The sequence below is a fragment of the Blautia sp. OM07-19 genome, from assembly GCF_003481595.1.
Taxonomy (GTDB): Bacteria; Bacillota; Clostridia; order Lachnospirales; family Lachnospiraceae; genus Blautia_A; species Blautia_A intestinihominis.
This window is the reverse complement of sequence record NZ_QULA01000001.1, coordinates 230687-288357: the sequence shown is the minus strand read 5'-3', so window position 1 is coordinate 288357 and position 57671 is coordinate 230687. Positions and strand designations below refer to the sequence as shown.

The following is a 57671-nucleotide window of genomic DNA, read 5'->3' as shown; positions in this document are numbered from 1 at the left end:
AACGTATCTCTTGCCTCTTTATCCCCCTGGTGTGCACGCCCAATCAGGGCAAGAGTATGTTCCATAAGCTATCCTTTACCGGCCGATGAGTTTTTTCATCCGCACCCGGGTTCCTGCACCAACCTGTGATTCTACTTTCAGGTCATCCATAAATGCCTCCATAAAGGTAAATCCCATACCGGACCGGTCTGTGTCTGCCTTTGTGGTGTACATCGGTTCCATTGCCTTCTGAATGTCCGGGATTCCCTTCCCATGATCTGTGATCTCCACATAGATTTCCTGACCGGTAATACAGAGTTTCATCTCTATCTTATGTATTTTTCCCTCATAAGCATGGATAATGCTGTTGGTGACTGCCTCAGAAACTGCGGTCTTGAGATCTGCCACTTCCTCCAGCGTCGGATTGAGCTGCGTACAGAATGATGCCGCCGTAATCCTTGCCAGGGCTTCATTTACCGGCCTGCTGTCAAATACAAGTGTTACTTCATTTGCTTTTTCCATAATCTTCTCCTTCTTCCTCTGCCCTCTGAATCTCCATATATCTGTGGACTCCTGATAAATGGAGCAGTTTGTCAATATGACTGCCTGTATTGACTGCCATGATACACTTCTGCCCCATCCCCAGCGCCCGGTATCGCCCCATGATCAGTCCGATACCAGAACTGTCCATAAACTCCGTATTCTCAAAATCAAAAACAATCCTTTTGACATAGGTTCTGCTCATGATCCTGTCCGTCTCCTTTCGGATCCAGTCCGACTGCGGATGGTCAAGATCCTGCGGAAGATGTACCGTCAGGATTGCGTCTTTGAATTCAAACAGCTCATTCATTTTCATTCCCCCTGCAATTTTTTTACTGTTCCGTTCAGGCATCCTCAATATACAAATACAAAAAAGGAGATGTGCATCATACACATCCCCTTCTCCGAGGTTCCTCTTATAGCGTTTTGTCCCTGCATTGCCTGCAGCTATCACTAACTGTTCACTATAATATTATTCATAATAATCTGATTCATCGTAATCACCGCTGTCATCGCTTCCATCACCAGAAGTATCATCTGATCCAGCATTTCCGGAACTTACAGCCTGACTGATCGTATTATAGATTGTTTTCTGTTCATCTGAAAGAACATCTGCCTGTACATTCTGCAGTTCCAGTGCAGCATCGTCCAGATTCTTCTGCTGATAATCTGCGTATGCCTGCAGAAGTGCCTGATAACTCGTACTCTTTGTCTGTTCAGAAGTCAGCTGCTGTGTAACTTCATCTGCCGAATTCGTGGCTTCCTTCGCATCATTCTGCGCCTTGGTAAGTTCTGCCGCCTGACTTGCAAGCGATTCACTGTACTGGACGATCTGCTGGTTCGCTTCCTTGTAAATTCCCTGACGGATTGCCGGAACTGCCAGCATCCAGAAAGCACCAACTCCAGCCACGATTCCCGTCATCAGAACAAAAAACAGAGAAATTCTGGAGCGTTCTCTGTAAACAGGCTGCTGCACAACCTGATCCGGAGCCAGCACATCCATCTCCTGCTGCTTTGAACTGCCCGAATGGAAAAATCCCTTTTTTCCCTTCTTTTCAAGCTTGGTCGTAACTCCTGTCTGTTCATCCACTTCCCTCAGAAAGCGAAGCGTTGTCGTATTCGTCTTATCAATACGCGCTGCCTTCCGAAGAGTTCTTCTCGCTTTGTTCCATTCATGATTTTTCATCTGGATCAATGCAAGAAGATGATATCCCTTGATAAGCTTCGGATTCTGTGAAAGAATCTTGCGCAGCTGAATTGCCGCCATATCTTCATGTCCTTCACGGCACAGAAGCAATGCGTGATTATATTTCTTGATTGTCTCATTGATCGCATTCAGACGGTTTCTGTTCGCCTGAAGTTTATTGATGTATTCTGTTGCAAGGTTTCTCGTCGGCTGAAGACTCTTACTAATCACCCATTCGCTGAGTGCAGAAACCACTTCTCCTGTCTCAAAATAAACAAGCCCAAGAAGATTCCTCGCCTTGATATTTCTCTTATCATAGATCAGACTCTGTTTCAGACAGGCGATCGCTCCGGAAAGATCACGGATGCTTGCCTTCTCCAGACCCTGATTGTAAAAACTCTTGGACAGATAATCTACTTTTTTCTGGATCAGTACATTATATCCGCAGTTCGGACAGTAGTCCAGATCCATGTCTGTAAGAAATGCCCCACAGTTCACACAATTCATTCACTATTTCTCCCTTTGTGTACTTCGTATGCTTCTTATCTTGTGCGTCGATTGCTTTTTGCCTCTCTTAAGACTTCCTGAAGGACATCCAGAATATCAGTCAGCTCTCTGTCATAGATCGCACCCTCTGCGTCTGTGACATCCAGACAGGGTTCAAATTTCTTCAGTTCCTCTTCATAATCGATCATAATAAATTCTCCTTATTTTCCGATTCCCTTAAGGATAGCGGTCTTGATCTCGCCTACCAGATACAGGGAACCTACGCAAAACAGCAGTCCATCTTCGCCCTTGACCGCAAGTGCTTTCTTAAATGCCTCCTCCGCGTCATCACAGACTTCAGCGGAAGGACAGCCATTCTCACGGAAGATCTCTGCCAGATGTTCTGCAGGTACTTTACGGTAACCGCCCACCTGGGTAACTACCACATGTTTGAACTGGATCTTGTCCAGGATCGTACGGATCATATCTGTATAATCCTTGTCATCAACTGCCGAAAACAGCAGTGTAAGCGGATACTCCTTCTGAAAATGTGCCGCTGTTTCCACGAACTTGGCAACTCCATCCTCATTATGCGCACCGTCTACGATCACGCCCGGCAGTACAGTTTCCATTCTTCCCTGCCAGCGTGTTTCAAGAAGTCCCTTCTTTACTGCATCCGCAGATACCGGAATGACGTCCTTCAGCACTTCGATCGTTTTGAGGGCAAGAGAACTGTTCATCACCTGATAAACAGCAATAAACGGAATGGAAAATACTGTGTTACCATAATACTCATTCTTAAATGAAAAATCAATGCCAGAGCGTGTATTTCGGATAATTTCTGTATCTTTCCTTGTCACTTCATAATATGGGCTGTTCAGTTCCTGTGCCTTTGCTCTGATCACTCCTGCTGCCTTTGAATCGTTTCCATCGTAGATCACAGGCACTCCCGGAACAATGATCCCGGCTTTTTCCCCTGCGATGGCCTCGATCGTATTTCCCAGATACTGCATATGGTCAAAACTGACCGATGTGATCACACAGGCAACCGGATTTTCTACTGCTGTTGTTGCATCCAGCCTGCCGCCAAGTCCTGTCTCAAGCACTACATAATCCACCCCGGCATCTGCAAAGATCACCATTCCCATCAGGAACAGGAATTCAAAATATGTCGGATGATAGTTTCCTTCTTCTACCAGTTCATCTGCCAGTGCTTTGACCTTGCAGAATGCACGCAGGAATGTCTCATCATCGATATTTTTCTCATTGATCTGAAAACGCTCATTGATCACGACCAGATGCGGAGAAGTAAAAAGTCCGCAGGAATATCCTGCCTCTCTCAGAACAGACGTCAGGAATGCACAGGTACTTCCCTTGCCGTTTGTACCTGCCACATGGATCACGCGGAATTTATCCTGCGGATCACCAAGACGTTTCAGGCATTCCTTCGTATGCTCCATCTTATTCTTGGTCGTAAATTTCGGGGTTTCTTCAATATAAGCAACTGCCTCTTCGTAATTCATAAAAAAATTCACCACTTTATCCTATAATGTATTCGCAGCAGCAAGGAGCCATACGCTCCTTAACTACTACGATATTCATTATATATGAGTGGTGAAAGATGTCCAGTACCAATCGTAATCTTTTATTCGTCAAAATCTTTAATTTTCTGCCGGAAGTTTCCATTTATTTTCGTTATACAACATATAAGCCGAGCGGTCATAACTCTTGCTCAGTGCTTTTCTGGTAGAACTGTTGCTTCGCTGAACAACAGAAACCCGGTCAAAATCATTGATCTCTGTTCCCGAGATCATCAGAGTGGTCGGATTTACATAGACTGTATCATACCATTCTCCGTTCAGTTTGACCTGACTGGATGGCGTGAAATTCGTTCCCTTGAGCCGGTAGGTATGATCCACTGTAGATATCTCTTCCATGGAATCCAGTGTCACATCATAAAGTCCCATCCGCATCTTGATCCTCTGGAACGGGCTTTCTCCGTCATAGGAATATTTCTTGCCGTAAAGCACGTCATACTGAAGAGTCTCCAGATCCACCTGATAATTCCTTGTATTTCTTCTCGCCTGATGATAACGGAAGATCGTACCTTCGTGGATACCGGCACGGTCCATGACCTCTGCTGCCATCTGATAAGCTGCAAGGTTTTCATCTTTTTTCTCTAAACCGAAGTTATCCCACATAACGTACTGTGTCTGGAACAGATATTTGTTCTTGAGATCTTCCACAGTAAGTCCCATGGTCGGAAGATGATCGCCATACATAACAAGGATCACATCCTCCGGATAATCTGCAAGCGCATCTGTAAGTTCCTTGACAAAGTTATCCATCTCATGGATCTCATTACAGTAGTATTCCCACTGATTGTTCTGAGCCTCTGTCTCGGCTCCGGAAACTGTGATCTCCGGATCGTCGATCAGCTGTTCTTCCGGATAGGCTCCATGTCCCTGCGTGGAAATCGTATAAATGTAATCCGATTCCTCCGTAGAATCCAGACATTTGATAATTTCATCCGTCAGAATTTCATCCTTGGTCCAGCCAAGCGGATTCTTGTCCTCTTCCTCCGACATGTATTCTGCTGAAGTGAAGGTATCAAATCCAAGATTCGGGAAAATGCTCCTTCTTCCATAGAAATTCGCCTCATTATTATGTACTGCATGAGTCGAATAGCCAAGATTCTTGAGCACATACGGTGCACTTTCGCAGGTGGTTTCCTTGAGAATGCTCTTGTATGGATACTCACCCGGTCCGAAATAATGAAGGCTCATACCGGTGATAGATTCAAATTCTGTATTGGCAGTTCCTGCTCCTACAGACGGAACCTTGTAATATCCCGAAGTGTATTCTTTCATGAGTTTACGGAAATTTGGGATTGGATCCTCTGAGATGTTCAGATACTCTACCAGCGTCGGATCAAAGAAGGACTCAAGCTGTACAAAAATAATGTTCGGCTTGCTGTCCTCGTTTGTTGCCGGAAGATTGTCTTCTGTCTTTTCGATACGGGTGATCTCCTGCTCAGAGTAATCTCTCGGACAGCTGATCCCTGTATCAAAGATCGTTACTGCGAGGCAGTAAGGATATCCATAATCCTCATATGCAAACGCAATATTTCCAAAATAGTTGGACAGGACCCTCTTCTCAAGTGCAAGCTGTGTCGCTCCCGCAAAAAGAGCCGCTCCGACAACGACAAGGAGAAGGTCATAGCGGAACTTCACCTTACGTTTGTACTTCGGTGCCTTGATCAGAAGGATCAGAAGCAGCAGTGCAAAAAGTCCCAGAAGAATCAGTGCAAGCACTACGCCCCATGCCGGCAGATATTTATTCAGGACTGCCATTCCGTCTGTCAGAAGATGAAGATCCGGTCCGGTAAACGGAGTAACCCTGTTGGACAGGATCACTCCATTGATAATACCAAGCAACAGCCACAAGATCGAGATCAGAACTCGCCAGAAACATCTCCTGCGGAAAAGATACACGATCAGTGAAGTTGTAAAAATCAGTGCAGCATTGTATGCAAAGACAAGTGGTTTCGTGGTCATATATGTCCATGCTGCCGAAAAAGAACGGCGGCTGATCATCTCGATCAGGAAATAGCCAAGTGCACTGCACAGTGCATGAAGCAGCAGGGAAATCCGGTTACACACTTTATACCATTTCATCTGAATGCTCCTTTATTATTTTTCCATCTGTTTCAGCTGTACGTTTACCTTTTCCATCATTTCTTCGTATTTCTGAAGTTTTTCTTTTTCTGCGTTTACTTTTGCTTCCGGTGCTTTGTTTACAAAGTTCGGATTGTTGAGCATACCCTGGCATCTTGCGATCTCTTTGGTGAGACGCTCCTGCTCTTTCTTGAGGCGTTCCATCTCTTTTTCTCTGTCAACAAGGTCTTCCAGAGGCATGTATACAACTGCATCAGATACAACAACGGATACTGCGTCCTCGCCGATTCCGTCCTTATTTTCCTGTACGTGGATCTCTTTTGCAAATGCGAGATTTACAAAGGATTTCTTGCAGGCTTCGTATCTTGTGCAGGTGTCTGTATCCTTACCTACGATGTAAAGATGTGTCTTGCGGTTCATCGGCACGTTCATTTCTGTACGTGTGTTACGGATTCCGCGGACAGCTTCCTTGAAGCTCTCTACTGCTTTTTCTGCTTCCGGGAATACCCATGCTTCCTGGAATACCGGCCAGTCAGAGATCATGATGGACTCTTCTTCCGGAAGAAGTGTACAGTAGATTTCTTCTGTGATGAACGGCATGTATGGATGAAGCAGTTTCAGTCCTTCTGTCAGGGCTGTACGCAGTGTCCAGAGTGCATCGTTGGCTGCCTTCGGATTCTCGTCTGCTTTCCAGAGACGTACCTTGGCCATCTCGATGTACCAGTCACAGAGCTCGTCCCACAGGAAATCATAAACCTTCTGTACGGCGATTCCAAGTTCGTATTTATCCATGTTGTCTGTTACATCACGGATCACGGTGTTGAGTTTGGAAAGGATCCATTTGTCCTCGAAGCAGAGATCATTAAGGTCTGCCGGTTCGGTGACTGTCTTGCCTTCCAGGTTCATCATGATGAAACGTGATGCGTTCCAGATCTTGTTTGCAAAGTTACGGCTGGATTCTACACGCTCCCAGTAGAAACGCATGTCGTTTCCAGGTGCATTACCTGTAATCAGAGTCAGACGAAGTGCATCTGCGCCGTATTTGTCGATAACTTCAAGAGGATCGATACCGTTTCCGAGGGATTTACTCATCTTGCGTCCCTGAGAGTCACGTACCAGACCGTGGATCAGTACATGATGGAACGGAACTTCTCCTGTCTGCTCCAGTGCGGAGAATACCATACGGATAACCCAGAAGAAGATGATATCATATCCTGTTACCAGGACATCTGTCGGATAGAAGTATTCCAGTTCCGGTGTCTTGTCCGGCCATCCAAGTGTGGAGAACGGCCACAGAGCGGAGCTGAACCATGTATCCAGAGTGTCCTCATCCTGATGGAGATGTGTGCAGCCGCATTTCGGGCATTTCTCCGGCATTTCTCTTGCAACGACTACTTCACCGCACTCATCGCAGTAGTAAGCCGGGATCCTGTGTCCCCACCAGAGCTGACGGGAAATACACCAGTCACGGATGTTCTCCAGCCAGTGCAGATATGTCTTTCCGAAGCTTGCCGGAACAAATTCCAGTTCGCCCGGTTTCAGCGCGTCCATAGCTGCTTTTGCCATTTTATCCATGCGGACGAACCACTGTGGTTTGATCATCGGCTCTACGGTTGTGCCGCAGCGGTCATGTGTACCAACGCTGTGGTTGTGCGGAACAACTTTGACCAGAAGTCCCTGTGCATCGAGGTCTGCCACCATTGCCTTACGTGCTTCGTAGCGGTCCATTCCTGCATATTTGCCGCCAAGGGAATTGATAGTAGCGTCATCGTTCAGGATGTTGATCTCTTCGAGATTGTGGCGTTTGCCTACTTCGAAGTCGTTCGGGTCGTGTGCCGGTGTGATCTTAACGCAGCCTGTTCCGAATTCTTTGTCAACGTACTCATCTGCGATAACCGGGATCTCACGGTCAGTCAGAGGCAGTTTCAGCATCTTGCCGATCAGATCCTTGTATCTCTCATCCTCCGGGTTTACTGCTACTGCGGTATCACCGAGCAGTGTTTCCGGACGTGTAGTTGCGATTTCTACGAATCTTCCTTCTTCACCTACGATCGGGTAGTTGATGTGCCAGAAAAATCCGTCCTGGTCCTCATGCTCAACTTCTGCATCAGAGATGGAAGTCTGGCATACCGGACACCAGTTGATGATCCTGGAACCTTTGTAAATGTAACCTTTCTCATAGAGACGGATGAAAACTTCCTGTACTGCCTTGGAGCATCCTTCGTCCATGGTGAAACGTTCTCTCTCCCAGTCAGCAGATGCACCGAGCTTCTTGAGCTGGTTGATGATCTTTCCGCCGTACTCTTCTTTCCATGCCCATGCATGTTTGAGGAATTCTTCACGTCCGATGTCGTGTTTGTCGATTCCTTCTTTTTTCAGCTTGTCGATGACTTTGACCTCTGTTGCGATTGCTGCATGGTCAGTTCCCGGCTGCCAGAGTGCCTCGTATCCCTGCATTCTCTTGAAACGGATCAGGATGTCCTGCATGGTTTCATCGAGTGCATGTCCCATATGAAGCTGGCCGGTTACGTTCGGCGGCGGCATAACGATGGTAAATGGTTTCTTGTCTGGATTTACTTTTGCGTGGAAGTATCCGTTGTCCATCCATTTCTGATAGAGACGTTCTTCCAGCCCTTTCGGGTCATAAGTCTTTGCAAGTTCTTTGCTCATAATGTCCTCCTATTATATAGGCTAATTCCTTTATTGAAAAAACAGCCCCTCACACTGCTTGTGTGAAGGGCAATGTTTGCCTAACTCTGAAACTACTATAATTGCATTTTTCGACCTTGTCAAGAAGGATTGATGAAAAATCACATATATTCCAGAATTTTTATTATTCGACAGATTTCAGTGATTCTACCATGTCGATCTTCTTGAGTTTTCTGTGCATAAAGATATTTACGATGATCGAGAAAATACAGGTGATCACCGCACAGTATACGAAGCTTATCGGCCGGATGTTCCTTCCGAACATGACTGCGTCAACCTCTACGGTCACGATGATATAGCGGTGCAGAAGGATTCCAAAAACAGCACCGAAAAGAATTCCTGCTATAGTCAGGATGATATTTTCCCTCAACACATACTGTGAAACTTCCCCGTCAAAAAATCCCAGCACTTTGAGTGTCGCCAGCTCTCTCTGGCGTTCCATGATATTGATATTGTTCAGATTATAAAGTACAACAAACGCCAGCATTCCGGCCGATACGATCAGCACAATGATGACGATCCCCAGTGTACTGAGCATACGGTTTACCATATCCATGGTACTGGCCGTATAGCTGATACTCAAGACTGCCGAAGATTCCATGATCTTCTGTCCAATCGACTCTGTCTGATCCTTGTATTCATCTCTGACAGCAAAAACAATATCTGCATAATCCGGATCTTCACCAAAGGTTTCCTTATAAACATTCGGTGTCATATAAACATAATGTCCGGCATAATTCTCTGTGATGACAGCGATTTTCACCTGATATTCCCTGTCGTCTTTTTTGACTGTCAGTTCGTCTCCCACTTTGAGGTCCAGAAGACCGGCTGTTTTTTCACTGACTGCCGCACCTGCGTCTGTCAGCTCATATTCTTCCTTTGTTTTGCGGTTTCTGAGCGTAACATCCTTTTTAAAGTTATCCAGATTTTCCGGAACATAAACATATATGCTTAAATTTGACTTGCCATTTGGTGCTGTGAGTTTGGAAAGCTGGATCTTCGTGTAGTGCTCCAGTTTTTCATTCTTATCCAGTTCCTCTGTGAGTGCTTTCTTTTCCTGCTCCGTCGCATCGTCATCGGAGATAATCGTGCCGTCATAATGCTGGATATTTGCATACTGGAGATTAACGATATCCGAAACAGAATCCTGGATTCCATAACCTACCAGCATCAGTGCCATACTTCCCGCGATGCCGAAGATCGTCATAAACAGTCGTTTTTTGTAGCGAAAAAGATTTCGAAGCGATGATTTCCATGTAAAGTTCAGATGTTTCCACAAAAACGGAATCCGCTCCAGAAGGATCCGCTTGCCCTCCTTCGGTGCCGGCGGGCGCATCAGGGATGCCGGGGTCTCTGCCAGTGCCTGACGACAGGAAAGGATCGTTGCCCCTACGGTACATACAAGTGCCGCAACAGAAGCTGTCAGTGCATATTTCCACTCATAATGGATCTGCAGGCTGTTGGAAACATTGTGATACATCATCCCATATGCCTTGATGATTATATATGGAAGAATTTTTTCGCCGATGAGGATCCCTGTCACGCTTCCTCCTGCTGTTGCAAGAAATGCGTAACTTAAATACTTGGAAGCAATATCGAGTTTCTTATAGCCAAGCGCCTTCATCGTTCCAATCTGTGTTCGCTGTTCTTCGACCATTCGTGTCATGGTCGTAAGGCTGATGAGTGCTGCAACCAGGAAAAAGATCACAGGGAATACCTGACCGATATTTTTGATACGGTCTGCATTGTCTCCGTAATCGGAATATTCCGGAAGGTCATTGCGGTCTGTGATGATCCATTCCGGTTCTTTGAGGTCGTTCAGTTCTTCTTTCGCATCGCTGATCTTCTGCTCACCGTCGCGGATCTCATCTTCCGCTTCTTTCCTGCCATCCTCGTATTCTTTCTTTCCATCCTTTAATTCTTTCTCGGCATCGGCAAGTTTCTGTTCGGAATCTTTAAGTTTCTGTTCGTTTTCTGCGATTTCTTTCTCGCCGTCTGCAAGCTTCTTCTCATTGGCTGCGATCTCTGCCTCTCCAGAAGAAAGCTTCGCTTCATTAGCCTCGATCTCCGCCTGGCCACTCTGCAATTTCTCGCGGTTTGCATCGATCTCTACCTGTCCACTCTGAAGCTGTGCGAGACTTGCATCAAGTTTCTCCTTACTCTCTGTTAAAGTCTGCTCATTAGCTGCAAGTTCTTTTTCCCCGGAAGAAAGTTTGGCCTCCTGGCTGTCAAGCTGTGCCCGGTTCTGATCGATTGTCTTCTGACCGGCATTCAGATTTTGCATAGTCGCTGCCAGCTCTGTTTTCTTTGCCTGCGCCTGACTGAGTCCTCCCTGGGCTGCGCTTAAGTTATTCTGAAGTTCTGCTTTCTGATTTACAGCCTGCTGACAGGCATCCAATGCCGACTGAGCCTGGCTGAGAGTTCCGTTCGCTGTTTCCAGCTGTCCCTGTGCCTCGCCAAGAGCCTGTTCATATCCTGCCAGTTCTTCCTCAGAAAGTTCTCCTGCCTCAACCTGCTGCTTTGCCGCATCATAAGCTGCCTGTGCACTGTTTACAGCTTCCTGTGCTGCCTGCACTGCACCACTTGTCTGATCGTATGCCTGCTGTGCCGCGGCAAGCTGATCTTCTACACCGGAGAGCTGCTCCAGTCCTGCCTGGATCTGTGCGATCTGGCTTTCCAGCTGTGTGATCTGTGCATCCACCGCTGTCTGACCATCCTTTACCTGCGCGATTCCTGCCGTCAGCTCCTTCTGTTTCTGTTCAAGCTTGGTACGTCCGGCTGCGATCTGTTTCTTTCCGGATTCTATCTGCTGTTTTGCTTTGTCGAATTTCGCTTTGCCTGCATCATACTTTTTCTTTCCTGCATTATACTGCGCCCATCCGTCATCCAGCTTTGCCTGTGCCGCAGATAACTGGGACTGACCATCAGAAAGCTGGGCTTTCGCCGCAACAAGCTGTTCCCGTCCGTCGGCGAGCTGCGCTTTGGCATCTGCGAGCTGCTTCCTGCCGTCGGTAATTTCTTTCTTTGCATCTTCGAGCTGTTTCTTGCCATCCTCGTACTGTTTTCTGCCATCGGCAAGTTCTTTCTCTCCGTCATCGAGTTTTTTCTTTGCATCAGCAAGCTTCTCGTCGGCCTCTTTTTTGCCATCGGCAAGTTCCTGCTCTGCATCAGAGATCTTGTCCTGTGCCTCGGAAACGATCTCGTCGTAACGGATCTGGCAGCGTTCCTCCTGGATCTCCTCAACTTTATCCTGAAGTTTCTCGATCAGGTTATCGTAGGCATCTGTATAGCTGAGCACCTGATCGGTTCCATGTGCCCGGATATAGATCTGTGTAAAGATCTCCTGGTCAAAATCCTCCGGCATCACATAGGCAAATCCATTCACCTCACCGGAACCGATTGTCGTATTTCCTCTGTTGAACGAAATGTACAGCGGGCTTTTGCCAAGTCCGACTACCGTATAGGTTTCTGTCAACAGAAGCTTACTGTCCCCGTCCTGGCGCATATTGATCGTGCTGCCGATCTCATATCCCTGATTCGCGGCAAACGTCGAGTCCAGAAAGCACTCGCCGCTTTTTTCCGGAAGACGGCCTTCTGTTACGGTAAGCTGATTGACCTTCTGATTCATAGATTCGATATGAAGAACTTTCTGTTTCTCATTCTCTCCACAAATGGCATCCGTCGAATATGCACCTTCCGCACTCTCCACACCATCGATTGACTGGATCGCTTTTACATCATCTTCGGTAAGCCCCAGAGTTGCCATGACCTTGAGATCCATGAGGCTGGCTTCGTTATAATAAGCATCTCCCGAAAGACGCATATCCGGCGACGCTGCCTGAATACCGGAAAAGAAAGCAACACCCAGTGCCACGATACAGAAGATGGAAATAAAACGTGCCCTGCTCTTTCGGATCTCCTGCCAGAAATCTTTGTGTAATGCTTTTTTTCTGCGTTTTCCTACCATTCGATCTCCTCCACCGGTGTCGGATGGTCATTCAGTTCCATCGAAGAAACGGTTCCATTTTTGATATGGATCACACGGTCTGCCATAGGTGTCAGCGCAGAATTATGCGTGATGACGATCACCGTCATCCCCTTCTCCCTGCACATGTCCTGAAGCAGTTTGAGGATTGCCTTACCGGTCTGGTAATCAAGTGCACCTGTCGGCTCATCACAAAGGAGAAGCTTCGGATTCTTTGCAAGGGCTCTCGCTATGGAAACACGCTGCTGTTCGCCACCGGAAAGCTGTGCGGGGAAATTCCCCATTCGATCCTTAAGTCCGACTTCTCTGAGGACCTGTGCCGCATCCAGAGGATTCTTGCAGATCTGCATGGCAAGTTCTACATTTTCCAGTGCTGTCAGGTTCGGAACCAGATTATAAAACTGGAATACAAAACCGATGTCATCACGGCGATATGCCGTAAGCTGTCTGCCGCTATAATCTGTGATATTTCTGCCATCTACCAGAACCTTTCCCTTCGATGCAGTATCCATGCCGCCGAGAATATTCAGAACAGTCGTCTTGCCGGCCCCACTCGGTCCTACAATGACTACAAATTCACCTTTGGAAATCTCAAAACTAATCTCATCGACTGCACGGATTTCGACTTCACCCATCTTGTATATTTTGGAAACTTTATCTAATTTTACATATGCTTCTGTATTATTCATCCGCCTCTCCCTGTCGTTATACCGTTGTAGTTACCCTTAAGTATAACACAAAAAAGCACTGCCCGGAACAGCTTCCAGACAATGCCTTTTGTGAAATTTTTCTAAAGTGTGGAATCCTTTTCTTTCCTGCGGCCGGTCATCAGGCCTCCGATCCTTCCGGTTTCTTTGGCCGAGAGGCTTTTCCAGCCGCTCTCGAGGACCTTGTCAAGAATTCCCATTTCTTCTGCGATCTCATACTTGATCTTTTCTTCTTCGGGAAGTTCGCCCCGCAGATATGCCTCCACTTCTTTCTCCTTGTTCATGTCCTTTCACTCCTTTGTTGCTTTTCTTTTGGAGTATGGACAGTTTGAAGAAAATTTATTCACTCAGGATCAGCCTTTCGGAATAACGATGGCTGCAATGATGTACGCCCAGATTCCCGCGCCGCCGAAGCAGGTGAGGATGACCCATGCAAGACGCACCAGTGTCGGATCAATGTCAAAATATTCAGCGATGCCTCCGCATACACCGCACAGCATATAATTTGCGGAAGATTTGTAAAGTCGTTTGTTATTCATAAAATCTGCCTTCTTTCTCAAAAAAATTTATTTACTAAAACTAACTGTAATATTACCAACGCCGCAGTTCAATTCCATATCTCCTTTGGCATTTGGATTCGTGATATTTTTGTCGTGGCCGATGCCGCTGTACGAACTGTCACCGATGTCCACATTTCCTGCCGCACAGGAAATCTCATAATTATAGTCGGCTTCTTTGCCAAGAATGTCAAGGTCAACATTTCCGATACCGCAGTCAACTTCCAGATCGTGTATATCCAGTTCTGATATTTCTACATTTCCGGTGCCGACTTCAACCGAGATATCGTTAGCTACGCTGATCTTCCCTGTATTTGTAAACTCGCCTGCTCCTACAGACACATCCAGGTCATCTGTTCTGAAATCATCACACATCGTAACAGTACCTGCTGCAACCTCTATGGAAGTGTCCTTAAACCTCAGGTCCTTCGGATAACTCACAGTGATCTCACGTTCCTGTGTCCTGCCAAGTGACTCGATGACCAGGCTGTCATCGTCTGTACCGATCCTTACTTTGTCTTTCTTCGAACCGGACACTTCTACGCGGATCTTGTCTCCGTCACAGCTCTGAAGCTTAAGTGCATCTCCACTCAGGGAAAAATCCAGATCCGATACCGGGTCAATCTCAAAGATTTCTTTGTCATCCTCTGTCGTGACCGGCTTAAGCTGTGTGATCTCATCCCAGTCTTCGTCCCAGGAATCATGGCTCTCCTGTAAGGCAGAATTCGCAATTTTCCTGATATTTCCATTCAGTCCATATTTCGTAAGATTGATGCCTGTGATCGTCGCTCCCATGGCAACGCCTCCTATGCTGAGTCCCAGTCCGACAACGGCAAGGGCTAATGCAAGTTTAAGAATCCGTTTGGAAAATTTTCTCATAATCCCGCCTCCTTCTTCTTACTTCCTCTGTTTACAAGCCGGCTGCAGAAATCTATAAATTTCCGCAGGATCGCCGGAAGTACTTTCGTTGCTGCCCAGACCAGAAATACAAGTCCGACCAGTGCAAGTGCAAGGATCAGAAGTCCGACCCCGATCCCAAGGATTCCAAATCCGATGCTAGCGGAAAAGCATGCCCCGATCCCTGCTCCAATGACTGCGATCCCTGCTGCAAAAAGCCCTACGACCGCTGCCCCGATCCCAAATACGATCAGAAACGGAAGAAGTGCCAGTGCAACGATAAATCCGAGGACTCCTCCGACTGCACCCTTGATCAGCGGTGAGATAAATACCAGCAGGATCAATACCAGGATCACTCCTGCATTACTGCCCTTACGCTCTGCGTGGTATCCACGCTCCGCACGGCTGCCTCTCTGCTCCGGCATCTGCATATCCTCCTTTACACGGTCATCCTGAAAGCCATTCTCCGTGTATTCCCCGTAATTCTGTGAGCTTTCCCTGAGGTCTGCCTTGATGATGGCAGCTACCTTGCCCGGACTTCCAAGCTCCCTGATCACATTTGCCTCCTGATCCTCTCCGGCGTCGTCGAAGTAACTCTCGTAATAATCAAGAGCCTCCTGCCTTTCCTCCTCAGAGATGTCAGAAAGCAGCTTCTCCAGTTGTTCCATAAACTGCGCTCTGTTCATAACTCTATGCCTCCCTCAAACAGTTTCGTAATCTTGGTTGAATAGTTCTTCCATTCAACTCTGTAAAGATTAAGCTGTGCCATTCCTTTCTCTGTGATCTTGTAGTATCTGCGGTTCCTGCCTGCATATGCCATGTCATAGGTCTCCAGGCATTCATCCTTCTGTAATCTCCGAAGGACCGGATACAGCGTGGACTCAGATACCTCCAGCACACTCCGCACATCCTGGGTGATCTTGTAACCGTAGGTTCCCTCCTCTTCCTTGGAAACTACCGCCAGCACGATCGCATCCAGGAGTGCTGCACCTGTATTAAATACCATGCTCTCACTTCCTGTTCATATATTCTATAATAATATTATTTTGTATAATATTATTTTGTTAGTAATACTATATATCATATAATATAGTTTTGTCAATAGTATTTTCTATTTTCCATGCCTGATTTATACTTTTAGTTGCTGTTCACTCCGTTCACAGCAACTCGGTCAAAATCCATTCCAAATCACCTACGGTGATGGGATTTTGCCCCGTATGTCTCGGGATTTTGCCATTATTCATGGCAAAACGCCTCGCGGGATACTACCTGTGAACAGTAACAACTTTCACAATAAACCATGTTTTATAACTTACACAGAACAGGAGAACTTCATGTCAGAACAGAATATCACAGAACTTCTTCATCCGGCCTTTCTCGCCCGCATGAAAGAAATGCTCGGAGAAGAATATGATTCTTTTATAAAAAGCTACGAAGTACCCAGAACTTACGGGCTTCGTGTCAACACCGCCAAGATCAGCTGCGAAGAATTTGAAAAACTTGTTCCGTTCCCGGTGACACCGATCCCGTGGATCCCGAACGGTTATTTTTATCCGGAAGATGTCCGTCCTTCCTACTGCCCGTTTTATCAGGCGGGGCTCTATTATCTCCAGGAGCCAAGCGCGATGACACCCGCTTCCTGCCTCCCTGTCACTCCCGGCGAGAATGTACTGGACCTCTGTGCTGCGCCGGGCGGCAAAACGACAGAACTGGGGGCGCGTCTGAACGGAGAGGGACTGCTGGTCGCAAATGACATCAGTGCTTCCCGTACCCGTGCCCTTCTTCGAAACGTGGAGCTTTTTGGCTTCACGAATGCATTTGTTGCCAATGAGACTCCGGCACGTCTCAGAGACCGCTTCCCGGAATTTTTCCACAAGATCCTTCTGGATGCACCATGTTCCGGCGAAGGAATGTTCCGTAAGGAAGAAGCACTTGCCAGAGACTGGACTCCTGAGAAATCACAGGAACTTGCCGCGATCCAGCGAGAACTGATCCTTCAGGCAGCCGATATGCTCCGTCCGGGCGGACAGCTGCTTTATTCTACCTGTACCTTTGCGCCGGATGAGGATGAGGGCGTTGTTTCCTGGCTTCTTGAAAACCGGCCGGATATGGAACTGATCGAACTTCCTTCTTATGAAGGATTCACGCCGGGCGTTCCGGAATGGGGCAACGGTGATCCGCGCCTTACGCGCTGTGTCCATCTCTTCCCGCACACCATGCAGGGCGAAGGACATTTCATGGCATTATTCCGCAAAGAGGGCAGAGCGGATCTGATCGGTACCATGTCCTCTACAAAACCGAATGCCGACACTCGCAAATGGCTGGAACTTTTCCTTAAAGAGATCGGGCTCAAAACCCTCGGTGGAAAACCATTCGACTGGAACCGTGTGGAAACACGTAAAGATAAAGTCTACTATCTCCCGCCTCTCACCGGAGATTTCCGCGGACTGACCTTCCTTCGAAACGGCCTTTACCTGGGCGATCTCAAGAAAAACCGTTTCGAGCCGTCAGAACCTTTTGCACTGGCTCTGCATAAGGATGACGCCGAGGCAGTCATCTCCCTTCCGGTATCGGACGAGTGCCTGACCCGCTATCTCAAGGGCGAAACACTGAATATCGAACCAGAAGAGGCAGCTCACACCAAAGGCTGGCATCTTCTCTGCGCGGACGGCTATCCCATCGGATTCGGCAAGCTGGTCGGGGCGACACTCAAAAACAAATATCCCGCAGGATGGAGAGTCTGATCCTCTCCTTCCCACGGGATATTTTTCTGTTGTCTCTTATATTTCTATTGCTTTCTGCAGGGCAAATGAATAAATATATTTCTGCTTTACTTTCTTATGAAGCATCCGTTCCAGTGCCAGTGCATAATCTTCAAGCTGTGTTCGGTAGCGTTCGATCAGTTTCGATTCTTCTCCCTGACCGATCCTGTCTGTCTTGTAATCCACCAGAACGATCTCTTCTCCTTCTATAAAATACGCATCAATGATTCCCTGTACAAGAACCGTCTCATCTCCGTTCCAGGAATCATCCAGATTTTTCATATCCACTTTCATGACAAATGGCTGCTCGCGGTGAAGTTTCTTGTCCAGTGCCGCCCTTTGCATCCGCATTCCCAGCTCTGAACCTGAAAAAGCCAGAATATCCTTTCTTCGGATACTTTCGCCTTCTTCCGGCGACATCTTGTGGTTTTCGACAAGTGTCTGTATCTGTCTGTCTATCTCCTGGTAGGTTTTTACCTGCGTATAATCAAGGCATTCCATCACACAATGGTAAGCGGTTCCCCGCGCAGCCCCTCGCGTTACTTCTTTCTCACCAGAAATAAACGCCGGGACGATCTCCTCGATCTCCGGTTCCGGATAAAGTGCAGATTCTATCTCCTCTTCGTCTGCATACTTGCGTTTCTTAAGTTCCGAAACGCCAACCTTGACCGGAAGCTCTTCAAGATATGCATACGGATACGCAAAGCCAAACTTCGCCTCCAGCGTCTGACGGATCGTTTCGTCATAAACTCTCTGGCTGTCCCATTCTCTGAAAAATGCTTCTCTCATCTGTGCATCCGTCTGTCCCAGGATCTCACCCTGCACCAGTTCCCCAAGCGTTACCCTGTGGATCAGAAAATCTGCATTTTCTTTCTCACAGATCTTCGCTTGTTTTCCAAAGATACCGTACTCTGCCAGAAGTTCTTTCACAGCCGGATGGCGCACCAGTGCCGGAAGGATATAGGACCAGTAACTTTTTGCCTCAGAGCGCACGCCCAGTGGAAGTAAGGTCTCTTCACTGTCCATATAACGGGACACAGAACGCAGGGCTGCTTCTATATTCCCCATAGAGCCTGTGATGATGAGTTTTTCCTTCGCTCTTGTCAGCGCAACGTACAAAACTCGAAGTTCCTCTCCAAGACTTTCTCGTTTCAGTGCCCTTCGGATGATCTGTTTCTGCATTGCCGATACGATCAGTCGTCTTTCCGGGAAGATCGCATCCACGCCGAAACCAAGTTCCGGATGGATCAGGAACCTGGCATTGATGTCCTGAAAATTGAACTGCTTGCCCATTCCTGCTGCAAACACGACCGGAAATTCCAGTCCCTTGCTTTTGTGGATCGTCATGATCTGCACCGCGCCACTTCCCGCATCTGCCAGATTGACCTCGCCGAAATCCACCTCGTATTTCTGAAGTTTCTCAATATAGCGGATAAAGTTAAACAGTCCACGGTAACTTGTCTTCTCATAATCCATCGCTTTTTCGACCAGCATATGGAGGTTTGCGCCTCTCTGTGCACCGCCCGGGATCGCCTTCGCATAAGTGCCGTAACCTGTCTCTTTGAGGATGTACATGATAAGCTCATGGATCGGTGTATACGTCGCCATATCCCGGATCATGTGAAGCTGTTCCAGAAAAGTGCGGAGTTTTTTTCTGAGCCTGATCTTCTCTTCCTCTTCTTCCTGGCTTCCCTCATTTTTCTCCGCATAAGCGCAGATGCTGTCGTAGATCATCCCTTCCGGACATTCACTTCGAATCATTGCAAGCTCCTGTGCATCACATCCGACGATCGGGGAATGCAGAACACCTGTCAGCGGGATATCCTGAAGAGGATTGTCGCAGACTCGCAGATAATTCAGAAGCGTCACCACTTCCTGCGCGGAAAAATATCCCGTTCTGGATGCCGAATAGACAGGGATCCCTCTGGAGCTCAAAACCTGGCTGAACGTCTCTGACCATCCCGTCGCACTTCGCAGAAGGATCACGATATCGCCATATCCGATCCCGCGGTATTCTCCCGTTTCTTTGTCCAGGATCCTGTCGTTTCCGACCATCTTCTGGATTCGCTGTGCGATCGCCAGTGCTTCCAGCTCCTGTGCATTCTTCTGTCCCTGTTCGTCTTCCAGTTCCTCGCCGTCTTTTTCTACGATAAGGACCTCTGTCCGGGTGAATTCCGGGTCTGCTCCCTCCGGGAAAGATGCTCCCGGATACAGTGCATTGTCATCATCGTAAGTGATCCCTCCCAGATCCTCACCCATGATCTGGCGGAAAATATAATTCACCGAGGTAAGTACCTCTGCCCGGCTTCGGAAGTTTTTGTGCAAGTCGATCCTCTGCTCCTCGCTGTCTTCCAGAGAATAGCTGTGGTATTTTTCCATAAAAAGCTCCGGCCTCGCCAGGCGGAAGCGATAGATGCTCTGCTTGACATCTCCTACCATAAAGATATTTTTGCGCTTCTCCACCCATCCGGACACCATCGTTGTGATAAGTTCCTGCACAAAGTTACTGTCCTGATATTCGTCCACCATGACTTCTTCATACTTCTCGGACAATTCTCTCGCCGCCTGTGTCGGGATCAGTTCTCCATCCACTTTCTCCACAAGGATCCTCAGGGCAAAATGTTCCATATCCGTAAAATCCAGAAGATTCTTTTCTCTCTTCTTGCTGGAAAAAGCCTCCTTAAACTGCAATGTCAGTTCCACCAGACCTTCCAATGGTTCGCGTGCGCAGGCGATCAGCTCCAGAAGAATTTCCTCTTTCTGATTAAAAAACTTCGTAGAAAGATCTTTGCAGATTTCTTTTTCCTCATCGCGGAGTTCTTTTGCCTGCTCTTTTTTGACAGGGTCTATGGAACTGTCCCTCTTGGCAGAAAGTTTCGCGAATGTATGTCCGGACAGGATATCCGCAACCTTATCATAATCTTTGGTTTCCCTGCATCGACGTACTTCCCGCCAGAAATTCAGGTCATCAACAAGTGCTTCGTCATAAAAATAAGGGCCGTCCGGCTCATTGCAGATTTTTCTTGCACTCTCTGTCAGTGCCTCTGCCTGATCCAGTTTTTCATCCAGCGTTTCCCAGAGGAGCTGTATCCAGCTTGTTTCACGGAGTTCTTCGATCGTCTGCACGCGGTAGACTTCCATGCATTCTTCCAGCCATTCTTCCGGGTACGGATGGCTCATTGCCGCCTGGTAGAGTTTGTATACCATATCACGAATCTCATCATCGGATTTCCCCGATGCATAACATTCTACCAGACTCAGAAACTTCGGATCAGCCTTTTCGTATGCTTCTTCGAGAAGGTCTTTCATGACATCTTCCTGCAGAAGTTTCAGCTCACCCTCCTCCGCTGTTCGATATCCCGGATCAAGTTCCACCATGTGAAAATAGTTCCGGATGATATAAGAACAGAAACCATCGATCGTTGTGATCTGTGCGTTATGGATCAGTGCTGCCTGTCTCTGGAGATGTTCATTATCCGGGTTTTCGTACAGTGCCTGATCGATCGCATTGGAGATTCGCTCCTTCATCTCGCCCGCTGCTGCCCTGGTAAACGTCATGATCAGAAGCCGGTCAATATCCACCGGTCTGTCGGGGTCCATGATCTTACTCAGGATCCTCTGAACCAGCACGGCTGTCTTACCGGAACCCGCTGCTGCACTGACCAGAATATTGCGGTCCCGCAGGGTGATGACTTTGCTCTGTTCTTCGGTCCATTTCATTCCCATATCACTCTGCCTCCTGTTCAAAATTCTTCCAGACTTCTTCATCGGCAAACTGTTTCAGTCTCCGGAATTCATATCCCGGGATCTTGCGGTCAAAGCCGCAGCTTCCCTGATATGCACAGTACGTGCAGGCATTTTTGTTCCCCATCTCATACGGGGAAGCATCTGCTTTTCCTGTGAGGATCGCATCCTGCACTTCAGTGATCTTTTTCTTTACATAGTCATTCAGAAGACGGAACCGCTCCGGGCTTGCGACAGACGAGCCTTTGCGCAGCGCACCCTTTGACGTGTATGCCAGCGGAAGGGATGCATACGAAACGTCCAGTTTCTGGATCACCTCCGGGTCAGAAGATACCAGCCCGTTCATCTTGAGTTTCTTCATGATCTCAGGATCAAGTTCATCCAGATCCTCCTGAAGCGTTTTCTGGATCATCGGATCCTTGACATTGTAATAAAAAATCCCCGCCGGTTCTACTTCACAGTCCGGATATTTCCGCTGCTCTGCCTGCACCGCCGCATCCATATAAACGACAAGCTGCAGCTGAAGCCCGTGATAGATACTCACCAGGTCAAAAGAAGTATTGCCCGTCTTATAATCAATGATCTTGACGTAAACTTTGTTGTCTTCTTTGAGGACGTCCAGACGGTCGATCCTGCCGCCGCCAATGGAAACTTCAAATCCCTCCGGATGGAACTCGCCATTCTTAAGCTGTTCCTGCAAAGCCCAGACTGTTCTTCTAAGGATTCTTCTTGTACGCTCGACCATGTAATGATTTCTGGCACTGCTCTTAAGAATCGTGTTTCCATAATCTGCCGCCACCTTGTCCAGGCATTCGTCTGCGATCTCATCACGGACTTTGTCGTCCAGGTCACTCCAGTCCAGTCTCTTCCTTCTCAGTTCGACAGCAAAATTTTCCAATGCCTGATGGATGACATTTCCCATATCCATCGCCTTGAATTCATATTCCACACGCTCTGTCACAGCCAGACCATATTTCAGGAAATGTGCAAACGCACACGCAGAAAAACGTTCCAGTCTTGTTGCTCCATGCGGAGACACTTCTCCGTACAAAGCTTTCGCAACACTCGCACTGACCTTGTCCTCCGGCTTTCGTAAAAATGCGGCATCGGTCAGTTTTTCTGCCAGTTCCCTGTACTTTGGACTTCTCAGATACCAGCTGTACAGTTCCTCAAAAACAGGATCCAGCTCATCTGTATTTTCCTCTGAAAGCCCCTCAAGCAGATATTCCAGGGAAGTTCCCGGTGTCTCCAGAAGTTCCATCTGGCTCTCCGGCTGATCTGCACGTGTTTCTTTGAGTTTCGGAAACAGCCTTTTGATCGTATGGATCAGGAACGCAGGGCTGCATGCCTCTCCCCTTCCATTTGACTGACTGTAGGAAAGGCTTAAGAGTTCCTTCGGCTTGGTCAGATTCAGGTAAAGATAAAACCTCTGCATGTTCATCAGTTCTTTGGGACCCGGGGCAAGTTCCATTCCCTGATCCTTAAAGAAAGCCCTGTCCATCTCTGTCAGGATCCCGCCGGACTGCGTGTTCTTTGGGATATTTCCCTCATTTACGCCGACAAAAAACAGTGCACACACGTCTTTGAGCCTGGTACGCTCCATATCACCGATCAGCACCTGATCCATACTCGGCGGGATCAGTGCAACTTTCGCCTGTGTCATTCCCGTTTCCAGGATCTGCTGAAACTCCTCCGGCGAAACCACCTCGTCCCCAAGGATCTCTGCCATCTTATCCAGAAGTTCCATCATGATACCAAAGATCTGCACGTATTCCTTTTCCATTGCCTTGTTTCCGATCTCATGGAAATAGAGCTCCTGAACTTTCAGTTTCTGCTGGATCTGGCTCTGTACAATAAATTCATACAGATAACGACAGTATTCTTCCACTGTTTTCTTTTTTCCGGAAAAGCCATCTGCCAGGATTCCTGTCTCTCCGACAAAACGCTCCCGGATCTCGTTGATCTCCTGGATCTGGTCCGGATCCATACCTCTGTAGATGCGGACCCATTTCTCTCTCCATCTGCGGATCCCTCTGATTCCAAGCGCGATCACATAATTTTCCAGTTTATCCGCTTCACTTCTGGAGATATCAGACATCCCACAGCGGAGATAACGGAATACACTCTCATAACTGAATCCCTGAACGACCATCTCAAGTGCCGCACGGAGATATTCCACAAACGGATTCATAAGGATCGAATGTTTTTCATCAATAAAATATGGAATCCCGGCATCTTCAAAAACCTGTGCGGCTACGCTTCCATATTCCTCAAGATTTCCTGTGATAACCGCAATCTGTCCGTAACGATGATCCTTTTCTCTGACCAGCCGCAGGATCCGTCGGGCAGTTTCCTCCATTTCTTTCTCCGGATCTCTCGCCGAAAAGATCTGTATCTCCTGCTGCTCCCGCTCATAGACAGCCCTGTGGTAACGGAACAGATGCTGTTCCAGAAAATCAAGTGCCGGGGCATCCGCAAACCGGGACTTTCTGCCCGGCACGACCCAGACAGGCTCTTCGATATCCTTCGTAAGTTCCGCAAGAGAGCGGATCATCTTATGGCTCATATAAAAAAGCTCGTGCGGTTTTCCCAGCGCAAGAAACTGTTCTCTGACATCCATCGTCACCGTCACGGAAACTCTCTCACAGACAGCCAGAAGTTCCCGCAGGACTTCAAGCTGTACCGGTGTAAATCCTGTGTATCCATCCAGAAGAAGGACACTTCCCTTAAGTTTCTCAGAAAACTGGATCTCTTTTGCCAGAACCTCAAGAACTTCCTCCGCTGTCATAAAATGTCCGGAAAGATACTCGCGGAACGCCTGATACAGAACTTTCACATCCTGGAGTTTCATCTGGAGAAGCGTCTTATCCTCGCTCTCACGGATCATCTCATCCAGTTCCTCTTCTTTGATCTCGTACTGCATGAACTCCGAAATAAGAGACTTCACCTCATCCAGATAGCCTGGTTTCTTCATCTGATTTCTGAGATAGACCAGATCCTTCTGGTTCATCTGTACCAGTTTCTGGAGCACCATGTTTTTGCCTGTTTCTTCCATGATCCGTCTCGTATCACCGCCAACTTCCTCAAAAACGCGGTACGCAAGACGCTCAAAACTTAAGATATCAATATTGAGGATTCCCCCATCCGGATGCATTTCCACCAGAGTTTTCTGTGTCTGCATCGTAAACTGCTCCGGGACGATCACATAATAAAGTCTGTCGGGATTTGCTGACGCTTCCCGGATAATATTTTCATATGCGGTGCCGGATTTGCCTGCACCGGAATTTCCTATAATAAACTGCAGGGACATATCTTACCCCTTTCAACATTTTTTCTGAATAGCACCTCGCGGGATATTTCTGACATAAATCAGGACAGAGCCTAATAGGATATAAGGAAAGTATACCGGGGAACCGTAACCGCGAATCAGGAGGCGCAGACTATGAGCTCCAAAACAAAAATCATCGTTCTACATATGAAAGAGGTGATCTACACCTGTATTTTCCTTCTTCTCCTTGTGATCCTGGGTGTACTGGTCTTTTTTATGTTCGGTCCCGGAAAAGCACAGAATACCGCTCCAAAGACCGATTCCAGATATACCCCCGGCATTTACCGCACGTCTGTCCAGCTCAACAATAATTCCTTTGACCTGGAAGTGACCGTCGATGCCGACAGTATCCGTTCCATCCATCTGGCAAACTTAAGCGAGAGCACTGCCGCTATGTTTCCTCTCGTAGAGCCGGTCCTGGACTCTCTTGCAAGCCAGATCTATTCTACACAGTCTCTGGAAAATCTCGATTACGCCAGCGACCAGAAATATACAGCCCAGATGCTTATTCAGGCCATTGAAGAAACTGTCCAGAAAGCAGCTTCTTCCTGAAAACAGTTATCCCCAAAAACACATTGAGGTGTGATAAATCACACCTCAAAAAGTTACCTTAATTTCTTGCCTCAAGTTCCTCAATCTGCTTCAGCCAGAGTTTCGCGCATGCATCACTCGGCATTCTCAGGTCTCCTCTCGGAGAAACTGCTACACTACCAACTTTCGGTCCATCCGGCAGGCAGGAACGCTTGAACTGCTGCATAAAGAATCTCCGGTAGAAAGTCTTAAGCCATTTCAGGATCGTCTCATCATCATACTCGCCCGCAAATGCATTCTGTGCCAGACGGAAGATCTTTTTCGGCGGGAAGGTCCAGCGGAGCATGTAATACAGGAAGAAATCGTGAAGCTCATACGGTCCTACAAGATCTTCTGTCTTCTGTGAGATCACGCCATCCTTCGGCGGCAGAAGTTCCGGGCTTACCGGTGTATCCAGGATATCCAGAAGGATCTCTGAAAGCTTCGCATCCTCACAGGTATCTGCATAATATCTCACAAGATGACGGACAAGTGTCTTCGGTACGGATGCATTGACTGCATACATGGACATGTGGTCGCCATTGTAAGTTGCCCATCCAAGTGCCAGTTCCGAAAGGTCACCGGTTCCAATAACAATACCACCGGACTGGTTTGCAATATCCATCAGGATCTGTGTACGCTCACGTGCCTGACCATTCTCATAAGTGACATCATGTACTTTCGGATCATGTCCGATATCGCGGAAATGGAGATTTACCGCCTCGCGGATGTTGACTTCCTTGAGGGTTGCACCAAGACATTCACTTAACTGGCAGGCATTGTTATAAGTTCTGTCCGTTGTTCCAAAGCATGGCATTGTTACGGCTGTGATCTTTTCTCTCGGCATTCCAAGCATGTCAAATGCACGTACTGTCACAAGAAGTGCCAGTGTGGAATCCAGTCCGCCGGACAGTCCGATCACTGCATTCTGGCAGTGGATATGTGCCAGACGCTTCTTGAGTCCCATTGCCTGAATATTCAGGATCTCATCGCAGCGGCGTTCTCTCTCTTCTTTGATCCCCGGTACGAATGGTCTGGAATCAAATTTGCGGGTAAGCGGTGTTACTCCTCTGCCTGCATTAAAATAAACTTCGTTATAAAAAACATCCTGTCCTTCCGGTGCAAGATCCGGTACAAAGCGGCAGGTCGTCATCCTTCTTCTCTCATTATCCAGTCTGTGGATATCCAGATCCGCATAAAGTGCGCCATTGACAAAGCGTCTGCTCTCTGCAAGGATCGTGCCGTTTTCTGCAATCAGATTGTGGCCGCCGTAGACAACATCCTGGGTGGATTCTCCCTCTCCTGCTGTCGCATAGATATATCCGCAGAGAAGTCTTGCTGACTGTGCACTTACAAGGCTCTTACGATAAGAATCCTTGCCTACAACTTCATCACTCGCAGACAGGTTCACGATCAGGTTTGCTCCATGATATGCATGTCCTACGCTCGGAGGATTCGGAACCCAGAGGTCCTCGCAGATCTCAGCCGCGATCTTGAGTTTCGGCATTTCCTGACAGATGAACAGGATATTTGAGGAGATCGGGACATCCACTTCATCAAACTCTTCTGTTTCATCTTCATCAATATAATCCGGTTCCTCATCGATCTCTTCCAGTTCCTCAAAGGAGTCCTCTTCCTCCAGAGCCTCGACTTCTGCCTCAAGTCCAAATTCCACGTCCTCATCCGTCATCTCTTCGTCATGATGTAATCCATACTCAGACCTTCTGATCGTCACAGTTCCGTCTACATCCTCTCCGGAAGTGAAATATCTCGCCTCATAAAATTCATTATAATTCGGCAGATAAGTCTTCGGCACAAACCCAAGGATCTCACCATGGTTCAGTCCGGCTGCCACATTATAAAGTTTGCCCTTGTATTCCAGTGGAAGTCCTACAAAAATGATCGCATCTACATCCGCAGTCTCTTCTGCAATACGCATAAGCTGTACTTTGGCTTCCTCCAGAAGATTTTCCTGCCAGAAAAGATCTCCGCAGGTGTATGCTGTGATACACAGTTCCGGGAAAACCATGACTCTGGCTCCCTCTGCTTCCATCTCACGGACCATTTTGATAATTTCAGCTGCATTGAATTCACAGTCTGCTACCTGCACATCCGGCGTTCCTGCCGCTACTTTGATAAACCCGTCCTTCATATTCCTGCTTCTCCTTTATTTGCACTTTCTGAGGATTTCTTTGAGTTCTTCTACACTGAATGTATAATTGGTGTTACAGAAATGGCAGTTCAGTTCTACTTTCTTGCCTTCCTGGATCATCTCATTTAATTCTTTTCTTCCGATGCTGATCAGGGCTTTTTCTACACGTTCTTTGCTGCAGTTACAGTAAAATTCTGTCGGGATCCTGTCGTTGATCTCAATATCAAATCCATCCAGTACCTGCTCCAGAAGACTCTCAGGAGTGTGTCCCTGCTCCAGAAGTGTAGTCACAGACTGGATCTTCTGTACGTTTGCTTCCAGTTTCGCGATCGTTTCTTCCTCTGCAAACGGCATGACCTGAACGATAAATCCACCTGCCTGACGCACGGTATTATCCTTATTCATCAGAACACCAAGACCTACAGCGGACGGAACCTGTTCACTTGCTGCGAAATAATAAGTCAGGTCTTCTGCGATCTCACCTGTCTGAAGTGCCACCTGTCCCACATATGGTTCTTTGAGTCCCATGTCCTTGATGACCTGAAGGAAACCGTGTCCAACAGCACCGCCAACATCCAGTTTGCCCTTGGCATTTGCCGGGATGATAACATCCGGTTCAACGACATATCCCTTGACACGGCCTTTGGAATCTGCTGTAACCGTGATTCCCTGAAGCAGTCCGTCACCCTTGACCTGAAGTGTCAGGATATCCTTATCGCCCTTCATCATCACGCCCATCATCGAACCTGCTGTCAGAAGACGTCCAAGTGCTGCTGTTGCAACCGGGCTGGTGTTGTGATCCTTTCTTGCTGTCTCTACTGTCTCTGTTGTCACTGCTGCAAACGCACGGATCTGGCTGTCTGCCGCAATTGCTCTTACTATATAATCACTCATGAATTTACCTCGTTTCTTATTTTGCTTTGCCTTTTTCTCTTGCGATGAAGAATAACCGCTCGCTCTCCTCGGATGCCGCTTTGCCTGTGTAGGCATCGTATACAGCGAGAAGCTCCATTCCTGCCTCGCGGATCAGTTCTTCGATCTCTTCTCTCGGATATGCTTTCTGGCAGTGGACTTCCTCTGCCTTCTCATACAGTCCGTCCTCTCTCGGAAGAAAAACTGCCAGTTCATAATAGTTCAGTCCCTCTTCCTCATCGTAGCTGTTGTCCCAGATGAAACTTCCCTCATCACGGTTTTCTGCGATCGTCGTATCCCCAAGGATATCCCTGTACTTATGTACGGTATTCATATCAAACAGGAAAATTCCCTCCGGGTCAAGGTAATTATTTACCAGTTCAAAAACATGACGCAGTTCATCCCTGTCTGTAATATAATTGAGACTGTCGCAGACACTTACAACGGCCCGCACCGTTCCGTACAGTTCAAACTCCTGCATGTCCTGCAGAAGATACAGGATATCCTGTCCGGATTCGACTCTTTTCTCCATTGCCTCCGCAAGCATCTCCTCGGAATTGTCCACACCAATCATATCATAACCCTTGTCCGCAAGCAATCCCGTCATCGTTCCTGTTCCACATCCAAGTTCCAGTACCAGGCCATCCTCGATCCCATATTCTCTCAGATGACCGGTGATATAATCCGCCCATTCTTCATAATCAATATTATCCATGAACAGGTCATACACCTGTGCAAATTTCTCATATGCTCCCATCGTCGTCCCCCTGTTTATATTTTGTGAGTAAAAAGGCAGATGATCGCTCACCTGCCTTTCCTTCTTATCTCATGCTGACGATAAATCAGATCGTGTTCTGTTGTTACTGAACAGGCATATAATATACGTCTGCTCCCTCACCATGCCAGTAGTAGCTTGTTCCGTTCTCGTCGTAAGCGTCCTCATCGCTGGTAAAGTTGTAGGTATTTCCGTCAAAGTCAACCCAGCTTCCGTTTCCGTCCGGTGTGATCACAAGCGGATGTCCGTCAGAATTACGATAGATGGTTCTTGTCTCATCTGTGTTGGAAAGCTGCTCATCTGTGAATCCTGCAGAGTTGGAAATTGTTGTAGAGCTGGAATCACTGGAGCTGTCATAGCTTTCGGATCCGTCGCTGCTGCTGTCTGTGCTTCCTGTTGTATCTGTGGCTGCACTGCTGTCTGTTCCTGCCGCAGAAGTATCTGCTGCTGCGCTGCTGTCTGCTGCATTTGCGTTTGCATCAGAAGAAGCTGCGTTTGCATTGTCGGCTGCCGGAGTGGAAGCTGCTGCCTGCTTCGGAGCTGCTTCTTTCAGAGAAGAATCACCAAGGATCTGGAAAGAATCTACGGATGATTTCACTGCGGAAAGAACATCTTCTTTGTTAACAGATGCTTCGATGCTGTAGTATTCGGAATCGTTTGCGATAACCTTGTGGATCACATACAGGCTTCCGTTGCTCTTCTCTGTGTTCAGCATCTTGGTTGTGTAGGTGTACACGCCAATGCCATTCACATCTGTAGAAGTGTAGTCCTGGATCTCAAAGTCTGTTCCGTCAACCTTGTCTCCGTCTGCCTGCTCAAGAGAGGTAGCCATGTCCTGTGTGCTTGGGATCACGGTTGAAGCCATGGTGTCTGCTCCCTGTCCGTGAAGGATCAGAATCTTGCCCTCGTCAGGAGATTCAAAGCTGAGTGTATCTGCTTCATCTGTCTTGTTTGCCCATGTTGCGTTTGGAAGGTTGATCGCTACGGATTTGTCTGCGGATGTATAGGTAGTAGCCTGTACATTCGGAGCGATCGTGGCTGTCGGAGCTGGTGTCTCGGTTGCCACCGGTGTTGGTGTTACACTTACTGCAACAGACTCATCCGGATTACTGCCGCCGAAACTGCAGGCAGCCATAAATACAGATGCTGATATGGCAATTGCTGAAATCGCAAGAATTCTTTTGTTTCTCATAACATCCTCCTTAATATCGGTTATGATTATAGTTTATAATAAAACCTTTGTGCTATATTTTACAATTTTATTACATGCATGTCAATGAATTTTCCCTGATGGTTTATGAAAATCCTGTAAAATATTGTGAATTTTCTGTGTCGGATATCTTCTTTTCTGTAATCTTTTATCTGCGTTTTTTCCTGAAAATATATGGGTTTCAGAGCTTTTTGTAATCATACATATGCAGCTCATGAAGTGCCCTTGTCGCTGCAATATATTTCGCCTGTTTACTCAGTCCGTCCTCTGCATCTGCTGCAAAAACTCCGAATACCTGATCAAACTCCAGACCTTTTGCAAGATAGAACGTAGTCACTGTCAGACCTTTTTTGAAATTCTGACTGTCACGGTTCATGTACGATAACTGGTACTCTCCGTCCGGGTCCAGGTTTTTCAGTTTTTCTTCTATATAGAGATACGCATGCTCTGCCTCTCTTTCTGTAAAAAAGATCAGCGCTTCTGTCTCATAGTCTGCTCTCTTTGCTTCCCAGTCTACGATCACCTGATCCAGAGCTTCCTCAAGCTTCGCAAAAGACCGCTCCTCAACCGGCTCGCCGTGGCGTTCGAACAGTTCCATATCCTGGATTCCGGTAAGCTTATTGGCATACTCTGCGATCTCCATCGTGTTTCGATAGCTTCTGTTCATAACGATCTTGCGGATATCCCTGCCAAAGATCTTCGGCAAAAATTTCAGTACATCCTGCTGCTGCTCTTCCATCGTCTGTGCCTTATCTCCGAGGATCGTCATCCTGCACGGGAAAAGTTTCCGAAGGAGCACATACTGGATCCAGGAATAATCCTGCATCTCATCAACCACGACATGCTTGATGCCATGATGATTTTTGCAGCGGAAAAGAGAATATTTCAGATAAAGGACCGGATAGACATCCTCATAACGCAGCTTACGCTTCTCCAGCGGAACACGCGGCAGTGGATCGTAGCCTGCCTCTTCAAGAAAACGACTGTACAGAACATAGCAGTCTCTCGTCTCATACATACGCAGAAAACGCTCCGTCAGTTCTTCCTTTTCTTCATCTGCGAGGTCTCTGTCCCTCAGTGTCTCCACCTGATCGATGAAATATTCTGCCACTGCCTCCATTCTGGAAAGAAGCGGAATATCCAGGAACTTAAAGTAAAACAGATCAATGATCTCCTTCTCGGAAAGCGTACAGCCCTTGTACTCTATGTCCTTGAAATTCATCAGTTCATCTTCCAGCCCTAGCATGTAAGCGTCCATCTGACCTGCAAATCCTGCCGACTGTTTCTCCCTGCACAGTTCCTGTGATTCCGGAATAAGGACAGAACGCTCGATCTGGTCATACCTGTCCTCACAGTCAGAAACGATCCCCTTAAGTTCACGGTAGGCAAACAGATCAAAACTCATCTCGCGGATATTTTCCTCTCCCAGTTCCGGCAGGATGTGCGAGATATAATCTGCAAACACACCATTCGGTGAAAGGACCAGGATATTGGAAGATTTCAGATTTTCTCTGTCGTGATACAGAAGATACGCGATCCTGTGAAGTGCAACAGAAGTCTTACCACTTCCCGCAGCTCCCTGGATTACCATAATCTTATCACTTGTGTTTCGGATAATTGTATTCTGCTCTTTCTGGATCGTCCGGACGATGTTTTTGAGCTGGACTTCGCCCTTGCTTCCAAGCTCTGCGCCCAGGATCTCATCATCGATCTTGACATCGCTCTCAAACTCGTAGATCATTTTTCCATTGCGGATCTTGTACTGCCATTTGGAAGTAATCTCGCCTTCAAAAACACCGGAAGGTGCCTCATAGGACGCAGAACCCTTGTCGTAATCATAAAAAAGTCCGCTGACCGGAGCACGCCAGTCATACACCAGTGGCAGGCTCCCCGCCCGCTCCGAGAGATTTCCGATCCCTATATAAAAAAGCTCCGGCTCGTCATCTCCGTCATACCGAAAATCCACTCTTCCAAAAAACGGAGAATCCATCATCTTCTTAAATCTCTTGCGAAGAAGGAACTGTTCTTCATTCGCATTCATCTGACGGAAAAGCGCCTGCTGGTTATCAAAATTTTCATAACCGTACTCATCCATCTCTGTATAGTTTTCCCAGTAATATTCGTGCATATCCTCGATCTCTTTCTCACCCTCAAGGATCGCAGCATCTGTCTCGGCAAGACGTTTCTTCAGACATTCCATTACATGCAGCAGGTACTCTCTGCCATTTTCTATATTGCCGCTCATCATAAATACCTCCCTTTCCTGCCAGACTTTTTATTAAATATAATTTTCTTATTATACTCAAAAAGACAGCCGTTGACAAGAGCTGACTCCTGCCAATAGCTGCCTTTTCGTGGCTTAAAATTCTGGTTTTATTTCTGGCTTTATGAGCAAAGTTCTGAAGAACCATTGTCAAACTGGCTGTTGTAAAGGTCTGCATAGAATCCTTTGGCTGCCAGAAGTTCTTCATGATCGCCCTGCTCGATGATGTCTCCGTCCTTCATAACGAGGATCAGGTCTGCATCCTTGATCGTGGAAAGTCTGTGTGCGATAACGAAACTGGTTCGTCCCTTCATCAGATTATCCATCGCTTTCTGGATCTGCATTTCTGTTCTTGTATCGACGGAGGATGTTGCTTCGTCAAGGATCAGGATCTTGTTGTCCGCAAGGATCGCCCTCGCGATCGTAAGAAGCTGTTTCTGTCCCTGGGAAATGTTGCTGGTCTCTTCATCCAGTACCATCTGGTATCCGCCCGGCTGCTGCATGATGAAGTTGTGGATATGTGCTGCTTTTGCTGCTGCGATCACTTCTTCATCCGTTGCATCCAGTCGGCCATAACGGATGTTTTCCATGATCGTTCCGGAGAACAGCCAGGTATCCTGTAGCACCATACCGAACATCTCGTGAAGTTCGCTTCGGTTGAAGTTTCTGACATCGTGTCCGTCTACCTTGATTGCACCCTTATTCACATCATAGAAACGCATCAGGAGTTTGACCATGGTGGTCTTACCTGCTCCGGTCGGACCTACGATTGCGATCTTCTGTCCGTCATGTACATCTGCGGAGAAGTCATGAACGATGATCTTATCCGGGTTGTAACCGAACTCTACATGCTCGAACTGTACATTTCCATTCAGACCTTCGATAGAATCCGGATGTTCCGGCTGCTGTACTTCTTCCTCTTCCTCGATGAATTCAAATACTCGCTCGGATGCCGCTGCGGATGACTGCAGGAGGTTTGTTACCTGCGCGATCTGCTGGATCGGCTGTGTAAAGTTACGGATATACTGGAAAAAGGACTGGATATCACCGACTTCGATGGAACCTTTGATAACAAAGACTCCTCCAAGCAGTGCTACCATTACATATCCGAGGTTTCCTACGAACTGCATGATCGGCATCATCATTCCTGAGAAAAACTGTGATTTCCATGCAGATTCATAAAGTTTCTTGTTGTCTTTTTCGAATTCTTCCAGAACATCGTTTTCTTTGTTGAATACTCTTACTACGTCATGTCCGCCGAAGTTTTCTTCAATCTGACCATTGACTGCGCCAAGGTAATTCTGCTGTGCCTGGAAGTATTTCTGTGAATGCTTCATCACTGCCTGGATGATAAACATGGAAACCGGCAGGATCAGAAGTGCTGCCAGTGTCATCCACACATTGATGGAAAGCATCATGATAAATACACCGATCAGAGTTGTCACAGATGTGATCAGCTGTGTCAGACTCTGGTTCAGACTCATCTGCAGTGTATCAACATCGTTTGTTACACGGGAGAGGATCTCACCGTTTGTCCTGCTCTCGAAATAATTCAGAGGCAGTTTGTTGATCTTCTTTGAAATATCTTTACGGAGGTTGTAGGTCACGTCATTGGAGATACCAGTCATGATCCAGCCCTGGATAAAGGAAAAGCATGCGCTTGCCACATACAGTCCCAGTGTCCACAGAAGGATCGTGCCGATCTTCGTGAAATCAATGCCTCCGGTTCCGTTTACCTTTGCAACCAGACCTGTATAAAGTTCGGTTGTCGCTTTACCAAGGATCTTAGGTCCTGCAATATTAAAGATTGTTCCTGCGATCGCAAAAATGAACACCATCACAAAACGCAGTTTATAGCGTCCCATGTAGCGGAACAGTTTGCCCATCGCACCTTTGAAGTCTTTTGCTTTTTCTGTCGGGCGCATTCCTCTGCCGCCCATCGGTCCACGTCGTCTCTGTCCACTCATGCCAATTCCTCCTCTGACAACTGACTCATTGCAATCTGGCGGTAAACTTCACAGTTCTTCATCAGTTCTTTGTGAGAACCGATACCAGCCATATGTCCGTCATCCAGGACAATGATCTTGTCTGCATTCAGGATCGTACTGATACGCTGTGCAACAATGATCGTTGTCGCATCTTTTGTATGTGCTTTGAGTGCTTTACGCAGGGTACTGTCTGTCTTGAAGTCCAGTGCAGAAAAGCTGTCGTCAAAAATAAAGATTTCCGGTTTCTTGGCAATCGCTCTCGCGATCGAAAGTCTCTGTTTCTGTCCACCGGATACGTTGGTTCCTCCCTGTGCGATCGGGGATGTGTATTTCTCCGGTTTTGTCTCGATAAACTCCGTTGCCTGTGCAACTTCTGCTGCTTCTTTTACTTCTGCTTCTGAAATATCAGTCTTGCCGTAACGGATGTTGGAATCGATCGTACCTGAGAAAAGGACTCCCTTCTGCGGTACGTATCCAAGTCTGGATCTGACTTCTTTCTGTGTCATATCACGGACATCGATACCGTCCACGAGAACTTTACCTTCTGTCACATCGTAAAAACGAGGGATCAGGTTTACAAGAGTACTCTTGCCGCTTCCGGTACTTCCGATGATGGCAATCGTCTCACCCTTCTCCGCCTTGAAGGAAATGTCCGTCAGGACATTCTCTCCTGCTTCCGGATAAGCGAAACTTACATGGTCGAATTCAACCGTTCCTTTGATATTCTCGGCTGGCTGGACCGGATTCTCCGGATCTGTGACGCTTACTTTTGTCTTGAGAACGTCATTGATGCGAAGTGCTGCCACGTTTGCTCTCGGGAGCATGATGGACATGGCTGTGATCATCAGGAAGGACATGATGATCTGCATTGCATACTGGATGAATGCCATAACATTACCTACCTGCATAGTTCCGTTATCAACGGCATAGGAACCGCTGTAAATGATCAGTACGGAAACACCGTTCATAATAAGCATCATGGTCGGCATCATAAAGGTCATGCATCTGTTGACGAACAGGTTTGTCTTTGTCAGTCGCTCGTTTGCTTCCTCGAAACGTTCTTCTTCGTGTTTCTCACGGCTGAATGCACGGATGACCGGGATACCGGTAAGGATCTCACGTGTTACCAGATTCAGTTTATCGACCAGTGTCTGTAATGCGGTAAATTTCGGCATTGCCACCTGGAACAAAACGATAATGACTACCAGGATCAGTCCGACTGCCAGACCAAGGATCCAGGTCATGGAAGAATCGGTATTAAGTACACGGATCACACCTCCGATACCAAGGATCGGCGCATAAAGAACAATACGGAAAAGCATTGCCATTACCTGCTGCACCTGCTGGATATCGTTCGTACAGCGGGTGATCAAAGATGCTGTGGAAAACTTGTGGTATTCACGGCTTGAGAAGGTGATAACCTTGCGATACACGGCATTTCTCAGGTCATGACCAAGTGCTGCTGCCACTCTGGATGAAAGGAATACGACACAGATCGCACAGAGCATCGTTACCAGTGCCATACCAAGCATCTTGACACCTGAAATCTTGATGTAATGCATCTGGATCGCATCTACGTCCTCTCCCAGTGCCTCATATTCGCTCTTCACATAAGCGACACCTGCCTGGGTGATGATGGAATCCTGCATGCTGTCGATCTTCTCGCTGAACTTCTCAGTCATCGCATCAAGTGCTTCCTCTGGCATCATGGCGATCGCCTGCATCGGGTCTGTTCCCTCTGGAACACTCATCTGGGAGAGCATGGCTGTAACTTCTTCGCTTCCGGATGAAAGACTTGCCACGATCATCATCGGTTTGCCGAAGATACTGTTCAGTTCGTCCCGTTCGTCACTTGTTATATCGTCTTTGAGTACGAGATCGTCTCCGTCTTCTTCATAAAAAGAATCTACGGTTTCTTTGTCGTCGTCATCCATAAACAATTGTAAGCTGTCCATGGATGTCTTTCTGATCTTTTCAGGGACGCTGTCTTCGATTCCGCTCTGCTGGATACCTACATTCACGATCTTGGAAGTGTAGTCCGGCAAAGACAGATCACAGTATGCCTGAAGAAACAGAAGGGCTATGATCAGGATGATATAGCCTGCTGATTTTTTCAGATACTTCATCAGTTTGATCACTTTTGCTGCCTCGCTTTCTTTGTGTCATTTTTTCCGGATGATCCGGGTATTTTATCGATATTTGCGGTTATCTGCTCCAGAAATCTTCGTAAGAGACAAAGTTCTGCATCACTGAAACCGTCAAGAAGGATCTTCTCATTTTCTTCTACTCGTTTCATGCCGCGTTCCTTGGCCTGTTTGCCTTTCTCTGTCAGGTAGATTCTGGAGACACGCTGGTCTTTTTCATCTGCTTTGCGGAAAAGGAATCCTGCTTTTTCCAGCCGCTGGACGGTCACATTGACGGTCGGCGGTTTGATTCTCAAATGTTCTGCAATCTCGCGCTGGCTCAATCCGTCTTTATATGCCAAAAGTCCAAGCACCGGGATCTGTCCCGGATAAATTCCAAGTTCCTGCATCTGCCCAAAGCACTTCCCCATAAAGCGGCGGTCGATCCGCATAAACATAGACAAAAAACTCATTCTATGCTCTTCAGGGGCGAACCCTGGTTCTTCTCCTATAAACACCTTTTCACCTCCGTACTAAAACATATTTCATTTCATTAGTCAGCTATTAATTAGTCGGCTAATTGTTTATTATATGCATCTGCACAAAAAATGCAACTGTTTTTTGTATATTTCACACTTTTTTTAGATTTTATAAAGGAACAACTTACGGATAAAAGAAGAAAATCATTTTGCCCGGCTAATGATTCAAACACTTAGCAGAAACACCACTTATCTCTCCCCAATATAATATACAATGCATCAAAAAAGGCATCTGCCTCCCACCTTATATCTGTGGAAAAGCAAATGCCTTTTCGCGTTATTGTTTTATACAAACTGGTTTGTCACTGTGTCGTACTGATAATCAATTGATGACAGTTTCTCTACCAGTTCCTCTCTGGATATGTCTTTGTCTTCGCAAAAAGCATCCAGGGAGGAATAAAAATCTCTCAGCTGTGTGTTGACGTAGCTCAACAGCATCACCGGATCTCTTGGTATCATATTTTACCTCCTGTGGTATCCTGCCGCTGAGCACTTCTCACACAGCAGCAATTTATTTCGTATTGATCACAAACTCGCCGTCTCTGACATCCAATACAAGTGTATCACCTGCATGAACGTCACCGGAAAGGATCTTCTTGGCTGCAAGTGTCTCTACATAATTCTGCAGATAACGTTTCAGCGGACGTGCACCGTATACCGGGTCGTAGCCGTTCTCAATTACCTGAGTCCTTGCTGCATCGGTCAGTTCCAGAGAAAGCTCCTGGTCTGCCAGACGGTTGCTGAGTTCGCGTACCATAAGGTCTACTATGCCGCCAATGTTGTCTTTTGTCAATGGTTTGAACATGATAATTTCATCCAGACGGTTCAGGAACTCTGGGCGGAAGTGTCCACGCAGGTCGTTCATAACGAGTTCCTGTGCATCCGGTTTGATGTTTCCGTTCTCGTCGATACCGTCGAGAAGATACGGGGAACCGATGTTGGATGTCATGATCAGGATCGTATTCTTGAAGTCTACCGTTCTGCCCTGAGAATCAGTGATACGACCATCGTCCAGAACCTGCAGAAGTACATTGAATACATCCGGATGTGCTTTCTCGATCTCATCAAACAGGACAACGCTGTACGGTTTACGACGAACAGCCTCTGTAAGCTGACCGCCCTCTTCGTATCCAACATATCCCGGAGGCGCTCCGATCAGACGGGATACAGAATATTTCTCCATGTACTCACTCATATCGATTCGTACCATATTCTGCTCGTCATCAAACAGAGTTGCTGCCAGAGTCTTGGCAAGTTCTGTCTTACCGACACCGGTAGGTCCAAGGAACAGGAAGGAACCGATCGGTTTGGACGGGTCTTTGATTCCTGCTTTGGAACGAAGGATCGCATCTGTTACAAGACGTACACCTTCATCCTGTCCGATCACACGTTTATGAAGTTCGTCTTCCAGTCCGAGAAGTTTGGTTCTCTCGCCTTCGGTCAGTTTCGTTACCGGAATGCCGGTCCAGCGGGAGATGATCCTTGCGATCTCATCGTCTGTGACAGCTTCGTGTACCAGACTGCGGTCGCTTTCTTTGACCTGTTTTTCCTCGATCTCAAGCTGTTTCTGGAGTTTCGGAAGTTCACCATACTGCAGTTCGGCAGCTTTTTCCAGATCGTAGTTCTGTTTTGCTTTCTGGATCTGTTTATTGATATCCTCGATCTGCTCACGTAATTTCTGGAGCTTCTCTACGGAATGTTTCTCATTGTCCCACTGAGCTTTCTGAGTGTTGAAGGTGTCACGCATCTCTGCAAGCTCTTTCTGCAGTTCTGCAAGACGCTCCTTGCTCAGATTGTCTGTTTCTTTCTTAAGAGCAGACTCTTCAATCTCAAGCTGCATAATCTTACGTCTCTGCTCATCCAGCTCTGTCGGCATGGAATCCAGTTCTGTCTTGATCAGGGCACAGGCCTCATCTACCAGGTCGATTGCCTTATCCGGCAGGAACCTGTCTGTGATGTATCTGTGCGAAAGTGTAGCTGCTGCTACCAGTGCACTGTCTGTGATCTTGACACCATGGAAGACTTCGTATCTTTCCTTCAGTCCACGAAGGATAGAAATGGTATCTTCTACGGTCGGCTCATCAACCATAACCGGCTGGAAACGACGTGCCAGTGCGGCATCTTTCTCAATGTACTGACGGTACTCGTCCAGTGTGGTGGCACCAATACAATGCAGTTCACCTCTGGCAAGCATAGGTTTCAGCATATTGCCTGCATCCATCGCACCGTCTGTCTTACCGGCTCCGACGATCAGATGAAGCTCATCGATGAAAAGGATAATCTCACCCTCACTCTTTCTTACTTCTTCAAGAACAGCTTTCAGACGTTCCTCAAATTCACCACGATACTTGGCACCTGCAACCAGTGCTCCCATATCCAGTGCAAAAATCTTCTTATTCTTAAGGCCTTCCGGAACATCGCCGGCAACGATTCGCTGTGCCAGTCCTTCGATGGCTGCTGTCTTACCGACACCAGGCTCACCGATCAGTACCGGGTTGTTCTTAGTCTTACGAGAAAGGATACGGACAATGTTACGGATCTCTGCATCACGTCCGATGACCGGATCAAGCTTCTGGTTTCTTGCCTTCTCGACAAGATCCTCTCCGTATTTGTTCAGGGTATCATAAGTTGCTTCCGGATTGTCGCTGACAACTCTCTGGTTGCCTCTCACAGTAGAAAGTGCCTGGAGAAATCTTTCTCGGGTGATACCGAATTCGTTGAAGATCTTCTTCATGCTCGGGCTCGGCTGTGTCAGCAGGGACAGGAACAGATGCTCAACGGAAACGTACTCATCTCCCATTGCCTTTGCTTCGTTCTCTGCATTTACAAGAGATTTGTTCAGATACTGTCCAAATCTCAGATCGCCGCCGGATACCTTAACCTTCGCATCCAGGGCTTTCTTCACTACGTTGATAAAATAATCTTTATTGATCTCCATCTTCTCAATCAACTTGAGAATCAGGCTGTCTTCCTGTGTCAGCAGCGCATACAGAAGATGCTCCTGCTCTACTTCCTGGTTGCCATACTCATAAGCAACCTTCTCAAGGTCCTGAACAGCCTGGATGGATTTCTGTGTAAATTTACTGATATTCATAGGCTTTCCTCCTCTATATCGTAGGAAAAGGATACCGAAATTTCTTTCCGTACCCTTTGGGTTATCTTTGTTATACTGGTAATATAACACATGTTGTTAGCACTGTAAAGATGTGAGTGCTAATTATTTTGTGAAGATTCTGTGAATTTTCTATTTTCGTTTATACAGAAAACACGAGGCTGACAGTTCTCAATTCTTTTAAACTCAGCACATCCAAATTAAATCATCAACAATTTTTCAAAAATATCCGATAATTTTTCTGGCAAAAAACGCAAGCCATAAAATTGACTTGCGTTTTTGGGGCAATTTTTTTGAGTTGTTATTTTACGGTAATGGTAATGCTCTGTTTCTTACTTCCAGATTTGACGGTGATCTTTGCGGTTCCGCGTTTTCTGGCGGTGATTATGCCGTTTGCGGTGACTGTCGCTATGTTTTTGTTGGAGGTTGTGTAGGTTACTTTTTCCTGTGAAGTTGATGGCGTTACTGTGGTGGATATTGTTTTCTTTGTTCCTGCTTTAAGGGTGGCTTTTGTGAAGGATACTCTTATTGCAGTTGTTTTTACAGTTCCGCTCTGAACTTTCACGTTGATTCGTTTTACTGCTCCTCCGGCAAGCCGAATGGTTACATTGGTGTTTCCGGTTCTGCCCTGTGCTGTTAACTGGATCTTTCCGTCTTTTGTGTATCTTGTTACTCTTACGATTCTGGTGTTTCCTGATATGACTCTTGATACATAGTCACCTTTTGCCATTCCGGATACTGTTAATGCATTGGTAGTCTGTTTTGTCTTTAATAGAATGCTGCTACAAGATGTCCTCATTACAGATTTGAGTTTGCTTCCATAGTCTCTGGTCTGTGAAATATGACACAGGCTGCAGGTTCTCTGCTGTTTCTGTGGTTTGAAGACTGTTGCATCGGAAAGTTTCCACCAGGTGCTCCATTTGTGTCCGGTCGCCGGGATCTGTTCTGTTTTGGTTTTGTTGCAGCGGATGCAGGTGTAAGTATTTTCGCCGCTGGCGGTGCAGGTTGCCTTTTTGGTTCCAGTCTGTTTCCAGTCGTGGGAAAGTTTCTCGATGACTTTTCCTTCTTTGAGCATTTCTCCACAGTTGTTGCAGTATATATCACCGGTATAACCTTCTGTTTCACAGGTTGCTTTTTTTGCAAATTTTGTGATTTCGGTATGTCCGGTAGCTGGAATGGTTTCCGTTCTGGTTTTCTGGCAGATTGTGCAGGTGTAGGTTTTTTCTCCGTCTGTTGTACAGGTCGCTGCTTTGGTTACTTTTCCGCTGTCCCAGGTATGTCCGAGTGCAGGAATGGTTTCCTGTTTTTTAATTACAGTTCCACAGATACTGCAGTGACTTCCTTCGGTTTTTCCTGCATCCTCGCAGGTTGCTGGTGTTGCCGCATCTTTCACTTCTGTATGACCCGTTTTCGGAACACTTTCGATTCTGGTCTTGTGACAGGTTGTGCAGGTGTAGTTTTTTTCTCCGTCTGTTGTGCAGGTCGCTACTTTGGTTACTTTTCCGCTATCCCAGGTATGTCCGAGCGCAGGAAGAGTTTCCTGTTTTTTGAGCACTGTGTTGCAAACACTGCAGTGGCTTCCTTCTGTCTTTCCGGTGTTTTCACAGGTTGCTGGTGTCGCTGCATCTTTCACTTCTGTATGGCCCGTTTTTGGAATGCTTTCGGTTCTGGTCTTGTGACAGGTTGTGCAGGTGTAGTTTTTTTCTCCATCTGTTGTGCAGGTCGCTGCTTTGGTTACTTTTCCGCCGTCCCAGGTATGTCCTGTTGCCGGAAGGGTTTCCTGTTTTTTGAGCACTGTGTTGCAGACGCTGCAATGGCTTCCTTCCGTCTTTCCGGTGTTTTCACAGGTTGCTGACACTGCCGCATCTTTTACTTCTTTGTGGCCGGTTTTGCTGATGTTTTCTGTTTTTGTTTTCTTACAGATCGTACAGGTATAGGTCTTCTGTCCATCTGTTGTGCAGGTTGGTTGTTTCGTAACTTTTCCAGAATCCCAGGTATGACCCGTAGCTGGTATTGTCTCCTGTTTCTTAATTATTGTACCGCAGACGCTGCAGTGGCTTCCTTCTGTCTTACCAGTATTCTCGCAGGTTGCTGATACTGCTACATCTTTTACTTCTTTATGTCCTGTCTTGCTGATGCTTTCTGTTTTTGTATTTTTACAGATTGTGCAGGTATAGGTCTTCTGTCCATCTGTTATACAGGTTGCTTCTCTTGTTATTTTTCCATTGTCCCAAGTATGTCCGGTGGCTGGAAGGATCTCTGTTCTGACAGTTCCGCAGGTTGTACAGGTGTAAGTCTTTTTTCCATCCTCTGTACAGGTTGGCTGTTTTGTAATCTTTCCAGAATCCCAGGTATGTTTATTTCCCACACAGTCCTTCAACACATGAATTAGCAACTCTTTAGCTGCACTGTTATAGTTCTCTGTTCCAGACGCGGTGATCGTGATCGTTGCATCACCCGCCTGTTTTCCTGTAATTACACCAGTACTGCTGACTGTCACCTTATCTTCCGCACTGGATTTATAGGTGATCTTTCCCTGTCCACTCGTCTTGATCTGTGCCGTTTCTCCTATTGCGAGGTCTGTCTTATCAATGGAGACTGTCAGGTTCTGGGATGCTTTGTTGATCTTAAACTGTTTTTTTATTCTTCCAGTATATTTCCCAATTCCCAGAATTGTAACTGTCGCTGTTCCAACTTTTACATTATTCTCGTAACTTACCCTATAATCAGTATCCTTCACCAGTTTCGTGGAATCTTTTTTCACCGATATCTCCGGCGTACATTCTTTTCCAGTATAGACACATTCAGAGTATTCCAGTTCTATCGTCTTATTCCTAATAGTATCTTTGATATCATCCAGTTTCCATATCGAAAATTTCTGTGCATCTGTCCCGTTATCTTCCCACATATTGAGATTTGTTCCATCCGTGGCAGCTTCCGGTCCGCCTTTCATATCAAGTGCATTCTCTCCACATGCCGCTTTCAGTTTATATGCTCCTGAACTTCCATAGATAAACCATCTCTGTGCCGTATTTCCGTTCCAGCCATTCATCTCCACATTGGTTCCATTCGCGGATTCAAAGTTATGTACTTCCATACAGCGGTCATCCTCTGCGGATGTGATCTTATAGCTTCCATCGCTTTGCAGCTCAAAATACCAGATCTGGTTTGGACTGTAATCTAATTTCTTTACATTTACATTTCCTCCATCATTTGTCGCATGCAGCCAGGTTGCTGTATTGATCAGATATGCATAAAATCCCTTTCCAAGATTATTGCCGCAGGTAAAACTTCTTGTTTCTCCCTCTTTCCAGGCATTGAATTGGCTGTTCAGTGTATATACTCTTACACGATAAGTCCCACTTGCCAGTTTCGCCAGACAGCTGGTACCCTGGACGTTCCAGAATGTCTGTACGACTTCCGTTTCGCTTTCATTAAAAATACGGATATCATATCCCGTCGCATTATTACAGGAATTCCATGAAATCTTTACATTATTTCCATCTGCATCACCGTACTTTTCTACGGATGCTGCTGTTGTTCCCAGATTTGGTTCCAGTTTCCATATCTGGAATTTCTGCGCTGCCGTCCCATTGTCTTCCCACATGTTAAGATTTGTTCCATCCGTAGCTTCGTCTGGTCCGCCCCTCATATCAAGTGCGTTATTTCCACATGCCGCTTTTAATTTATATTCCCCTGAACTTCCGTAGATAAACCATCTTTGTGCCGTATTTCCATTCCAGCCGTTCATCTCCACGTTTGTCCCATTTGCGGATTCAAAGTTATGTACTTCCATACAGCGTCCATCTTTGCAGGATGTAATCTTATAACTTCCATCACCCTGCCGCTCAAAATACCAGGTCTGGTTTGAAGTATACTGTAATTTACGTACACTGACATTTCCCGAATCGTCATTTGTTGCATGCAGCCAGGTCGCTGTATTGATCAGATATGCATAGAAATTGGTTCCTACATCTACATGGGATGGCGATGGTGTTGGTGTCGGGTCTGGACCAATCCCCGGAGAAGATATAATATAACTAAAAGAGTATTTATTCCATATTTTTGCACCTTTCTTGATTGTATTATCCCACTTTACACCATTACTTCTGACTTTTGTTCCATTACTATAATTTCCGTTTCCATTACAATCTACGAAAGTAATTGTATCTCCTGAAACATTCGTAACAAAAATAGTATGACCTGATCCACTGGTATTGCCATACTGTACTAAATCGCCTGCTTTTACATCATTAATACTATATGTTTTCCCCCAAGTTGACGGCATAGAGCCAAAAACATTATAGCCTATTAATCTGGCAAATCCAAAACATTGATGTCCCCCATCAAACCAATCATTCCATACACTGTAATTTGGATAACGACCTCTCAGTTCATTGAGTTTATTATTAAATTCAGATTGTGATATTCCTACCGCTACAGCTTCATCCTCCACAATTTCATCCATATGATCAGAAAACACTTCTTCATCTTCGGTTTCTACTTTATCTGAAATTTCATTTTCAGTTTTATCACTTATATCCACATCCTCAATATTTTCTTTTTCCTCATCAGAAAAGACATCCGTTTCCACCTCGTCACCATCCGCAGTCACATCCGGTGTATCTTCTTCAATTTCATCCTCCACTGAAATTTCCACTCCATCAGAAAAATCACTGGCAAATGTATCTACTGGTAGATTTACTGTGGACATTACCATTGCAGCTGCTATCATGCAGCTAAACCATTTTTTTATTTTCTTTCTCATTTGCAAAATACCTCCTTCTTTATCTGTATGGTACATACTAGTTTAATTTTAGTATATATTTTTACTATTATCAACAATAAATACATATATTGTCTTATTTTTTCCTGAAAAACAAAGCCGACAGTCATCTCTCGTAACTGTCAGCTTCTACTTCATCTTTATTCTATACTAAGTAAGCCCCAAAACCAGTATTTAGAATGCTCATTGCATTAAAACTCATTTAAAATAGGCAGCTATTTTCTTAGCTACCTACCCGCCAATGGAATATTTGGATTCAGGCATTGCCCACGCCTTCCTACGATCTATAACTAGACTAGCACATAAATTTTAAATCATCAACAACTTTTCAAAAAATATCAAATAAATTTTTCTGCCTCAAAACGCAAGTCAATCCTATGGCTTGCGTTTTGGGGCAATTCTTTTGAGTTGTTATTTTACAGTAATGGTAATGCTCTGTTTCTTACTTCCAGATTTGACGGTGATCTTTGCGGTTCCTCGTTTTCTGGCTGTGATTATGCCATTGGCAGTGACTGTTGCTATGTTTTTGTTGGAGGTTGTGTAGGTTACTTTTTCCTGTGAAGTTGATGGCGTTACTGTGGTAGATATTGTTTTCTTTGTTCCTGCTTTAAGGGTAGCTTTTGTGAAGGATACTCTTATTGCAGTTGTTTTTACAGCTCCGCTCTGAACTTTCACGTTGATTCGTTTTACTGCTCCGCCGGCAAGCCGGATGGTTACATTGGTGTTTCCGGTTCTGCCCTGTGCTGTTAACTGGATCTTTCCGTCTTTTGTGTATCTTGTTACTCTTACGATTCTGGTGTTTCCTGATATAACTCTTGATACGTAATCACCTTTTGCCATTCCAGATACTGTTAATACATTGGTAGTCTGTTTTGTCTTTAACAGAAGGCTGCTACAAGATGTCCTCATTACAGATTTGAGTTTGCTTCCATAGTCTCTGGTCTGTGAAATATGACACAGGCTGCAGGTTCTCTGCTGTTTCTGTGGTTTGAGGACTGTCGCATCGGAATTTTTTTCCAGGTGCTCCATTTGTGTCCGGTTGCCGGGACCTGTTCTGTCTTGTTTTTGTTGCAATGGGTGCAGGTGTAAGTATTTTCGCCACTGGTAGTGCAGGTTGCCTTTTTGGTTCCAATCTGTTTCCAGTCGTGGGAAAGTTTCTCGATGACTTTTCCTTCCTTGAGCATTTTTCCGCATTTTTTACAGTATATATCACCTGTGTAACCTTCGACCTCACAAGTTGCCTTCTTTACAAATTTTGTAACTTCGTCATGCCCGGTTGCTGGAATGATTTCCTGAGCCTTGATTACAGTTCCACAAATACTACAGTGGCTTCCTTCCGTCTTTCCAGTGCTCTCACAAGCTGCTGATACGGCTGCATCCTTAATCTCTGTATGTCCGGTTTTCGGAACGCTTTCGATTCTGGTCTTGTGGCAGGTTGTGCAGGTGTAGGTTTTTTCTCCGTCTGTTGTGCACGTTGCTGCTTTGGTAACTTTTCCGCTGTCCCAGGTATGTCCGAGTACTGGAAGAGTTTCCTGTTTTTTAAGTACGGTTCCACAGATACTGCAGTGACTTCCCTCTGTTTTTCCGGTGTTTTCACAGGTTGCTGGTGTTGCTGCATCTTTCACTTCTGTATGACCCGTTTTTGGAATGCTTTCGGTTCTGGCCTTATGACAGGTTGTACAGGTGTAGTTTTTTTCTCCATCTGTTGTGCAGGTTGCTGCAGTGGTAACTTTTCCGCTATCCCAAGTATGTCCTGTTGCCGGAAGAATTTCCTGTTTTTTGATCACTGTGTTGCAGACGCTGCAGTGGCTTCCTTCTGTCTTACCAGTATTCTCGCAGGTTGCTGATACTGCCGCATCTTTTACTTCTTTGTGTCCGGTTTTGCTGATGTTTTCTGTTTTTGTTTTCTTACAGATCGTACAGGTGTAGGTCTTCTGTCCATCTGTTGTGCAGGTTGCCTGTTTCGTGACTTTTCCAGAGTCCCAGGTATGCCCGGCAGCTGGGATTGTCTCCTGTTTTTTAATTACTGTACCGCAGACGCTGCAGTGGCTTCCTTCTGTCTTGCCTGCATTCTCACAAGTTGCTGATACTGCTACATCTTTCACTTCTTTGTGGCCTGTCTTGCTGATACTTTCTGTTTTTATATTCTTGCAGGTCGCACAGGTGTAAGTTCTCTGACCATCTGTTGTACAGGTTGCTTCTCTTGTTATTTTCCCATTATCCCAAGCATGTCCGGTGGATGAAAGGTTCTCTGTTTTTGTGGTTCCACAGGTTGTGCAGGTATAAGTCTTTTTTCCATCCTCTGTACAGGTTGGCTGTTTTGTAATCTTTCCAGAATCCCAGGTATGTTTATTTCCCACACAGTCCTTCAGCACATGAATTACCAGCTCTTTAATTGCGCTGTTATAATTCTCTGTTCCGGCTGCGGTGATCGTGATCGTTGCATCACCAGCCTGTTTTCCTGTGATTACTCCAGTACTGCTGACTGTCACCTTATCTTCCGCACTGGATTTATAAGTGATCTGTCCCTGTCCGCTTGCCTTGATCTGTGCCGTTTCTCCTATTGCAAGGTCTGTCTTATCAATGGAGACTGTCAAGTTCTGGGATGCTTTGTTAATTTTAAACTGTCGTGTGATTTTTCCTGTGTATTTTCCTGTTCCGGTGATTGTAACCGTTGCTGTTCCTGCATTGATGTTATTCGTATAACTTACAGAGTAGTCGCTACCTTTTACCAATGTAATAGTTCCATTTTTCACAGTCACATCCGGTGCCTTTTCTGTTCCGTCATAAGAATACGTGTCCTGGGATAAGCTTAAGCTGTAGCCGCTTAAGTCTTTCTTTACTGGTATAAACTTCCATTTCTGGGCTTTCGTCTCATTGCTTGTCCACATCCATACATTTGCATTATTGGCAACAACTCCATTTTCAACATCAACGCATAAGCCGCTTGCCTTTGATATGATCTTATAATACCCGTCAGATGTTTTTCGCAGGATCCACTGCTGCTGGTTTACCCCATTATACCCATACTGCTGTAAGTTCGTTTTACGTCTTGTATCTGCCCACATAACATCAAGGCTCTTTCCACTGTAGGAATTTATGATCTTATAATACCCGTTTCCAAGATAACTCACATGGAATGTTTCCTTTGCATCCCAGGTATTCGGATAGATCTGGATATTTGCTCCATCCTCTTTTGAACAGTTTTCAACATCCAGTCCCTGCTTTTCATCCAGTGCGGACACGATATGGTATTCATCATCACTGATGGTCTGTCCGTCATCACTTCCACATACAATAAAACGCCATTTCTGCCTGTCCGAACCATTGCACGTCCAGCCTTGTACATTGCTTCCATTTTCCGCTGCTACATCCAGGCACAGGCCATCATGTTTCGAAATGATATTAAACCAGCCACCAGATGATTCCTTAATGATCCACTACTGCTGGTTCACTCCCCCATAAACATAATCATACTGCTGGATATTGCTTCCCTGTTTTGTACCTGCTGCCTGCACATCCAGGCTTTTCCCACTGTTGGTATTTATGATTTTATAATATCCTTTTCCCAGGTAAGTAAGGTCAAATGTCTGTTTGTCATCGTTCAGATTGTCAGAAATCTGGATATTTGTTCCATTGTCCTTCGCCGCACAGTAAACATCCAATCCTTTCGTTGCCCCATCCAATGCTGAAACAATATGATATCTGCCTTCACTGACAGTTTCTCCTATATTGTCTCCCCAGGCAACAAAACGCCATCTCTAGGCATCCGATCCATTTCCGTTCCATACCCGTACATTTGCTCCATTTGATGAATTGCCGTCTTCCACATCCAGATACAGTCCATTTTTCTTGGATATGATGTTAAACCAGCCATTATCTTCCTGTATGATCCACTGCTGCTGGTCTGCCCCTACATAATCATACTGCTGGACATTGGTTCCGGCTGTCATACCGGCTCCATCCACATCAAGACAGCGGCCACTGTTTGAATTTATGATCTTGTATGCACCATTTCCAATATATGTTATATGAAAAGTTTCTGTCCCATCTGCCAGGTTGCTGTATATCTGGATATTGGCAGTATTATCTTTCGATTGGTTACATACATCCAATGCTTTTGAACTGTCTAAAGCCGAAACAATGTGATATTCTCCATCGCTGATGGTCACGCTTCCCTGCGGGATTGGGATGGGTGTTGGTGTCGGATCCGGCTTTCTATTAGATAAAAACAAATCTGCCTCAGCATTTCGCCTTCTTGTCAATCCCGCTAAGACTTGACCTCCTGATTTATTCCAGTTTGTAAATGCTGTACGTATTTGTGCATCAGAATACTTTGTATATCCATTTTTCAAAATTGTCTTTAATTGAAAAGTTTCCGTACTAACCCATACATTTCCCAAATTATATGTAAAACTAACCAACGCATCAAACTGATTTTGTCCTATTGTAATTCTATTAGAATTAAGAAAACTATTTACCGAATTCTCTGTCTTCGCAACATCCTGCTTTAAATACTGGTCTGCCTGTGCCTGAGTAATTGTCATCCCTGCATAGACGTCTGAGCCGTAATGTCCCCATCCTATTGTATAGTATTTTTCTGTTGAAACTGCCTTATATGCCGTCAAACGACAACTCTCAAACTGTTTTATAAGTGAATATCCATTTTCTCCTGTTGTCATTCCTCCTGCCCGGCTGGAAAAAGTATTTATTTCTGAGCCAGTTTCACTTAAAATTTCATCTGTTGATTCTGTTATTTCCTCTGTATCCGTAAATAACTCTGTTTCTATTTCTAAATCTGATGCTCCCTCCTCTGTATCTGTTTCCTCTTCCACTAGTACATCTTCTGGAACATCTTCGATTTCCAAGTCCTCTGAATTTTCCATATCTGAAAAATCCATCTGCTCATCCTCTACCGAAGTCTCCACCCCATCCTCAAAGTCGCTGGCAAGTACATCTATTGGCAAGTTCACCGTAGACATCACCAGTGCAGCCGCCGTTATACAGCTAAACCACTTCTTTGCTTTCTTTTTCATACTCTGTTTCCTCTTTTTTGTGTTTTATTTGCAGATTATAGCAAAACAACAGCTTGTTCTTTTTGAGTCTTTTGTTTTTCTAGCGCAAATTGTTCTTTTATTCCTGCAAATTTCATTATTTTTATGCATTATTTCTTCTCTGGTGCTTGATTTGATTTAATTTTAGTACATATATTTACTAATCGCAATGATAAATATATGTACTATGGTAAAGTTTACCTAAATTGCATGGAAGGAGGCTTTATTTGAATTATATACAACGAATTCGGGATCTTCGTGAAGATGCCGACTGTACGCAGACTCAGATTGCAGAATATCTCGGAACCTCTCAGACTATGTATGCCCGATACGAACGCGGAGCCAATGAAATGCCAATCCGACATTTGATTGCACTGTGTCAGTATTATCAGGTCTCTGCCGACTATATCCTCGGCTTCACCAATATCAAAAAACCTCTTCCTGTAAGAAAACACTCAAGATATAAAAATTAAGGCTGACAGTCATCTCATACGACTGCCAGCCTTAATCTTATCTACACATCCTTACATTCATTTACCTGGATTTCTTATACTGCCAACAATTCAGAATTTTTTATAATATCTTTTATCTGTTCTTCGTCCATTTCTGCCACATCCGCGATCTGAGCAGCTGTATAGCCTTTGTTGTACATTTTCATGATCATTTCCCGTTTACCCATTTCAATTCCGGTTTCAATTCCAGTCTCTTTAATTTTCTGGCTTAAATTACACATAATACTCACATCCTCTTTTAGTATTTTATTTTTTATCACCTCGCATTTTTAACATTTTCTGATAATATGCAATCATTCTTTTTGTTTCCTCTTCACATGTAATGCCGTTTTCACTGGCTTGAGCAAGTAATTCATCATATAAATACATGTCTTCATCATTAAAAATCACACTAACTCTTTTCTCCAATTTTCCAGCAATATGACTGTAATTTTCCGGATATGCATAATAACATTCTTTACACATACTTATATCTTTTTTACTCCAGTTTTCACAATGCTCACATGCCCAAGATTTATCTCTATTTGCTGAAGGTGATAGCAACATAAATCGATCTAAATCCATCATATTCTCTGGATCTCCACCTATTTCATATGGAATGCGATGATCTGGTTGAAGTAACCTTGCAGGATATTCTTCACCGTATAAATTGCACCTGGCACCATAATGTTCCAATAATGCATTTTTTAGTTTTTCCGTCAGTTGTGTTCTTCCAGATGTTTTGGATAACTGATTTTTTCTTTTTGCTTCTTCCCAATCTCCAAATCTATAAGCTGCGATACTTTTTCCTATAGAATCTTTTATTTTGTAAGTTTCCAATGGAATACCTAATTCTCTTACATCTCTTGCAGCCCTCGGAGCATGTTCATAACCAGCATTTTTTAAATCCTCTGTACTGCAATACCCCTTTTCCAGAATCGTATCTATTACAAATCTTGCTCTCTTTTTTGTTACTACCTTCAACACATCTATAAATTCCTGGGATAAATCCATATTGTGTTTCTCCTTTACGCAAAACATAATTTCATTTGTTCATATTGTTCTTGCCGTTTTATTAAATTTTTACTAGCGTATAATGACTCATACGTAATTTCATTTTTGCCATTGAGTGTTGCCTGTGCCGATACCCCGGCATTTATATAAACATGCGTTAATCCCAATGATTCAGGTAAAGCCTTCCCAATGATTTTATCACCTGTTTTCCCATCATAACTAACTATATAATCTATGCCTTTATCATTTAATTTCTTTAACTGTTCCACAAATTCATCAAATTCGACACCTTGAATATATCTATTATCTCTCGTATTGTCTCTTTTGGAAGTTCCCTGATAAGGAGGATCCATATAGACCAAATCTCCTTTTTGTGCTCCAGATAATACATCTTTATAATCCAAACTTGAAAATGAGGCTTTATCCTTTAACAATTTAGATATCTCTAATGCATTATTAGCAATAACTTTCGGTCTTGTACCATAACGTCTTTTATCACAAGACTGATTTAATTCTCCATTAGAATTATATCTCACCGCCCCTTTTACTACCCTTGCCAACAAAAAGAGCATCCTGGCTGAATCTTTTTTACCTTTATTAAATTCTTCTCTAATTTTATAGAAGTAATCTATATTATTTTCTCCTTCATCAAATTGTCCATTCCATATATCTTCATATGCATCAATTAATTTTAAAGGATTGTTTATACATTCTTCCATAAGATTTACAAGAGGCTCATTAATATCATTAATCCAAAATTCATTACATAGACCTTGTGCAGCGGCTAAAATTGTAATCGCACATGTACCTGCAAATGGTTCAATAAGTCTGTCAAATGATGTTGGGAAAAATTTAACTATTTCTGGGGCTATAATTCTTTTACTCCCCTGATATTGTACTAAATGAGGTATTTTCATAATCATACTCCTTTATTCATCAACAACAATTTCTAATATATCACTTATTTCACAGGACAACGTAAACATGAAATAGAATATCAGTATTCACATTTTCATTCTTGACCTTTTCCCGAACATATTTTCGCATTCTATAAAAAAATATTATCACACTTTTCTTTTTCTAGCAATCTCTTTTCTTAATTAACTATGAACTCTTTTAATTTTAGGATTACTGCTCTCTCCACAGGAATACTTTTGATTCTTTGTTGTGCTATACACCTTCTCGTCTCTCCTCTCACACAAGTATTTTTTACCTTTCATCATAAATTTTTTCCAGATTTAACATAAAAAAAACAGAGCCAACAATCCCAAACAGACTGTCAGCCCTGCTTTCATTCACACATATCCAAATTCAATATTACCCTATTTCGTCAGAACCCTGTAATTCTCTTCCTTATTATAATCCTTATGGATTCCGTCATCTTCGTACAGAGTATAGCTGCTGCCTTCATAGCCAAGCATCTTGAGGTGCTCTGTATCAATATCTTTCACGCACTCTGCCACTTCTGCGAGCGGGATGCATTTGCCGCTTCTGATGAAGAGTGGTACTTCGTTGAGTGCTACGTCTACATAGTGAACTCCTTTTGCGAGGATTTCTTCGGAAATGGTTCCGTCTGGCAGGAACTTGATGAATTTCATTTCTTCCGGCAGGTAAACGTAGCGTCCTCTTGCATTCTGCTCGTAGACCGGTGCGATCATGATCTCGTTTCCGAGGATGAGCTGGTCTTCTACGCGAATCGCCATCTTGTCATCCGGATAAACGAAGCCGAGCGGTTTGAAGTACATGTCATCGTTCAGTGCAGCTTTCATGTACTCGCTGTACAGATACGGTACGAGACGGTATCTGGTATTAATGACATTTCGGAAATCCTCGATGTTTTCGAACTGGTAGCATTCCTGCTCTCTGGTTCCTTCTGCCGCATGATTACGCATTAACGGGGTGAATACACCCAAAGCAAGGAAACGGAGCACCAGATCTCTGGTTGTATCTGCGCCAAATCCGCCAAGGTCGGCACCTGTGTACATGAAACCGCACATATTCAGAGATGGCATCATCTTCAGATTAAGAAGAATGTGTGACCACCAGGATTTATTGTCACCGGTCCAGATTCCACCGTAACGGTGCATTCCGATGTAGGAAGATCTGGAGAACATCAGGAAACGTTTTTCCGGATCAATGCGCTCAAAGGCTTCCCCTGCTGCTCTTGTCATGTTGTAGCCAAAAAGGTTATGCACTTTGTCGTGACGGATTTTTTTGCCATCCACATTGTGGTAAAATCTTCTGTAATCCTCCGGATTGTTTGCAATGCCCTTCATCTTTGCCTGCATATCCCACGGATGGATCCTGCCTTCTGTGTCTTTTGCAAACTCTCCGGCAAGTTCTTTTGCTTCTTTAAGTCCTTCAGAGGAATAAAAGATTGCCGGCTCGTTCATATCGTTCCAGAAGCCTTCAATTCCCTGTTCAATAAGGAAACGATATTTGTCTCCGAACCACTTTCTGGCATCCTTATTCAGCATATCCGGGAAGTGAGTATCTCCCGGCCACACGGCTGCAACGAAATCACTTCCGTCCTCTCTCTTGCAGAAATAGTTGTTTCTGACGCCTTCCTCGTAAACATCGTATCCCGGTTCGACCTTGACTCCGGCATCGATGATTGGAATCAGACGAAGACCCTGGTCCTTCATTTCCTGTACAAATTCCGGAAAATCCGGGAAGTTTTCTTCGCTCAGTGTGAAATCCTTAAAAGACTGCATATAATCAATATCCATGTAGATCATATCGATCGGGATGTGATTCTCGCGATATCCTTTTGCAACAGTGCGGAAATCTTCCTTTGTGGTGTAACCCCAGCGGCTCTGTCCGAAACCAAAAGCAAACTTTGGCGGGATGTAGCTGCGCCCGATCACATGACGGAACTGTTTTACGATATCATAAGCATTTTCGCCCTCAATCACGTAAATATCCAGATCTGCATTTTCGCAGGATACTTTAAGGGTATCCATTCTGGTATATCCGATGTCAAAGGTCAGTTTTGACGGATAGTCAAAAAATAATCCAAACGTCGTCTTGCCGCTCACGATAATGAAGTTGTGAGCTCCGTACAGAGAACGCTTGTCCTCTGTATGCTCCGGATCATCTGTGCAGTTGCTGATGTAGCAGTAGCCTCTTTTGTTGATTCCGCGGTTGGATTCACCCAGGCCATAGACGATATCATCTTCGTCCATGATATAAGTAAAAGCAAATCCCTCTTCCTGACTGACCTCTCCATATGGAAAAACGCCCTCAGTTGTTTCAATTTTTTCGGTCAGTGCCTCCGTGTCAAACGGAGTTCCATATCTGTATTTTCTGATCATCTCTGTGTTCCCTCTTATTTATATAATACAAATGCCTCATATGGTTTCAAAACAATTTTACCTTCAAATACAGTTCTGTCAAGATTTGTGATCAGACATTCTGCACCTTTGAATTCTTCCGGAATCTCCATCTCTGCATTTCTTTCACTGAAATTGCAGACTGTCAGAAGTTTTTCCTGATCCAGTTTTCTTGTGTAAGCAAAAATCTGCTCGTCGTCACGATAAAGCGGTTCAAACTCACCATAAACGATGATGTCTTTTTCTTTACGCAGGCTGATCAGTTTCTGATAGTAATGGAAAATAGAGTTCGGATCTTTGAGCTGCTGCGCCGCATTGATCTCTTTATAGTTCGGGTTCACTTTGATCCAGGACTCACCGTCTGTAAATCCTGCCTGCGCGGAAGTATCCCACTGCATCGGAGTTCTCGCGTTGTCACGACTTCTCAGCATCAGACATTTCATCATGTATTCCGGAGTCATAAGTCCTGATTCCGTAAGTTCTGTAAAGAAATTGATACTCTCAATATCACGATAGTCTTCCAGTTTATCGAAGTAGACATTTGTCATACCAAGCTCTTCACCCTGATATACATACGGCGTTCCCTGCATCATATGAAGACAGGTTGCCAGCATTTTTGCGGAAGTCTCTCTGTATGCCGGATTGTCATTTCCAAATCGGCTGACACTTCTCGGCTGATCATGATTTCCAAGAAACAGGCTGTTCCATGCTTTGCCCTGAAGTTCTTCCTGCCATTTGATCATGATGCGCTTGAACTCTTTGAAATCATATTTCTCAGTTGTCCACTTTCCGTAATCACCGCTTCCATTATCCACATGCTCAAACTGAAATACCATATTCAGTTCTTTTCCGGCTTCTCCCGCATATTTCTGTGCCTCTTCGATAGTAACTCCTGAAGTTTCACCAACTGTCATGATATCATATCTGGAAAGTACTTCTCTGTTCATTTCCTGAAGAAATTCATGAACCCTCGGACCATGTACGCAATATGGTCCAAAATCGCCATAGAGACTATTGTTCATTTCTCCGTCCGGAAATGCCTGATCTTTGGAAATCATACTGATAACATCCATACGGAAGCCATCGATTCCTTTTTCACACCAGAATGTCATCATATCATAAACTTCCTGGCGGACTTTTTCGTTTTCCCAGTTGAGATCCGGCTGTTTCTTCGAGAACAGATGCAGGTAATACATTTGGGTCTGGGCATCATATTCCCATGCGGAACCGCCGAATACACCGCCCCAGTTGTTTGGTTCTTTTCCGTTGACCGGTTCTTTCCAGATATAGTAATCACGGTACGGATTGTCTTTGGACTTGCGGCTTTCGATGAACCAGTTGTGTTCATCGGAAGTGTGATTGACAACGAGATCCATCAGGATCTTGATGCCGCGTTTGTGTGCCTCGGCAAGCAGTTCTTCGTAGTCTTCCATTGTTCCGTAGTCTTTGTAGATCTTCTGATAATCAGAGATATCGTAACCGTTGTCATCCTGTGGAGACTCAAGCATTGGAGAGATCCACAGCACATTTACGCCAAGTTCTTTCAGATAATCAAGTTTCTGTATGATTCCTCTGATATCTCCAATACCATCTCCATTGCTGTCATTAAAACTTTTCGGGTAGATCTGATATACGACGCTTTCTTTCCACCATTTTTTCTCCATGCTATAAGCCTCCTATTTATTATTGTTTTATTGACCGATACCTACGAATTACTCCGCTGTTGCACAGCTCACGTAATTCTACAGCCATTCGGAATCCACAGATTTACTCCGTAAATCGCTACTTCCTCATGTCTGGCGGGTTCCAAGTTCAAATGTCTTATCCTGCAAGCAGGAACGACATTCTGAACTTTTAACCCTGGTATCTCACTTAACCGCACCGGCAACCACACCGTTCATGATCCATTTCTGGCAGAAGAGGTATACGATCAGTACAGGGGCAAGAACCAGCAGATAGGATGCGAATGCCAGGTTGTAATCTACAGAGAACTGTTTTTTGAATACGTACTGTGCAAGCTGTAATGTCTGCTGACTCTCATCGCTCAAAAGTACCAGCGGCATGGTGAAGTCGTTCCATGTCCACATAAATGAAAGGATTGCTACGGTTGCAGTGGTAGGTTTCAGTACCGGGAAAATGATCCGGCTGAATGTCTGGATCGGGTTTGCACCATCGATCATTGCTGCTTCATCCAGTGCCTCCGGGATTGCTTTGACAGCACCTGTATAAAGGAAGGTGTTCATCGGCAGACCGAAGATGATATACAGGAATGTGATTCCGTAGATGTTGTCCAAATGGAAAGTATTTGCCTGTACAACTAACGGAAGCATGATTACCTGGAACGGAATGAACATTGCACTGATAAAGTAGTAATACATGATTGAGAAGAATTTACTCTTCTTTCTGTTTCTTGTGATCGCATATGCTGCGAATGAGTTTGTGATCAGGGTAAAGATCAGGTTGATCACGGTAATAAAAGCTGTGTTAAAAAATTTCCTCGGGAAATTTGTCATATTCCAGGCATCGACAAAGTTCTGAAGACGAAGTTTTGTCGGAAGTGCCAGGATATTGTTCATGTCTGACGGATCTTTGATTGCGATCATCAGTGCCATATACAGAGGCAGAAGGATGATCAGCACGATTCCTGCGATCAGAAGAATGGTCACAGGCCAGTTGTAACGTTCTTTTACGTTTGCTGTACGACGTTTCATCCTAATTTCTCCTCTCTCTTTTCAAGTATACGTAACTGGAACACGGAAATCAATACTACTACGATAAAAAGCATGACTGCGT

General features: G+C 45.4%; 40 protein-coding genes and 2 pseudogenes (2 of these 42 running past the window's edge). 3 read left to right on the top strand and 39 right to left on the bottom strand.

Annotated elements, in window-relative coordinates:
• From DXC01_RS01225 to DXC01_RS01160, 15 genes and pseudogenes are all read right to left on the bottom strand, one after another.
• Positions 1-65: pseudogene (locus tag DXC01_RS01225) on the bottom strand (sigma-70 family RNA polymerase sigma factor); its annotated part reaches 166 nt to the left of the window's first position; the annotation flags it as partial.
• 10 nt (positions 66-75) lie between these two features.
• The gene (gene spoIIAB / locus DXC01_RS01220) at positions 76-501 is read right to left on the bottom strand and encodes an anti-sigma F factor (protein WP_118698051.1); all 426 of its coding nucleotides are present in this window, start codon (positions 499-501) and stop codon (positions 76-78) included.
• Complete coding sequence (locus DXC01_RS01215) at positions 485-829, bottom strand: anti-sigma factor antagonist (RefSeq protein ID WP_022214157.1); 345 nt, start codon at positions 827-829, stop codon at positions 485-487. The genes spoIIAB and DXC01_RS01215 overlap by 17 nt, the downstream gene beginning before the upstream one ends.
• A 162-nt stretch (positions 830-991) precedes the next feature.
• Positions 992-2212 (bottom strand): hypothetical protein, encoded by a 1221-nt coding sequence (locus DXC01_RS01210; protein ID WP_118698050.1) that lies wholly within the window; start codon positions 2210-2212, stop codon positions 992-994.
• Positions 2213-2247: 35 nt separating this feature from the next.
• Complete coding sequence (locus tag DXC01_RS20240; protein WP_022214159.1) at positions 2248-2400, bottom strand: hypothetical protein; 153 nt, start codon at positions 2398-2400, stop codon at positions 2248-2250.
• A 12-nt stretch (positions 2401-2412) separates the two neighbouring features.
• Positions 2413-3714: a bifunctional folylpolyglutamate synthase/dihydrofolate synthase gene (locus DXC01_RS01205; RefSeq protein WP_118698049.1), complete on the bottom strand. Its 1302-nt coding sequence runs from the start codon at positions 3712-3714 to the stop codon at positions 2413-2415.
• 138 nt (positions 3715-3852) lie between these two features.
• Entirely contained in the window at positions 3853-5868 is a 2016-nt protein-coding gene (locus tag DXC01_RS01200) for an LTA synthase family protein (protein WP_118698048.1), read from the bottom strand.
• A gap of 15 nt (positions 5869-5883) precedes the next feature.
• The gene (locus DXC01_RS01195) at positions 5884-8538 is read right to left on the bottom strand and encodes a valine--tRNA ligase (protein ID WP_118698047.1); all 2655 of its coding nucleotides are present in this window, start codon (positions 8536-8538) and stop codon (positions 5884-5886) included.
• A gap of 163 nt (positions 8539-8701) precedes the next feature.
• Entirely contained in the window at positions 8702-12544 is a 3843-nt protein-coding gene (locus DXC01_RS01190; RefSeq protein WP_118698046.1) for an FtsX-like permease family protein, read from the bottom strand.
• On the bottom strand, positions 12538-13251 hold the full coding sequence (locus tag DXC01_RS01185) for an ABC transporter ATP-binding protein (protein ID WP_022214164.1): 714 nt from the start codon (positions 13249-13251) through the stop codon (positions 12538-12540). The genes DXC01_RS01190 and DXC01_RS01185 overlap by 7 nt, the downstream gene beginning before the upstream one ends.
• A gap of 101 nt (positions 13252-13352) precedes the next feature.
• A complete protein-coding gene (locus tag DXC01_RS01180) occupies positions 13353-13553 on the bottom strand; it encodes a small, acid-soluble spore protein, alpha/beta type (RefSeq protein ID WP_022214165.1) in 201 nt (66 codons plus the stop codon).
• A 69-nt stretch (positions 13554-13622) separates the two neighbouring features.
• Positions 13623-13808 (bottom strand): PspC domain-containing protein, encoded by a 186-nt coding sequence (locus tag DXC01_RS01175; RefSeq protein WP_022214166.1) that lies wholly within the window; start codon positions 13806-13808, stop codon positions 13623-13625.
• A gap of 27 nt (positions 13809-13835) precedes the next feature.
• Positions 13836-14705 (bottom strand): DUF4097 family beta strand repeat-containing protein, encoded by an 870-nt coding sequence (locus DXC01_RS01170; protein ID WP_118698045.1) that lies wholly within the window; start codon positions 14703-14705, stop codon positions 13836-13838.
• Complete coding sequence (locus DXC01_RS01165) at positions 14702-15409, bottom strand: DUF1700 domain-containing protein (protein ID WP_022214168.1); 708 nt, start codon at positions 15407-15409, stop codon at positions 14702-14704. Before DXC01_RS01165 ends, DXC01_RS01170 begins: the two co-directional genes overlap by 4 nt.
• Positions 15406-15729: a PadR family transcriptional regulator gene (locus DXC01_RS01160; RefSeq protein WP_118252551.1), complete on the bottom strand. Its 324-nt coding sequence runs from the start codon at positions 15727-15729 to the stop codon at positions 15406-15408. Before DXC01_RS01160 ends, DXC01_RS01165 begins: the two co-directional genes overlap by 4 nt.
• Before the next feature lie 328 nt (positions 15730-16057).
• Between DXC01_RS01160 and DXC01_RS01155 the strand changes: the two genes are divergently transcribed.
• Positions 16058-17467 carry an RsmB/NOP family class I SAM-dependent RNA methyltransferase gene (locus DXC01_RS01155; RefSeq protein ID WP_118698044.1) on the top strand — a complete coding sequence of 470 codons (1410 nt, stop codon included), beginning with the start codon at positions 16058-16060 and terminating at the stop codon, positions 17465-17467.
• 36 nt (positions 17468-17503) lie between these two features.
• Here the strand turns inward: DXC01_RS01155 and addA are convergent, their stop codons facing one another.
• Positions 17504-21211: a helicase-exonuclease AddAB subunit AddA gene (gene addA, locus DXC01_RS01150; RefSeq protein WP_118698043.1), complete on the bottom strand. Its 3708-nt coding sequence runs from the start codon at positions 21209-21211 to the stop codon at positions 17504-17506.
• 1 nt (position 21212) lies between these two features.
• Positions 21213-24539, bottom strand: coding sequence for a helicase-exonuclease AddAB subunit AddB (addB, locus tag DXC01_RS01145; RefSeq protein ID WP_118698042.1), 3327 nt, complete (start codon positions 24537-24539; stop codon positions 21213-21215).
• Between the two features lie 132 nt (positions 24540-24671).
• Between addB and DXC01_RS01140 the strand changes: the two genes are divergently transcribed.
• Positions 24672-25109, top strand: coding sequence for a hypothetical protein (locus DXC01_RS01140; protein ID WP_022214173.1), 438 nt, complete (start codon positions 24672-24674; stop codon positions 25107-25109).
• 58 nt (positions 25110-25167) lie between these two features.
• On the opposite strand, the gene DXC01_RS01135 is transcribed toward DXC01_RS01140, so the two are convergent.
• From DXC01_RS01135 to DXC01_RS20075, 15 genes and pseudogenes are all read right to left on the bottom strand, one after another.
• A complete protein-coding gene (locus DXC01_RS01135) occupies positions 25168-27279 on the bottom strand; it encodes an NAD(+) synthase (protein ID WP_118698041.1) in 2112 nt (703 codons plus the stop codon).
• A 15-nt stretch (positions 27280-27294) separates the two neighbouring features.
• Positions 27295-28173 (bottom strand): Hsp33 family molecular chaperone HslO, encoded by an 879-nt coding sequence (hslO, locus tag DXC01_RS01130; protein WP_118252556.1) that lies wholly within the window; start codon positions 28171-28173, stop codon positions 27295-27297.
• Between the two features lie 16 nt (positions 28174-28189).
• Positions 28190-28948 carry a class I SAM-dependent DNA methyltransferase gene (locus DXC01_RS01125; RefSeq protein WP_022214176.1) on the bottom strand — a complete coding sequence of 253 codons (759 nt, stop codon included), beginning with the start codon at positions 28946-28948 and terminating at the stop codon, positions 28190-28192.
• Positions 28949-29051: 103 nt separating this feature from the next.
• Positions 29052-30158: a hypothetical protein gene (locus tag DXC01_RS01120; protein WP_118252557.1), complete on the bottom strand. Its 1107-nt coding sequence runs from the start codon at positions 30156-30158 to the stop codon at positions 29052-29054.
• Between the two features lie 199 nt (positions 30159-30357).
• The gene (locus DXC01_RS01115; RefSeq protein WP_118252558.1) at positions 30358-32421 is read right to left on the bottom strand and encodes a HelD family protein; all 2064 of its coding nucleotides are present in this window, start codon (positions 32419-32421) and stop codon (positions 30358-30360) included.
• A 140-nt stretch (positions 32422-32561) separates the two neighbouring features.
• A complete protein-coding gene (locus tag DXC01_RS01110) occupies positions 32562-34406 on the bottom strand; it encodes an ABC transporter ATP-binding protein (protein WP_118698040.1) in 1845 nt (614 codons plus the stop codon).
• Positions 34403-36565 (bottom strand): ABC transporter ATP-binding protein, encoded by a 2163-nt coding sequence (locus DXC01_RS01105; protein ID WP_118698039.1) that lies wholly within the window; start codon positions 36563-36565, stop codon positions 34403-34405. Before DXC01_RS01105 ends, DXC01_RS01110 begins: the two co-directional genes overlap by 4 nt.
• Positions 36562-37023, bottom strand: coding sequence for a MarR family winged helix-turn-helix transcriptional regulator (locus DXC01_RS01100; RefSeq protein ID WP_227222012.1), 462 nt, complete (start codon positions 37021-37023; stop codon positions 36562-36564). Before DXC01_RS01100 ends, DXC01_RS01105 begins: the two co-directional genes overlap by 4 nt.
• A gap of 351 nt (positions 37024-37374) precedes the next feature.
• On the bottom strand, positions 37375-37548 hold the full coding sequence (locus DXC01_RS01095) for a DUF4250 domain-containing protein (RefSeq protein ID WP_022214182.1): 174 nt from the start codon (positions 37546-37548) through the stop codon (positions 37375-37377).
• 52 nt (positions 37549-37600) lie between these two features.
• Positions 37601-40183, bottom strand: coding sequence for an ATP-dependent chaperone ClpB (gene clpB / locus DXC01_RS01090; protein ID WP_118252560.1), 2583 nt, complete (start codon positions 40181-40183; stop codon positions 37601-37603).
• Positions 40184-40502: 319 nt separating this feature from the next.
• The gene (locus DXC01_RS01085; protein WP_118698038.1) at positions 40503-44969 is read right to left on the bottom strand and encodes an RICIN domain-containing protein; all 4467 of its coding nucleotides are present in this window, start codon (positions 44967-44969) and stop codon (positions 40503-40505) included.
• A gap of 429 nt (positions 44970-45398) precedes the next feature.
• Entirely contained in the window at positions 45399-45827 is a 429-nt protein-coding gene (locus tag DXC01_RS20080) for an Ig-like domain-containing protein (protein ID WP_158583605.1), read from the bottom strand.
• A 68-nt stretch (positions 45828-45895) separates the two neighbouring features.
• Positions 45896-48421 carry an RICIN domain-containing protein gene (locus tag DXC01_RS01075; RefSeq protein ID WP_279221564.1) on the bottom strand — a complete coding sequence of 842 codons (2526 nt, stop codon included), beginning with the start codon at positions 48419-48421 and terminating at the stop codon, positions 45896-45898.
• Between the two features lie 6 nt (positions 48422-48427).
• Positions 48428-48736 (bottom strand): annotated as a pseudogene (locus DXC01_RS01070) (RICIN domain-containing protein); the annotation flags it as partial.
• A gap of 12 nt (positions 48737-48748) precedes the next feature.
• On the bottom strand, positions 48749-50023 hold the full coding sequence (locus tag DXC01_RS20075) for an RICIN domain-containing protein (RefSeq protein WP_158583604.1): 1275 nt from the start codon (positions 50021-50023) through the stop codon (positions 48749-48751).
• Positions 50024-50268: 245 nt separating this feature from the next.
• Here DXC01_RS20075 and DXC01_RS01060 point away from each other — a divergent pair, with 245 nt between their 5' ends.
• Positions 50269-50514, top strand: coding sequence for a helix-turn-helix domain-containing protein (locus tag DXC01_RS01060; RefSeq protein ID WP_022213837.1), 246 nt, complete (start codon positions 50269-50271; stop codon positions 50512-50514).
• A gap of 74 nt (positions 50515-50588) precedes the next feature.
• Here the strand turns inward: DXC01_RS01060 and DXC01_RS01055 are convergent, their stop codons facing one another.
• From DXC01_RS01055 to DXC01_RS01025, 7 genes are all read right to left on the bottom strand, one after another.
• Complete coding sequence (locus DXC01_RS01055) at positions 50589-50774, bottom strand: hypothetical protein (protein WP_118698034.1); 186 nt, start codon at positions 50772-50774, stop codon at positions 50589-50591.
• 25 nt (positions 50775-50799) lie between these two features.
• Positions 50800-51546, bottom strand: coding sequence for a hypothetical protein (locus DXC01_RS20235; protein ID WP_199704948.1), 747 nt, complete (start codon positions 51544-51546; stop codon positions 50800-50802).
• A gap of 14 nt (positions 51547-51560) precedes the next feature.
• The gene (locus tag DXC01_RS01045; protein ID WP_158583603.1) at positions 51561-52463 is read right to left on the bottom strand and encodes a Dam family site-specific DNA-(adenine-N6)-methyltransferase; all 903 of its coding nucleotides are present in this window, start codon (positions 52461-52463) and stop codon (positions 51561-51563) included.
• 405 nt (positions 52464-52868) lie between these two features.
• On the bottom strand, positions 52869-54860 hold the full coding sequence (locus DXC01_RS01040; RefSeq protein WP_118698032.1) for a glycoside hydrolase family 31 protein: 1992 nt from the start codon (positions 54858-54860) through the stop codon (positions 52869-52871).
• Between the two features lie 14 nt (positions 54861-54874).
• Complete coding sequence (locus DXC01_RS01035) at positions 54875-56542, bottom strand: glycoside hydrolase family 13 protein (protein WP_118698031.1); 1668 nt, start codon at positions 56540-56542, stop codon at positions 54875-54877.
• Positions 56543-56746: 204 nt separating this feature from the next.
• Positions 56747-57589, bottom strand: a complete 843-nt coding sequence (locus DXC01_RS01030) for a carbohydrate ABC transporter permease (protein ID WP_118698030.1) — start codon at positions 57587-57589, stop codon at positions 56747-56749.
• Positions 57586-57671: the end of a carbohydrate ABC transporter permease gene (locus DXC01_RS01025; RefSeq protein ID WP_118698029.1), read on the bottom strand. 802 nt of this gene lie beyond the right edge of the window; 86 of the gene's 888 nt are visible here — the last part of the coding sequence; the start codon falls outside the window, past its right edge; the stop codon is at positions 57586-57588. The genes DXC01_RS01030 and DXC01_RS01025 overlap by 4 nt, the downstream gene beginning before the upstream one ends.

Bases quoted from the DNA above. Each gene is read 5' to 3' on its own strand.
- DXC01_RS01140 (WP_022214173.1), top strand. From the start codon at position 24,672: ATGAGCTCCAAAACAAAAATCATCGTTCTACATATGAAAGAGGTGATC.
- DXC01_RS01085 (WP_118698038.1), bottom strand. From the start codon at position 44,969: ATGAGAAAGAAAATAAAAAAATGGTTTAGCTGCATGATAGCAGCTGCA.
- addA (WP_118698043.1), bottom strand. From the start codon at position 21,211: ATGGGAATGAAATGGACCGAAGAACAGAGCAAAGTCATCACCCTGCGG.
- clpB (WP_118252560.1), bottom strand. From the start codon at position 40,183: ATGAATATCAGTAAATTTACACAGAAATCCATCCAGGCTGTTCAGGAC.
- DXC01_RS20080 (WP_158583605.1), bottom strand. From the start codon at position 45,827: ATGGCAAAAGGTGATTACGTATCAAGAGTTATATCAGGAAACACCAGA.
- DXC01_RS01170 (WP_118698045.1), bottom strand. From the start codon at position 14,705: ATGAGAAAATTTTCCAAACGGATTCTTAAACTTGCATTAGCCCTTGCC.
- DXC01_RS01115 (WP_118252558.1), bottom strand. From the start codon at position 32,421: ATGAGCGGCAATATAGAAAATGGCAGAGAGTACCTGCTGCATGTAATG.
- DXC01_RS20240 (WP_022214159.1), bottom strand. From the start codon at position 2,400: ATGATCGATTATGAAGAGGAACTGAAGAAATTTGAACCCTGTCTGGAT.
- DXC01_RS01165 (WP_022214168.1), bottom strand. From the start codon at position 15,409: ATGAACAGAGCGCAGTTTATGGAACAACTGGAGAAGCTGCTTTCTGAC.
- DXC01_RS01210 (WP_118698050.1), bottom strand. From the start codon at position 2,212: ATGAATTGTGTGAACTGTGGGGCATTTCTTACAGACATGGATCTGGAC.
- DXC01_RS01125 (WP_022214176.1), bottom strand. From the start codon at position 28,948: ATGGGAGCATATGAGAAATTTGCACAGGTGTATGACCTGTTCATGGAT.
- addB (WP_118698042.1), bottom strand. From the start codon at position 24,539: ATGTCCCTGCAGTTTATTATAGGAAATTCCGGTGCAGGCAAATCCGGC.
- DXC01_RS01185 (WP_022214164.1), bottom strand. From the start codon at position 13,251: ATGAATAATACAGAAGCATATGTAAAATTAGATAAAGTTTCCAAAATA.
- DXC01_RS01120 (WP_118252557.1), bottom strand. From the start codon at position 30,158: ATGAGAAACAAAAGAATTCTTGCGATTTCAGCAATTGCCATATCAGCA.
- DXC01_RS01195 (WP_118698047.1), bottom strand. From the start codon at position 8,538: ATGAGCAAAGAACTTGCAAAGACTTATGACCCGAAAGGGCTGGAAGAA.
- DXC01_RS20235 (WP_199704948.1), bottom strand. From the start codon at position 51,546: ATGGATTTATCCCAGGAATTTATAGATGTGTTGAAGGTAGTAACAAAA.
- DXC01_RS01055 (WP_118698034.1), bottom strand. From the start codon at position 50,774: ATGTGTAATTTAAGCCAGAAAATTAAAGAGACTGGAATTGAAACCGGA.
- DXC01_RS01180 (WP_022214165.1), bottom strand. From the start codon at position 13,553: ATGAACAAGGAGAAAGAAGTGGAGGCATATCTGCGGGGCGAACTTCCC.
- DXC01_RS01190 (WP_118698046.1), bottom strand. From the start codon at position 12,544: ATGGTAGGAAAACGCAGAAAAAAAGCATTACACAAAGATTTCTGGCAG.
- DXC01_RS01045 (WP_158583603.1), bottom strand. From the start codon at position 52,463: ATGAAAATACCTCATTTAGTACAATATCAGGGGAGTAAAAGAATTATA.
- DXC01_RS01110 (WP_118698040.1), bottom strand. From the start codon at position 34,406: ATGAGTGGACAGAGACGACGTGGACCGATGGGCGGCAGAGGAATGCGC.
- DXC01_RS01175 (WP_022214166.1), bottom strand. From the start codon at position 13,808: ATGAATAACAAACGACTTTACAAATCTTCCGCAAATTATATGCTGTGC.
- spoIIAB (WP_118698051.1), bottom strand. From the start codon at position 501: ATGGAAAAAGCAAATGAAGTAACACTTGTATTTGACAGCAGGCCGGTA.
- DXC01_RS20075 (WP_158583604.1), bottom strand. From the start codon at position 50,023: ATGAAAAAGAAAGCAAAGAAGTGGTTTAGCTGTATAACGGCGGCTGCA.
- DXC01_RS01135 (WP_118698041.1), bottom strand. From the start codon at position 27,279: ATGAAGGACGGGTTTATCAAAGTAGCGGCAGGAACGCCGGATGTGCAG.
- DXC01_RS01155 (WP_118698044.1), top strand. From the start codon at position 16,058: ATGTCAGAACAGAATATCACAGAACTTCTTCATCCGGCCTTTCTCGCC.
- DXC01_RS01095 (WP_022214182.1), bottom strand. From the start codon at position 37,548: ATGATACCAAGAGATCCGGTGATGCTGTTGAGCTACGTCAACACACAG.
- DXC01_RS01040 (WP_118698032.1), bottom strand. From the start codon at position 54,860: ATGATCAGAAAATACAGATATGGAACTCCGTTTGACACGGAGGCACTG.
- DXC01_RS01100 (WP_227222012.1), bottom strand. From the start codon at position 37,023: ATGAGTTTTTTGTCTATGTTTATGCGGATCGACCGCCGCTTTATGGGG.
- DXC01_RS01200 (WP_118698048.1), bottom strand. From the start codon at position 5,868: ATGAAATGGTATAAAGTGTGTAACCGGATTTCCCTGCTGCTTCATGCA.
- DXC01_RS01205 (WP_118698049.1), bottom strand. From the start codon at position 3,714: ATGAATTACGAAGAGGCAGTTGCTTATATTGAAGAAACCCCGAAATTT.
- DXC01_RS01035 (WP_118698031.1), bottom strand. From the start codon at position 56,542: ATGGAGAAAAAATGGTGGAAAGAAAGCGTCGTATATCAGATCTACCCG.
- DXC01_RS01160 (WP_118252551.1), bottom strand. From the start codon at position 15,729: ATGGTATTTAATACAGGTGCAGCACTCCTGGATGCGATCGTGCTGGCG.
- hslO (WP_118252556.1), bottom strand. From the start codon at position 28,173: ATGAGTGATTATATAGTAAGAGCAATTGCGGCAGACAGCCAGATCCGT.
- DXC01_RS01215 (WP_022214157.1), bottom strand. From the start codon at position 829: ATGAATGAGCTGTTTGAATTCAAAGACGCAATCCTGACGGTACATCTT.
- DXC01_RS01030 (WP_118698030.1), bottom strand. From the start codon at position 57,589: ATGAAACGTCGTACAGCAAACGTAAAAGAACGTTACAACTGGCCTGTG.